Raw genomic sequence first — 57,671 nt, forward strand, 5'->3', positions numbered from 1 at the left:
GACGACGGACGACGTGCAGGCCGTCCCGCAGGGGTTGTGGGCCTGGAAAACCGTTCTCGACATCATGCGTCCATCGACGGAAGCGCTCTTCATTCCTGCCGACTGGTCGGTCAGGCTGGCGCTGGATCGGATGATTCAGGAGGGCTGGGATCGGCTGATCGTGACGGAGGACGGCAAGCCGGTTGGGCTGATTACCCGGTCGTCAGTCGCGCGGTTCCTTCAATTGCGAAAAGCGTGACGACAGTAGCGAGGATGGCCCTCGCCATCAGTCCGCTCGGGCGGCTGAAATGTTCTGCGCGATCGCGATGCGGATCAGGTGCACGACGAGGAGGAATCCGTAGACGACGCAGAAGAATTTGAACGTCACCCGGTAGAAATCCATGAGGAGGACCGGAAGACAGAGGGCAAAGATCAGGCTGGCGATCAACGTGGCGAACGTGAGCCGCCGGCAGAATTCATACGACGCTTCCTTGCCGATCGGTTTCAGGGCCTTGGCATAGCGCTCCGCGCGCTGCAGACGGGCGTCCTTCAACGCCGCGTTGCTCGGCCCCCAATACCGCAGCCGAAAATATCCACACGTGATGAGCACCCAGGGCATGGCCCACAACGGCCAGTAGACGGAACCCTGATAGAGTTCGCTGCTCAGCAGGGTGGCGAACGACGGCGCGTAGATGAGTCCCAGGATCAACGGCAGAATCCGCTCGTCCCTCGGACGTTCCCCGTCCGATCCGCCATGGATGAGTTCGCGTTCGAACAGCGGATAGCCGTACTTCAGGACGACCAAGGCGATGGCGGCGCTCATGGTCTTATCCGGCACGTAGCGAACCCAGTTCTGGAACCAATTGACGACCCACCAGCTGATGCTTTCCGCCCAGGTCAGACCAAAGAGCGATTCGATGTATTCGTGCGCCGTCTGCTCCCATAGCAGAACCCTCGCGCTGAGGGTCTCCGCGACCTCCGGATTGAGGGCAAACGCCGCATGTTCCTGCAGCGCCGCCTGGACGAACGTGCCGGGGAGACTCATCACGGCCGCACCGCCGACGCCGAAAATATAGAGGAACCAGGCGTGAGACAAGGCTGAGCTTTTCCCGGTTCTCAGGTATTTGCGAAAGCCCGCCCGCCTTGCCATCCAGCCCCAATAGAACGCGCCCGTCATGCTCACCAGCGACCAGGGGAAAATCACGACGTCCGCCCCGGCTTCCGGATAGAGCAGCCAGTTAACGATCGAATTCGACATGAGCGCCGCAATGGCGCCCCACCAGGGTCCGAGAAGAAACGCCACCAGCGCCGTCCCCGTCATGTCCAGGAAAAGGATACTCTCCAGATGCCGGCTCAAGGTGAGGCCGACGTAGTTCAGCAGAAGTCCCGCCGCCACGATGACGCCGGTCTCATACATCAACAGATAGGACGTGCCCCGGAGCGGCTTGGCCGAAAAAAAATCGATCGTCGGCGCCGCATCGGACCAGGATTTTCCCGCGGGCGGGGCAGCGCTCTTGGACTCTTTTCCGGTCTTCAGCCGGTTCTGGATGTCCAGAAGTTTTTCCATCAGGGTCAGCATTGCCACCACGAACCCCGCGATGGTGCCCCCCAGCATCATGAATTCTTTTCCGAAGTCCTCGGACATGCCGAATCCCCTCCGTCGTGTGGACCATTCTAGCCAGGAAGCCGACCCCTCGCCAGAAAAAGACCACAAGCCGACAGCGGCGGCGGCCCGCGGGACTCAGATTGTAGAGGACGATGGATTGGCCGCGGCGGGCCCGACCGTCTGAAGCCGCGGCTGCAGCGACCGCGCGACGACCGCTCCGAACAGGAAAAGGCTGGCCGAATAATACAGCCACAGCAACAGCAGGACGACTTCGAGGAGGGACCCGTACAGGTCTGTATAGACCGTGGCATAGTCCCGGTAGGTCACGAAGATCAGTTTGGCGGAAACCCAGAGCAGACTGAAGGTCAGCGCGCCGATCATGGCCTCGCGCCAGGCTGGGCGGCGGCGCGGGACGTACCGATAGACTACAGTCACCGTGAGAAAGGCGAGGGCGAACGGCAGCGTATAGGTCAGGAAAAAGTCGTGCGCCGCCAAGGCCAGGAAATCCAAACCCCAGAGGCGCGGCGCGTTGGCGACCAGGATGTTTACCGACTGGGTGGCCACGTAGGACACGATGAGCAACAGGCTGGCCGCTCCGAGCAAGGCCACCGAGATGACGATGGAAATGAGCGGGTGACGCTGTCTGGTGCTGTCGAAGACGACGTTGAGCGTGTAGTCGAGCTCATAGAACACCAGAGTGCCGAACCACGCAAAGGACAGGAAAACCAGCCAACGAACCGTTTCCATCTCGGCCACCCGCTGCAGCTCTTCAGCCAGCCGTGCGCCGAGAATGGGCAGGAAGCCCTTCAGAAAACTCAGGAGAACCTGGCCGCCGATCACATCGTGGCTCACGACGAAGCTGACGCCGTAAAGCAGCAGGAAGACGAGCGGAAACAGGGAGAGAAGCGAAAAAAATGCCAGGGACGCGGCAAGGCTACCGCATCCGTGCCGGAGAAACGACCGTATGAGACTGCCGATCAGAGGCAAGATGGTCATGGCGGACTCGCAACCGGAGGGATTGATTCACCCTAGCACGAGCGGGTGGTCCTTCGCACGAACGGAATCTTGCAGGTGCTTACTTGAGAGAGAGGACCGATTGCAGCGCCAGGCTCGCGAGTGTGCTGGGGAAGAGCCCGAAGATGATGACGCCCGCCACGGCAAAGGCCAGCACGACGGACAGGGCCGGGGAAGGAAGCAGGCGGGGCGGCTCGGCGGTGGTGGGTTCCGGCTCGCGCATGTACATGACCATCACCACCCGCATGTAATAGTAGGCGGACACGGCGGCAAAAATCACGGCCACCACGGCGAGCCACGTCAATCCCGCCTCCACGGCGGCCATGAAGACGTAGAACTTTCCGATGAATCCGGCCGTCGGCGGAATGCCGGCGAGAGAAACCATGAAGACGAGCATCAGGAATCCGGCCAGTGGCTGGCGTTTGGCCAGGCCGGCGAAGTCCTCGATGTTTTCGCTTTCGAGGCCTCCCCGACGGAACAGGCCGATCATCGCGAAGGCCCCGAGGGTCATGAAGGCATAGACGACGAGGTACAACATGACCGCGGCGAGCCCTGAGGCGCCGCCCGATTCGCCGGCTCCGCGCGCGGCGGCCACCACACCGATCAGCGCATAGCCGGCATGGGCGATGCTGGAGTAGGCCAGCATCCGCTTGATGTTGGTCTGGACGATGGCCACGACGTTGCCCAAGATGAGCGTAGCCAGACAGAGAATCACGAAGAGTCCTGACCAGTCGGCTTTCAACCCGCCGAGACCTTCCACGAAGACCCGGAGGAAGGCGGCGAAGCTCGCGGCTTTCGAGGCGACCGCCATGAAGGCGGTGACCGAGGTCGGAGCCCCCTGATAGACGTCCGGGGTCCACATGTGGAACGGCACCACGGCCAGTTTGAACCCGAAGCCGACGGTGAGCAGCACGGTCGCAATCATGAGCAACGGATCCTCGAACCCTCTGCTTCCGATCGCGCCGGCGATGGCCGCCAGTTTGGTGCCGCCGGTCGCTCCATACAGCAGGGAAATGCCGTATAGCAGCAGGCCGGAGGAGAACGCGCCCAGGACGAAATACTTGGCGGAAGCCTCCAGCGACCGGGGCGACGACCGTTTGAGCCCCGCCATCACATAGAGCGACAGCGACATCAACTCCGTTCCCAGATAGATGGTCAGCAGATCGGCACCCGACACCATGACCAGCATGCCGGACAGCGAAAGCAGCATGAAGCCGTAATACTCTCCGAGGTGGAGTCGCTCGACTTTCAGATAGGGCATCGACATCAAAATCGTCAGCCCCGTCACGACGTACAGGAGAAGTTTCCAGAAGCGGGCGTAGGCGTCCACGACGACCAGGTCGTTGAAGGCGAACACGCGCAGGTTCAGCGTGCCGATCTGTCCGCCCGTCAACCCGATGCAGAGGGCCAGCGCTCCCAGGCTGATCCAGGCGAGCCATTCTTTCTTCGACGCCTCGGTCAGCGGATCGAGCACCAGAATGAGACAGGCCGCCCCGATCACGATGAGTTCGGGAAGGATGACGAGCAGATCGGGACCAAACGACGTCATCGTAGAGGGGCCTCCTCGGTCCTCATCTTCACGGCGGTGACCGGGGCGGGCGCCGGTGCCGACGCGGAAGGATGGGTTGCCGGAGCGACCTTCGTCCGCGCCATCACGTCCAAGGTCTTTGTCACGCTCGCGTGCATGCGGCTGACGAGAGGATTCGGATATACGCCGATCCAGAAGACCAGCACGACCAGCGAGGCAAGGGTGGCAAACTCGCGACGATTCACGTCGATGAGCTTCGGCAGTTGCGCCGGCGACGGAACCCCGAATGCGACACGCTGCACCATCCAGAGCATATAGACGGCCGCGAGGATGATGCCGAGCGCGGCGAGGACGGTGGCCGCCTTGCTCCAGAGCACTGTCCCGACCAGCACGAGGAATTCGCCCACGAAGCTGTTGGTGCCCGGCAGGCCGAGCGAGGACAGCGAAAAGATCACGAGCAGAGTCGCGTATTGCGGCATCGGTTTCGCCAAACCGGCATTGTCGGCGATCAGCCGGCTGTGCGTCCGTTCGTAGATGATGCCGACGCAGAGGAACAGGCCGCCGGTGGTAATGCCGTGGTTGACCATTTGCAGAACGGCTCCCTCGATCCCCTGCTGATTCAGCACGAAGATGCCGAGCGTGACGAATCCCATGTGGCTGACGCTGGAATAGGCGATCAGTTTCTTGAGATCGGCCTGCGCCAGTGCCATGTAGGCGCCATAGATGATCGCGACGATCGACAGCAGCACCATCAACGGCGTGAAGTCGCGGGAGGCATCGGGCAGCATCGGCAGACTGAACCGGAGAAATCCGTACGTGCCCATCTTCAGGAGCACGCTGGCGAGGATGACGCTGCCTGCCGTCGGCGCCTCCACGTGGGCGTCCGGCAGCCACGTATGGAACGGGAACATCGGCACTTTCACCGCGAAGGCGGCGAAGAACGCAAGGAAGAGCCAGACCTGAAGCGAGGCCGGATAGGTCACCTGGCTGAGGGCAAGGATGTCGAACGTGCGCCCGCCGTAGAAATACAGGACGAGGATGGCGACGAGGAGCAGCAGGCTGCCCGCCAGTGTATAGAGGAAGAACTTGATGGCGGCATACAGGCGATTGGGCCCGCCCCACACGCCGATCAGCAGGTACATCGGGATCAACATGGCTTCCCAGAACACGTAGAACAGCACGAAGTCGAGCGCGGCGAAGACGCCGATCATCGCGGTTTCCATGATCAGCAGCATCGCCATGAAGCCGCGGATCCGCGTGGTGACGGACGCCCAGGATGCCAGGACGCAAAGCGGCATCAGCGCGGCGGTCATGAGCACCAGCGGAAGGCTGATGCCGTCGAGGCCGAGGCTGTAGTGGATCGGAGGAGTCGTAATCCAGGTCACGTGTTCGACGAATTGCATCTGGCTCGACTGCGCGTCGAAACGCCACCAGAGCGGCAGCGCCGCCGCGAAATTCGCCAGTGTGGTCCCCTGGGCGACCCATTTCACGCTCTCGTCCTTGACCAGGCAAAGCGCGGCCGCTCCGGCCAGTGGCAGGAATATCAGGAAGGTGAGCCAGGGAAAATCAGTCATCACAAATCATGCGCCGTCGAAGCCCGCTGCTCGGCGGCGGTCCTTCTACCACATCAGAAATACGGTCACCATCACGACGACGCCCAGCGCCATGCCCAGCGCATAGTGTTGGGTCTGTCCGCTCTGAATGAGCCGCAGCATCCACCCGCCCCAGGCGACGCCCCGGCCCATGCCGTTGACCGCGCCGTCGATGACATCGACGTCCACTCGTTTCCACAGTTCTCGCGCGGCGGTGAACGTCGGCCTGACGATCGCCCGGTCATAGACTTCGTCGACGTACCATTTATTGAGAGACAGCTGATAGAGGGATGCCCATTGCCTTGCCCATCGATCCGGAAGCGCCGGGTTGGCGACGTAGACGTAATAAGCCCCGGCGATGCCGACTATGCCGGTCAGGGTGGCGGTCAGCATGATGGCCAGCGCCGCGCCGCCGTGATGGTCCTCGGCCGCGCCTCCGGCGAACATCGGTTCAAGGAAGGCCGGAATGCCGAAATACCCGGCCGCGATGCTGCACACCGCCAGAATCACCAGCGGGATCGTCATGGTCGGCGACGGTTCGTGGACGTGCGATGCGTGATGGGGGTCGACGTGCGAAGGTCCCCAGAATGTCACGAAGACCAAACGAAAGCTGTAAAACGCCGTCAGCAGGGCCGTCAACAGTCCGAGGACCGTGAGCAGCTGTCCCAGCGGACCGGCGTTCCACGCGGATATCAGCAGCGCGTCTTTGCTGAAAAACCCGGCGGTGAGGGGAAATCCGGCCAAGGCCAGGGAGCCGATCAGGAACGTCCAGTAGGTGACGGGCAGTTTGTCTTTGAGGCCGCCCATATGCCGCATGTCCTGCTCGTGATGGAGTGCGATGATGACCGAGCCGCAGCCCAGGAAGAGCAGCGCCTTGAACGCACCGTGAGTGAGGAGATGGTACATGCCGGCCGCGTAGGCGCCCAGGCCGCAGGCCATCATCATGTACCCGAGTTGGCTCATCGTCGAATAGGCCACGACCCGCTTGATGTCGGTCTGGGTGAGAGCGATCGTCGCCCCCAACACCATCGTCATCCCCCCGACGATGGCTACGACGGTGCCGGCCATGGGAGCCAGGTCGTACAGCGGAGCCAGGCGCGCCACCATGAACACCCCCGCCGTCACCATCGTGGCTGCGTGGATCAGGGCGGAGATGGGCGTCGGTCCTTCCATCGCGTCCGGCAACCAGACGTGCAGGGGGACCTGCGCCGACTTGCCGACCGCGCCGACGAACAGCAGCAGGCAGATCACCGTCAACACCGGAACGTCCCACTGCCCGCCGAAAGGATGGAGCAGGTTCAGCGTGGCGCCGGACGAATCCTTGGCGCGGGCGAAGACCTCTGCATAGTCGAGCGAGCCGAACGTCAACCAGACCAGGAGCAACCCCAGGATGAATCCGAAATCTCCCACGCGGTTGACGATGAAGGCTTTGGTGGCGGCGGCGCAGGCGGACGCCCGTTCGTACCAGTGGCCGATCAGCAGATAAGAGCAGAGCCCGACCGCTTCCCAGAACACGAACAGCTGCAGGAAGTTGTCGGCCAGGACCAGCATCAACATGGAAAAGGTGAAAAGCGCGATGTAGCTGAAGAAACGGGCGTATCCCGGTTCGCCCGCCATGTAGCCGATCGTGTAGACGTGAACGAGCGTGCTGACGCCCGTCACGAGGATGAGCATGGCGGCGGTGAGCCGGTCGATCGTCAGGCCCAGATGCACGTCGAGCGTACCGGAGGTGAGCCAGGTATACAACGGGAGGGTCGTATGATGACCGCCGCCCACGTTGATCAAGGCGAACAGGGACAGCAGGAACGACACCGCGACCGCCGGCACGGCGACGAAATGCGCCTTCTCCTTGATCCAGTGGCCGCCGAGGCCGAGGAGCAGGAATGAGGCGAACGGCAGAAGTGGAATGAGTTCGTAGGTCATAAAATTGTTAAGAGCGTATAGCCGATAGCATATGGCATATGGTGAAACTTCCGATCCGAGCCCCTGCCATTCGCCATACGCTATTCGCCATCTGCTGAGTTCCTACCATTTCAGCAATTGGAATTCGTCCACGTTGATCGTGGACTTCGACCGGTGCAGCGCGATGATGATGGCCAGTCCCACCGCCACCTCCGCTGCCGCCACGGTCAGGGCGAAAAAGACGAAGACCTGCCCCGCGGCATGGTGAAAGTATTCCGAGAAGGCCACGAAGTTGATGTTCGTGGCGTTCAACATGAGCTCCACGGACAGGAGAATGATGATGATGTTCCGCCTGATCAACACACCGACCAGCCCGGTCAGGAACACCACGCCGCTGAGAATGAGATAGAACGACAGGGGCACGGTCATGATTCCGCCGACTCCGGAAGATCGCGCTTGGCGAGGATGATCGCGCCGATCATGGCGACGAGCAGGATCAGCGAGGCGACTTCGAAGGGGAACAGATACGACGTATAGAGGACGTCTCCGAGTGCTTCGGTATTTCCGAGCCCTTCCACCGCGGCTGTTTCCGCCGAACCGGCTCTGGGGCCGGCCTGTCCCTTCAGCAGGGCCAGGACCGTTCCCTCGATGACCAGGATGCCTCCGACCGCGGCGGCAATGGGCCATTGATGGTGGTACCGTTCGTCGTGCTTGAGGTTCAGGAGCATCACCACGAACAGGTAGAGCACCAGGATCGCTCCTGCGTAGACAATGATCTGCACGGCCGCCAGAAACTCCGCGTGCAACGTCACATAGAGCCCGGCCACGTGAAAAAACATGATCAGCAGGGACAGGGCGCTGTAGATAGGGTTGTGCAGCGCCACGACCAGAATCGAGGTCAGGGCAATGACCAGGGCGAAGTAAAAAAAGAACAAGGATTCCACGTTTACCGTTTCCGCGGCTGTGCCGGCGTCAGTTCGGCTTCTGCGGCACGTGACCGAACGACACGTTGAAAAAGGCCACGTTCGGATGCTGCAGTTCCAGACGCTTTTCCCGGACCGGAAAGGACCGGTCGCCGATCGCGAGCAGCTGCTGCTTGTTGAGATGCAGCTGGCGTTTGTCGTACACCGCCCATTCGAATTCCTGCGACATGCCGAGGGCGTCGACCGGACAGGCTTTCACGCACATGCCGCAGAACAGGCAGCGGGTCATGTCCATGTAATATTCTTTGGAATAGCGTTTGGTGGGCTCGCCCGGCACTTCGGCGCTGACGACCCGGATCACTCGCGACGGACAGGCCGCCTCGCACAGATCGCAGCCCACGCATTTTTCCGTCCCGTCGTCGTACCGGAGCAGCCCGAGCATCCCGCGATAGTTGTCGGGAAGCGCCCGCTTTTCATGCGGATATTGGACTGTGATCGGTTTGTAGTGAAGCAGGTGCGACATGGTGGCCTTCATCCCCACGAGGAGCTCGTAGAAGACGATGGTCTTGAGCCACTCGACGAACCGCGATGGGCGTTTGGAGCCGGTTTGAACCGGTGCGGTCGACATCGGTCCCTCGTCAGCCTCGGAAAAAGTACACGGCGATGGATGTCACGACGATGTTCGCGAGCGCGATCGGCAACATCACCTTCCATCCGAATTTCATTAATTGGTCGTAACGAAGCCGCGGCAGGGTGGCGCGCAGCCAGAAGAACAGAAACAGAAACGCATAGGCCTTGACGGTGAACCAGGCGATGTTCTCCGCCCAGGCGAACTGCGGCAGCCCGATCTGCTCAAGGATCGTCCCGGGATAGGGCGCGTTCCATCCGCCCAGAAACATGACGGCCGCGATGCAGGACACGAGCACCATGTTGGCGTATTCGGCGATGAAGAAGAACGCGAACCGCATGCCGCTGTACTCCGTGAAGAATCCCGCCACGAGCTCGCTTTCCGCCTCCGGCAGGTCGAATGGCACGCGGTTGGTCTCGGCCACCGCCGAGATCACATAGACGACGAACGCGAAAATCTGCGGCGCCGGGAACGCGAACACGTACCAATGCCAGAACCCCCCGCTCTGGGCTTCGGCGATCTTCACGAGGCTCAGCGAGCCCGCCAGGATCAGTACGCCCACGATCGCCAGCCCGACGTTGAGTTCGTAGCTGATGACCTGCGCGGCGGAGCGCAGGCCGCCCAGCAGGGAATACTTGCTGTTCGACGCCCACCCGCCCAGGATGATGCCGTATGCGCCGATGGAGGTGAACGCCAGGATGTACAAGATGCCGATATTGATGTCGCTGATGATGAAGGGCTTGACCGTAATTCCGAAGAACTCGAAGGTCTGGCTGGGACCAAACGGGATCACGGCGAAACCGATCAGCGCGGGGACCAGTGCGAGAATCGGTCCCAGAGTGAACATGAGCTTGTTGGCCCCGGCCGGCACGATGTCTTCCTTGAAGAAAAGCTTCAGCCCGTCGGCGATCGGCTGCAACACGCCGTAGGGACCGACTTCCATCGGACCCATGCGGTCCTGCATCCAGCCGAGCACCTTTCGTTCGGCCAACGTCAGGATCATCACCGTCAACAGGACGACGCCCATGACCACGGCGATTTGAGCAAGCGACACGGCGAGACGCACGCTGAGTTCGGTCACGACAACACTCCCTTCTCTTCCTCGACCTTGACGACCGATACGGAGGCCGCCCTGAACGACGGGACCTTCGTCTCCTGATCGATCGTGATTTCACACAATCGGGTGATGTCCTGGGCAAAATGATCGGGAAACCACGCGAATCCCTTCGGAACGCGGTCGAGCAGCTTCACGGTCGCCGTACAGGATCCCCGTTCATTGGACAGCGTGACGCGGTCTCCGGTGCTCACGGTCAACCGGGCCGCGTCGTCGGGATTGAGCCGCAACGTCCCGGTGGCTTCCACCTGGAGCAGGCCCTTCGCCCTGGTGGACAACTTGCCCGAATGGAACAGGCTCTGCACGAGTCCCAGCGTCAGCGCGGCAGCGGGCCGGTTCGCCGGAAGGGGCAGAGTATACCGGTCGGTCAGGTCCTGACGAAACCCCCCTGCGAGATAGCGGCCGAGCGCGTCCTGATTCACCTTGGCCGACACGGGCGTCGGTCCGAGCGGCCCGTATCCTGGAACGACGCCGCGGATTTCCTTCAATAGGTCCTTCGCATCCGCGTATTCCCAGGGAGTCCCGAGCAACAGCGCCAGGGCCGAGAACATTTCCCAATCCGGGCGGCTGTCGCCGACCGGCTCGATCGCGGGACGGACGGCTTGCGCGTGCCCTTCGGCGTTCGTAAAGGTGCCGGCTTTCTCGAGGGAGGAAGCGGCAGGCAGGACGACATGCGCCAACGACGCGGTTTCCGTGAGGAAGAGTTCCTGGCACACGAGGAAGTCCAGTTTCTTGAGCTTGTCCTTCACGCCGAGATGAGCCGGCAGGCTGGCCACCGGATTTTCTCCGGCGATCAGCATGGCCTTGATCCGGCCGGTCCCGGCCTGTTCGATCATGTCCATGAGCGTCGCGCCCGTCTGGTCGGGCGGCGTCCCTTTCCAAACCCGTGAAATCTGCTTTCGGGCCGCCTCGTCCGATACGTCGAGGGCGCCGGGCAGCCATTCCGCCACGGCTCCCATTTCAACGGCGCCCTGGTCGTTATTCTCCTCGGTCAGAGGCGCGAAGCCGCAGCCGGGAGCGGCGGCTTTGCCGAGCAGGAGCAGCAAATCGAGAAGATTCAGGCTCGCGTGGTATCCGCCCGGGCTCCGCAAGAGACCCTGGCCGGCGAGAATGACAACGCGCCGGCCCCGTGCGAGCGCCGCAACGATCTCGGAGAACTGCTGTTGGGAGGCTCCCGTTCCGTCCGCCACGTCCGTCCAGGCGAGCCGGTTGAGTTGCTGGGACAAGGCTGCGACGTAATCCGGCACCTGCGCGCGGAGGCTCGCGTCGACATGATCGCCCTCCAGCGCGGCCTTGAGAAGGCCAAGCACGGCGGCCGGGAATTGTTCCGGTCCCATGCAGAGATGGAGGCGCGACAAATTGGCGATGTTGCTGATCGTATCGATCGCCGGCTGCACCGATTCGATTGTCAGCAGGTCGGCATGGTGCTTCTTCACCGCTTCCTTCACCTTGAGGCCCGTGATCGGATTCGCCTCGGTCAGATTCGTGCCGATCAGAAGCAGGACGTCGGCATGCACGATGTCTTCAAACGCGACCGTCCAGCGGTGCGTGCCCTGGACCCGCTGCATGGCCCGGACGGCGTTGAGATGGCCGTAGCGCGCGCTGCTGTCCACGTTGTTCGTGCCGATGGCGAGGCGCAGGAGCTTCTGGAAGAGATACAGCTCCTCGTTGGTCAGCCGGCCGGAGATCAGTCCGCCCACCGCCTGGGGACCTGATTGGGCCTTGATCTCCATCAGGCGTTGAGCGGTCAGCTGCAGGGCCGCTTCCCACGTGGCTTCGACGAGAACCCCGTTCTGACGGATCAGCGGCTTGGCGAGCCGCTCCGGATTGGCCGCTGCATGGAACCCGAAAAATCCCCTGGCGCAGAGGTCCCCGTTGTTGCGGCCGGCACCCTGAGCCGAATTGACTTCGACGAGCAGATTGTCCTTGGTCTGCACGGTGATTTGGCAGCCGTCTCCGCAGTAGCCGCAGACCGTGTCGGCCCGCTTGAGCATCCAGGGCCGGTATTCGTACATCGACAGCCGGCTCGTGATCGCGCCGACCGGGCAGATCTGGACGCAGCCGCCGCAGAACTCGCAGTCGAGCGGATGCGCCGCGAAGGACTTGATCTCGGTCATGGTGCCGCGGCCCACGGGCGCCAGCGCCTTGACGTCCATCACTTCGTCGCAATAACGGACGCAGCGTAAGCATTGCACGCAGCGGTTCATCTGGGTCTCGATCAGCGGGCTGAAGTATTCCTTCTGGAAAATCCGCTTGGTCTCGGTGAATCGGCTGCCCGTCGCGGTGTATTCGTGGGAAAAGTCCTGGAGGTCGCACTTGCCGCCCTGGTCGCATACCGGACAGTCCAGGGGATGATTGGCAAGAATGAATTCGAGCACTGACTTGTGCGCGTCATGGACGACCGTGGTGGCCGTACGGACGGCCATGCCGTCGGTCGCCACGGTGCTGCACGACGTCTGCAGCTTCGGCATCTTCTCGACTTCCACAAGACACATGCGGCAATTGGCATCCGGCTTCAGCTTGGGGTGATAGCAGAAGTGGGGAATCATGACGCCGACCCGCCGCGCCGCCTCGATGACGAGCGTGCCCTTCGGGACCGTCACGGAGATGCCGTCGATGGTCAGGCGTACGGTGTCGGTGGTGTCAGGCATGGTGTTCGTCGCGCGTCGTTCGTGAAACGTGAAGCGCCCATCCGCTCGGACGGAAGCCGGCGGAACAGCGCCTGCCTTTTGCGAGATACGAGATACGCATCACAGGCGGCATCAGGCTCTCGTCCCCGTCGGGATGGAGCGGATCAGGTTGGCCGCGTCCGCCTCGTGGATCAGCGCCACGTATTCCTGGCGCCAATGCTTCAACGTGCTCATGATGGGCGCAACCTCGGCGTCGCCGAAGGCGCAGACCGTACGGCCCGCGATGTTCTTACACAGATCCGTCAACGTTTCAAGGTCCTGCGCTCTGCCCTGTTTGGCCACGATGCGGCGCATGGTCTGAACCAGCCAGGAACTGCCTTCGCGGCATGGACTGCACTTGCCGCAGGACTCGTGGTAGAAAAATTCCATGAGCCGGAGTGCGGCCCAGACCATGCTGGTTCCCTCTTCCATCACCGTGACGCCGCCCGACCCCAGCATCGAGCCGGCCGCCGCCACCGATTCGAAATCCAGCTTCACGTCGAGGTGGGCCGGTGTCAGAAACGGCGCCGACGCGCCGCCCGGTATGAAGGCTTTGATGGGTTTGTCTCCCCGCATCCCGCCGGCCTGTTCGTAGATGAGCTCGCGAAACGTTACGCCCATGGGCACTTCATAGTTGCCCGGCCGCTTCACGTGGCCGCTGACGCAGAAGATTCTCGTTCCCGTGCTTTTGGGCGGGGAGCCGATCGACGAGAACCATTCGGCGCCGCGGTTCAAGATGTGCGGAAGGTTTGCGAGAGTCTCCACGTTGTTCACGACGGTCGGCTTGTTATACAGCCCGTGCGTTGCCGGAAACGGAGGCTTGACGCGCGGCAGGCCCCGCTTGCCTTCCAAGGATTCGAGCAGCGCGGTCTCCTCGCCGCAAATGTAGGCTCCGGCCCCGCGATGCACCACGATGTCGACGTTGACGCCCGTGCCGAGGATATTCCTGCCGACGTAGCCGGCGGCTTTGGCCTCCTCGATCGCGCGTTCCAGGATTTTGGAGCCCAGCACCATCTCGCCGCGGATATAAATGTAGGTCGATTCGGCCCCGATGGCGTAGCCGGCCAGGACGATGCCTTCCAGGAGCTGGTGTGGATCCCGCTCCATGAGCTGCCGGTCTTTGAACGTACCCGGCTCGCTCTCATCGGCGTTGCAGCACAAATAACGGGGACCCCGGTGATCCTTGGGAAGAAAGCCCCATTTGACTCCTGTGGGGAACCCCGCGCCGCCGCGGCCGCGAAGGCCGGACTTCATCACGATCGCCGTGACGTCGGCCGGCGCGATCTTGCCGAGAGCCTTTCGGATCGCCTGATAGCCGCCCGCCCGCTCGTAGTCCGCGAGCGACCCCGAATATCCGGATTGGGACATATTCTTCAATAAGATCTGTTCGTGTTTCGGCATAAATCGTCGCTGCTGTCGCTGGTTCCCGGCGCGAAAATCTTATGACTAGGGTATGGTCTCAGTCGCCTCTGGCCACATGAAGGGCCCGCTCTTCAGCGGACTCGATCCGGTCGTGCGCAGATCGGCCAGGATCCGGTCCACCTTTTCTTCGGTCAGCCGTTCGTAATAGTCCTCGTTGATCTGCATCATCGGGCCTGTTCCGCAAGCCGCGAGACATTCCACCGCGGACAGAGTGAACATCCCGTCCGCCGTGGTTTCGCCGGGCACAATGCCCAGCTTCGCCTTGATCCAGCCGATCACGGTGTCGGAGCCGACGAGCGCGCACATCAGCGACTTGCAGACCTGGATGTGGTGCTTCCCGACCTTCTTGATATTCAGCATCGTGTAGAAGGTGGCCGTTTCGTAGACCTGCGGCGGCGTCAAGCGGAGGATGCCGGCGATTTCGGTCATTGCCGCTTCGGTCACGTACCCTGCCTCACGCTGCGCCAAATACAGCAACGGAATCAGCGCCGACCGCTTCACCGGATAGCGACTCAGGATTTGCTCAATCTCTTCTTTATACTTTTCGCGCAACATCTCTAACTCCGCCCGTCATGTTTAATGTTGAATGTGTGAGAGCGTCCAACTCAACATTGAACATTTATCTGTCGCATTCTCCCATCACGATGTCATAGGTGCCGAAAATCGTGATGATGTCGGAAATCAGATAGCCCCGGGCCATATGGTCGAAGGCGCCCATGTGTACGAACGACGGGGACCGGATCTTCAACCGGTAGGGCCGCGCAGAGCCGTCGCTGACGATGAAAAACCCCAGCTCGCCTTTCGGCGCCTCGGTTCCACAATAGGTCTCGGCCTTCGGAGGCTTCAACCCCTGTGTGAAGATGATGAAGTGGTGGATCAGGCTTTCCATGTCTCGCATGACGTGCGGCTTCGGCGGGGGAATATACTGCGGAGCGTCCGCCATGATCGCGCCGGGCGGCAGTTGATCGAGACATTGCTGAATGATCCTGGCGCTTTGGCGCATTTCTTCCATCCGGACCCAATACCGGTCGTACGTGTCGCCCTTCTTTCCGAGCGGTACTTCCCAGTCCACTTTGTCGTAAACGCCGTACGGTTCGGTCTTGCGGATGTCGTAGGCGACGCCCGAGCCGCGGAGCACCGGCCCGGTGCAGCCGAAATTGATGGCGTCTTCGGCCGAGATCACTGCGACGTCCTTGGTCCGGCCGAGCCAGATCCGGTTCGACGCGATCAGGGAGTCGTATTCCTTCACCTTGTCGGGGAACGTCACCAGGAAGGCCTTGAGCCGTTGGATCACCTCCGGCGTCAAATCGCTGTCCACGCCGCCGATCCGATAGTAGTTCAACGTCAGGCGCGCGCCGCAGAGTTTCTCGAACAGGTCGAGCAGCACTTCGCGCTCGCGGAACGTCCAGAAAAACACCGTCATGGCGCCGATGTCCAGCGCCTGCGTGCCGAGCCAGAACAAATGTCCGATGATCCGCTGCATCTCGGCCACGATCGTCCGGATGTATTCCCCCCGTTCGGGGATCGTAATGCCGAGCAGCTTCTCCACCGCCCGCACGTAGGCGTAGTTGTTGGCCATCGCGCACACGTAGTCGAGACGGTCGGTGTGAGGGATGATCTGCATATAGGCCAACCCTTCGGAGAGCTTTTCGACTCCCCGATGGAGATAGCCGAGATCGGGCGTGGCCTTGACGATCCGCTCGCCGTCCAGCTCGAGGACGACCCGCAGGACGCCGTGCGTGCTCGGATGCTGCGGCCCCATGTTGAGCAGCAGTTCCTCCCGTCGCAGGGACCCCGGCCGCTCCTGTTCGGCTCGAAAGGCCTGCTTCTCTCTCTCGGGGACTTCGTCGCCGTCCAAGGACTCGGAGGGCGGCTCGTCCAGCCGGGGAATGAAGTCGAATTGGCTGCGCCATCCGCGCCCTTCCGCGGGGAAATCCTTCCGTAAAGGAAAGCCCTCGTCATAGTCTTCCGGCATCAGGATGCGCCGGAGATCGGGGTGCCCCGCGAAGCGGATCCCCATCATGTCGTAGACTTCACGCTCGAGAAATTCCGCGCCTTTCCATATGGATGTGACGGAAGCGATCGTCGGATTGTCCTCCGACAGCCGTGCCTTCAGGCGGAGCCGGCGGTTTTTGGAGAGGGAGTGGAGATGGTACACGACTTCGAACCGTTGCTGGTCCTCCGGGTAGTCCACCGAACAGATATCGGTAAGATGGTTGAAGGACGCGTCCGGTTCGTCGTGGAGAAACCGGCTCAATTCAAGCACGTGCTCGGCCGCGACGTTGATCGACACCTCCGCGCGTTCGGTATCCGCCTGGACGGATAGGACCGCCTTGGGAAACCGCGTCATCAGTATTTCGATCAGTGATTGCATGGCTCCGAATAGCTCGTAGCGAATGGCTGATGGCGCACACTCCGAACAGCTTGGCACTCTGCCATCGGCCTCTATTTCACGAACACTTTTTCCCGCTGAATCTTCTCCTGCAGTTTCAGAAGCCCGTCCAGCAACGCCTCGGGACGGGGCGGGCAGCCCGGGACGTATACGTCGACCGGCACGATCTGATCGACGCCCTGAACGACGGCGTAGCTGTTGTAGTGATTGCCCGACGTGGCGCAGGATCCCATCGAAATCACGTACCGAGGCTCCGGCATCTGGTCGTAGATGCGACGGATGACCGGCGCCATTTTGCGCGTCACGGTACCGGCTACGATCATGAGATCGGACTGCCGGGGCGAGGCACGAAAGACGCCGGCTCCGAACCGGTCGATGTCGTAACGGGAAGAGACGCTGGCGATCATCTCGATGGCACAGCAGGCCAGGCCGAACGTCATCGGCCACAAGGCGGATTTTCTGGCCCAATTCACGACTGCGTCGAGATTCGTCGTAATGATGTTCGCTTCCAGCTGCCGTTCGAGAAAACTCATCGCGTTCGCTCCATTGCTGAGTGCGAAGTCCTGAGGACCTGTCTCAGTTTGTTCTTCCACTCCCTTCAAAGAATGGGATGAGCGGGTGACGGCGACCTGGGCGCGCAATTCTCACCCGCCCACCCTGTCCCGCGCCGCAGTCCTTACCCAGCGCCCGCAGCGAAAGGGCCCCACTGGGGGATGGGCGGAGCGAGGACGAACGGGAACTCCGGTCGGCGACAAGTCCCGCTCCTAATCCCATTCGAGCGCTCCCTTTTTCCATGCATACCAGAGTCCCACCAAGAGGATCCCGATGAACACCAGCATTTCCACCAGGCCCAGGAGCCCCAACGATTGAAACCGCACGGCCCAGGGCAGGATGAAGATGACCTCGATATCGAAAATCACGAACAGCATGGCGATGATGTAGTACCGCATCGGAAACTGAATGCGGGCATCGGAAAACAAGGGGCTGCCGCTTTCATAAGGGCTGAGCTTGGCGCGGTATGGCCGGCTCGGCCGGACGAGCCGGCCGGCGAGCAGCGACACGACGCCGAACGCCATCGCGATTCCGATGAACAAGAGGATCGGCAGATAATTTACGGGGACCGATTCGTTTCCCATAGGGCCTCGTTACCGCTCCTGTCTCATCGGCGCACCCCGACCGTTTCCGCGGAAGCTGCCTCATGGTGACCACGACTTGTGGCCGTCAGCGCCGAGCCGAAGAACGGCTTGAAGGTCAAGCCGTCGAGTTGCGGGTCCGTCATGGCCTTGTGCTGCACCAGAATCTTGAATGTGCGACCCATGCCGTGGGGTTGGAGCAGATGCAGCGCGGCAAAAAACTCGGGGCTTTCCGGTTCGAGCCGGCCGATCATCTCCTCGACGCCGAGGCCCATAAGAAAACTCATCTGGTTGGTAAATCCCGTCAGAGACAGTCCCGCTTCTTGACCCGCCAGCGCCAGACTGGTGAAGTCGACGTGAGTCGTCATATCTTGGAGTCCGACCATTGTATAGGGATCTTCCGACGTCAGTTGCGAGCGGTAGCAGAGCAACGTGCCTCTGGCGCGATCCGGTCCGTAAAGATCCTGGGCGGAGTGTCCGTAGTCGATGGTGAGGACTGCTCCGCGGGACAGGCTGCCGGCCACGCTGGCCATCCAGTCGCGCGCGCGCAGGTTGATTTCAGTGCGATAGCCATCGGGCAGGATCAGACCGAGACGCGTCAAATACTCGGCCAATGCCGGATTCGACAGGGGCAGGAGACATTCGACGAACCGGCCGTCCCGGTAGTCCACGAAGCATTCCTTGAGGACTCCTCCCGAGACTTCGACGCGATGAACGGGGAATGCGTCGATCAACTCGTTGCTGAACAGGAGACCTACCGTCCCGTCATGCGGAAGACTGTCGATGTCCTCGAGCCAGGAAACCAACCCATCCCGCTCCAACCAGGGTTGAAGATGCTGCTGTTGGATGGCGCGCATCGCGGGGCTTCGCTCGATCAGGACGTAGCGCAGCCGCCGTTGCAACGTACCGGAGCCTCTCGCGTGACAGGCTGACAGGAAATGCTTGGCCAAGAGCCCCTTGCCGGGTCCCATCTCCACGACGGTAAAGGGATCGGGATATCCGAGAAACGCGTCGATCTGTTCGGCTTGTTTGGCCAGCGCCTGCCCCAAAATGGGATGGACGTCCGAACTCGTATAGAAGTCGCCGGACCACCCGATACGCTCCGTTCCGGCTTCGGGCGGGCGCATGTAATACCCGTACTGCGGATGATAGAGGGCGAGGTCCATGAATCGGACGAAGGGCATCGGGCCTGCCGCCTCGATTTCCGAGACGATGGCGGCCGTGAGCTGTGGATGACCTGTGGTTGTCACAGGGGTAGATGCTCCTTTTCCAAAGAACTCCCGCGCCGGCGACGTTCTCGGCAGACACCAACACCTGACGGGTAGACCTCACCCGTCGCCAAGAGAAAAAGAGGGGGCTAGAGTAGCCGTTGGAACTACGCTAAGTCAAGGTGATTTCAGGAGGAAAGGCCTGTCTCGCCTCCGCGTATCTTGGTGAGCCCGTAGGTGGAGCATACCGATCTAACGAAGCCTCGTCCGGATCGGTGAAATGGTACGGATGTTTATAGAAAAGGCGCATATCGCCCTGCCTGTGACGGCTATTTCAGGCTGTCGTGCGTGGGGCAATCTTGCGTCGTTCCTGTGCGATAGGTACAGTCTGATGGGAGAGAAAGGAGACCGACACGATGAAAGGCTATATCGTACAGCTCGAAGACGCCACGCGAAAGAATGAGAACTACCGGCAGGTCCTCTTCACCGCCCGTCATAGCCAATTGGTGCTGATGAGTCTGAAACCCGGTGAGGAAATCGGAGAAGAGGTCCATGACCTGGACCAGTTCATCCGCTTCGAGGCCGGTGAAGGCACGGTCATACTGGATGGAGAATCCCATGCGGTGACCGATGGCCACGCCGTCGTGATTCCTGCGGGAACCAGGCACAACGTGGTCAATCGATCCAAGCAAGGCCTGCTCAAACTGTACAGCGTCTACAGTCCGCCGGAACATAAATCCGGCACGGTCCATCGGACCAAAAAGGAAGCGGACGCCGACGAGCACCATCACTTCGACGGCAAGACGTCAGTGGGCTGAGGGGGTTCTCTCAGAGGTATGAGTCCCGAACCTCTCCTATCTTTCTTTGGCCAGTGACGAAGGATGGAGCCGGCTTCGCTGGTATCGCCTCCTCGAATCACGGAGGCGAGGTCTGTCCCTTCTATTTCCCCCCTTGCTTGGTCGGACGGGAGTGGGCCGAAGGCGCTCGACATGGCGTCGGCTACGCTTCAACGGGTATGAAGGCCCACGCACGACGGCGTTGCGACGCTTCGGCGCAGCTTTATAGGAGTGCGTGGGAGGATGAACTATGGCCAGTAGGAGTGAAAGTTCGTCGCATCATGGCGAGGCAGAAGGACCACGACCGTCGTCGGCCAAGCAACTTCACGCCCCATGGCACTTCTTGTACTTCTTCCCGCTGCCGCAGGGACAAGGGTCGTTGCGGCCGACCTTGTCGTCGTTGCGCTGGACTGTCTGAGCCCCGACCGGTTCCTCGCCTCTGTTGAGCGTGAGTTGCGGTTGCGGGCGAGTCATGACGGGGGGCGGTGGAGGCGCCGTGTGCTCGGGATCGTTGCGGACCGCTTGGACGTGGAACAGTCGATCCAACGTGTCCGACTTGATCCGCTCCATCATCCCGGCGAACAGGTCGAAGCCCTCGCGTTTGTACTCGATGAGCGGATCCTTCTGGCCGTATCCCCGCAATCCGATCCCGTCCCGGAGGTGGTCCATGGCGAGCAGGTGATCCTTCCAATGGTGGTCGATCACCTGGAGCATGAAGGTCTTTTCCAGGAAGCGCAGCAACTCCGGCCCCAGTTCCTGGTCCTTCCCCTTGTAGGTCTCGCGTACCTGATCGCGAAGATCTTCCGACAATGCGTCCCGGCCCAGGTCACGCAACGCTTCGCCGCCGTCCTCCTTGCCGTGCGTGATGTCGACGCCGAACTGCCCCTGCATCATGTCGGTCAAGCCTTTGAGATCCCATTCTTCCGGGTACTGCTCGGGGGGGCAATAGACCGTGAGAGCGGATTCCACGACCCCGTCCATCATGTCGTGAATGTCTTCGGTGAGATGGCTGCCGGCGAGGACGGCGCGGCGGTGCTGGTAGATCACCTCGCGCTGCTTGTTCATGACGTCGTCGTATTCGAGAAGCTGTTTGCGGATCTCGAAATTGTGGGCCTCGACCTTCTTCTGGGCGTTGGCGATGGCGCGCGTGACCATCCCATGCTCGATCGGGATGCCTTCTTCCATGCCCAACTTGAGCATCAACTGCGAGACGCGTTCGGACGCGAAAATCCGCATCAAGTCGTCTTCGAGGGAGAGGTAGAAGCGGGAGGAGCCGGGATCGCCCTGTCGGCCGGCGCGGCCGCGCAGCTGATTGTCGATGCGGCGGCTTTCGTGCCGCTCCGTGCCGAGGATGTGGAGCCCGCCGAGGGTGACCACATCCTGCTTGTTCTTTTCGCAATCCGCCCGGATCTCTTCGAAGACGGCCAGCTTGCGCTCGTCCGGGAGGGCTTCTTCGCGATAGAGGACCTGCTTGAACATGAAATCGGCGTTGCCGCCGAGCAGGATGTCGGTGCCGCGGCCCGCCATGTTGGTGGCGATCGTGACGGCCCCTTTGCGCCCGGCCTGGGCGACGATTTCAGCCTCGCGCTCGTGCTGCTTCGCATTGAGCACGTTGTGCTTGACGCCGTTCCGGCTCAACATGCCCGCCAGCTTCTCTGATTTTTCGATCGAGATGGTGCCGACGAGCACCGGCTGGCCCCGCTCGTGGCATTCCTTGATTTCCTCCACGATGGCGGCGAACTTCTCCTTCTCGGTACGATAGACGACGTCGGCATAGTCCAGCCGGACCATCTTGCGGTTGGTCGGAACCACGTTGACGTCGAGATTGTAGATCTTCGCGAATTCCGCCGCCTCGGTATCGGCCGTGCCGGTCATGCCGCCGAGCTTCTTGTACATCCGGAAATAGTTCTGGAAAGTCACCGAAGCCAGGGTCTGGTTCTCGTTGGCGATCTTCACGCCCTCTTTGGCTTCGACCGCCTGGTGAAGCCCGTCGCTCCAGCGGCGGCCCGGCATCAGGCGTCCGGTGAATTCGTCGACGATGATCACCTCGCCGTCCTTGACCACGTAGTCGACGTCCCGCTTGTAGAGCGCATACGCCTGGAGCGCCTTGACCACGTGGTGCACCAGGTCCATGTGGGCGGGGTCGTAGAGATTGTCCACCCCGAGCAGGTGTTCGACCCGTACGTTGCCGTCCTCGGTGAGCGAGGCGGTCTTGGTTTTTTCCTCGATCGTATAATCCTGCTCGATCTTGAGTTGAGGGATGATCGCGTTGATACGGTAGTACAGGTCGGTGGTCTGATCGGTCGGACCGGAAATGATCAAGGGAGTCCGCGCCTCGTCGATCAGAATGCTGTCGACCTCGTCCACGATCGCGAAGTTCAACTCCCGCTGGACGCATTGGTTCAAATCGGTGACGACGAGATTGTCCCGCAGGTAGTCGAACCCGTACTCGTTGTTGGTCCCGTAAGTGATGTCCGCGCGATAGGCCTCGGGTCTGGTGCAGGGTCGCAAGTGCTGCAGTCGTTTATCGGAGGCCTCGTACGTCGGATCAAAGAGAAACGAGGCGTCGTGTTGAATGATGCCGGTCGAGAGGCCCAGGGCATGATAGAGCTGTCCCATCCATTGGGCGTCCCGTTTGGCCAGGTAATCGTTGACGGTGACCAGGTGAGCCCCCTTGCCTTCCAGCGCGTTCAAATAGATGGGCAGGGTGGCGACGAGGGTTTTGCCCTCTCCGGTTTTCATTTCCGCGATGCGTCCTCGGTGCAGGATCATGCCGCCGATCAACTGCACGTCGAAATGCCGCATGTTGAGCTTCCGCCGGGACATCTCACGGCATACGGCGAACGCTTCGGGAAGAATGTCCTCCAGGGACTCGCCCGCGGCGAGACGCTTCTTAAAGACCTCCGTCTTATCGGCCAGTGCCTGGTCGGACAGTGGAGTCAAGTCGCCCTCCAGGCCGTTGATCCGCTGGACGACCGGCAGCAACGCCTTGATTTCACGGTCGTTCTTGCTGCCGAAGACAAGATTCAGGATCTGTGTGAGCATGTTTGATTCCGGGCCCAGTCCGTGGGCGTGACGATTTGCGGTCGAAGGCCGTCACGCAGTATACAGTAAACATTTTCCGAATCCTATCGGGATTCGTGCCCGACCGCTCGCGTCGTCTTGACTCCTCCATGCCGGTCCCGTAACATTCGACCGGTCATTTCAGGATTGAACGGCAGATGACATTCCGGACTCCATCCAAAGTCTTCGGCAAGGCCTTGGCGCTATCGGTTGCGTGGCTCTTGGTCTTCTGCGTTCTTACTGTAGGCGCGCTTGCATCGGCCCAGTCGATTTCCCACGAGTCCCAGCACGCGCACCATCAGAAAGCGACTCACGCCACGGCACTCTGCTCCTGGATGTGCGCGGCCGGCCATGTGCTGGATGCGGCTGTAGCACCCCCATTGATCGAGCGGTCTCCGATCGCGCTCATTGACCAGCACGCTCAGGATCATCGTTCGTCCGTTCTTGCCTACGTCGTTCCTTCGCGCGGTCCCCCTCTGTAAACACCAGGATTCATCGTGTTTTAGCCGGCGCGGCTCAGCGCAACCGACTGTCGGTTGCGCCGGCGGATGATTCCATAGGCTGTTCGATTCCGTCTCATTTCGTTCAGCAACGTCACTTACTGAAGGTGGTTCGGCCATGACCTCCACACATGACAATCGTTTCCACATTTCAGGATGGGGCGCTTCGCTCGTGCTTCACGCGGTGGTGGTCGCGCTGACGCTGGTTTTTCTGGCGCGGATCGACCCGGTGTTGAAGAAGGAAACGTTCCGTTGGGAGGTGGCACTCGTCGAGGCCCCGGCGCCGACTCCCGTTCCGGCTACACCGCAATCCGTCGCCCCGCCGGTTCAGCCCAAGACCCGGCCGGCGCACGTTCAGCCTGCACCAGCTCCGACGCCGGAGACGCCGGTCCAACGCGTCGCGCCGCAGGAAAGCGTCCAGATGGTGCATCCGGTGGTCGAGACGCCCCGGCCGGTCGAACAGAAGATCGAGCCGCTGCCACAGCAGAAGCCGGAGCCGGTCGAGCGCCAGGTCGAGGCCGTACAACACAAAGCTGAGCCGGTCATCCAGAAGGTCGAAGAATCCCCAGCTGTGGAGCCGACGGTTCATGCCGTGGAAACGAAATCTGCGGAACCGGTGTATGCCGAAACGGTCGTGGCACAGCATCGCCCGGCCGTTCCGGTCGAGGCTCCCGCGCCGGCTCCGACTGTCCAGGAAGTTGCTGTTGCCTCGCCCTCGCCTGCGGCTGCCGCAGATAATCCGCCGACGTCCGCGGCCGAAGCCACGCAGCAGCCAAGCACACCGGCTGCTGCATCGGAGCAGGTGGATGTCGCTCCTGCGTCCGCCCCGGTCGAGACTCCGCGAGTCGTTGCGAAGGCCGCAACCGGAATGCCGGAGACCAAAGCAGACCATCGATGGCTTGCCGAATCGCTCTGGCGACGGGTGGCGGAATTGAAGCGCTATCCGCATTCCGCCCGTATGAACGGTTTGCAGGGTAAGGTCGTCTTGAAAGCAGTCATCCGGTCGGACGGGCATTTGGCCGAGGTGTCGGTGCAGAAGAGTTCGGGGCACAGTGTCCTCGACACCGCCGCCATGGAGGCGGTAAAGCTGGCCTGCCCCCTCCATATGAAGCATGAGTTGGGAAAGCCGCAGATCGTCGTGAGTCTGCCGATCGTCTATAGCTTGGCCAATTGATCACTCGAGATTCGCGATTCAGGATGGCTACCCCATGACATTTCGACACGGCGCACGGATGGGAGATTGCAAGATAGGCCGGATGTCAGGCCGGGCTTCACGACGGATTTCCGCATGGCTCATGGCGATCTCCCTGCTCGGTTCGATCGCATGGGCCGGCGAATCCGGCTCGCCGGCCGGCCTCGGCGCCAAACACGTGACGGTTCATCAGGTGAAGAACGTCGTCGGTCCGACCGTGCAGATCGACGAGTCCGGCATCGTCTCGGCCGCGTGGGTCGAGGAGGATAAAGAGGTCCGGACCATTTGGTTTGCGCGGTCCAAAGAGCCCGGGGGGCCGCTCGGCCCGCCGGTGCGGATCAACGACCCGTCAGAAAATCCGTACTACCGGCAGGAGTCGCCGGCATTGGTCGTTCGCGGGAACGACGTCTTCGTGACGTGGGCGCTGACCCATCCCAAGATGACCCCGGACAAGCCCTTCTCCAGCGAACTTCGATTGAGCCGTTCCACCGACGGGGGCCGGACGTTCGCTCCCTCGACGCTGGTCAACGACGACGGCCAGGTGATCAATCATACCTTCGACGCCATGCAGGTCGCGCCGGACGGCTCCGTGCATGTCGCATGGATCGACGGGCGTGAGGGAAAGAAGGAGCCGGGGACGTTCGTCGCCAAGTCGGGAGATCAGGGCCGTACCTTTGCCAAGAATCTGAAAGTGGATGAAAACACCTGTGTCTGCTGCAGGACCGCGTTGGCAACGTCCAACGACGGCGTCGTCTATCTCGCCTGGCGGAAGATCTTCGAAGGCAACGTCCGCGAGATCGTCGTGTCCCGATCCGTGGACGGAGGGACGGAATTTTCCGCTCCCGCCGTCGTCGGGCAGGACCGATGGGTCTATCCCGCCTGCCCGCATCGTCCTGCGTCGCTCGGCGTGGATCGGCGCGGACGCGTGTACGTGACGTGGTATACGGAAGGCGCCGACGAGACGCCGGCGATCTATTTGGCCTATTCCGACGATCAGGGGCGAACGTTTTCTTCCAAGAAACAGTTGAACAGATCCAAGGGAACGTTTCCGGACCATCCGCAGATGGCGGTGGATCCCGAAGGGCATGTGGTGGTGGCGTGGGAAGAGCAATCGCCGGTCCGCCGCGAGGTCGTCGTCAGCCGGTCCTTCGATCGCGGCGAATCGTTCAGCGCGCCGGTGAAGGTCAACGAGAAGAACGGCCAGACTCCGACGGTGGCGGTGAATGCACGGGGTACTGCCGTCATCGGGTGGAAAGAACATGCGATGCCCGCCCATCGGCTGGTCGTGCAAACCTTGCAGTTGGCTCCGGCGCAGACGACGGTCGGAAAGGCGGAGTCCGTTCATGTTCCATGACCGTATACTGTGGAACGGCCTGGCGCTGATCGCCGGTGCGCTCGTGCTGGCCGCCGCGGGTCTTTCAGGCCTGGCCGGGGCAGCGACCTCCGATCCGTTCGCGGCGCTCCGTGTCACCCCCTCGGCAGCCCGCGCGCCGGTCATGCCCTTCGATCTCACGACGCTGGACGGCCGGCCGGTTCGTTCACAGGACTTGGCGGGGAAAGTCGTGTTGCTCAATTTCTGGGCGACCTGGTGCGGTCCCTGTAAGGAAGAGATGCCGTCGTTGGCGCGGCTCCAGACCCGCTTCGATTCCGCCCAGGTCCAAATCCTGACGGTCACGGCAGATCGGCATCCGCAGGGTATTCGCCAGTTCTTCGATCAACTCGGTATCAGCCTGCCGGTGCTCTTCGATGAGGATCAGGAAGTCTCCCGGACTTTCATGGTGCGGGGACTCCCCACGACCGTGCTGATCGGCCCGGACGGTCGGGTCTCCGGACGCGCCGTCGGACCGAGAGCCTGGGACAGCGACGAATCGATCGCCCTCATGCGGCATCTCCTCGAAGAGCATTCATGACACGCCTGCTTGCGCCCTTCGCCGGCGCCATGACGGTTCTGTATCTGGCGTTGACCATCGGGACGGCGGCGTATCTGTCCGAACCGGCCGCCTTCTCCGCGACCGCGCACCATCATAGCCCCTCGCACGTGTCCCATTCCGCCCTGTGCGTCTGGGCCTGTCAGGCCAATCCCGCCGTTGCCGGCCTCTTCGTTGCGCCGGCAAAGGTCGTTTTTACGTTCCTCCTGTTACCGCCGCTGTTGAGTCTGACCGTCCATTCACGCATTTCTTCTCCCGGTTCCCCCTCTCGTGCCCCTCCCCGATAACCGTTTGTAAGCATCTTTATACGGGCAGGTATCGATGCCGCGGTGAGGCCTGACCGCGCGCGTCCTGCTTCTATCCGCATTTGTTGTAAGGAGTGTCCATTGATGTCCACACGAATTGGGGTTCTAGTGCGAGGACTTTCAGCAGCCGTAGTCGTGGCGATTACGGTCGGTGCCGTTTACGGGAACGGGGTATGGGCGCAGGATACGCCCGTTTCCGAGCCCTCGTCGCAGCGGGAGCAGGAATTGCGCGAGCAACTCAAGGGAATTCTCCAGGAGCTCGAAGACATCCAACACAAGAAGGAAAGCGCGACGCCAGAAGAAGAACGTCCGGCCATCGTAAAGGAAAAAGCTTCGATCGAAGAGGCGGAAGCCCCGCATGAGGCGATTCCCGAGTTCGAGCTGGCCGACATGAGCATCATCAGCAACCGGCTGCAGAAACGGCCGGAAGGCATATCCATATCCTCCACGGTGTCGGCGGAAACGGATTCTCAGCCGACCCGGACGATGCAAGAATCCATACAGTCGCTGCCCGGCATCATGTTGCGCCAGGCGAACGGACCGAGAGATTTCAGCATCACGATCCGCGGTATGGGAGCCAAGACCGCGTTTGCGATTCGGGATATCAAGGTATACGAGGACGGCATCAGCCAGACCCAGTCCGACGGTCTGTCACGGCTCGATATCCAGGATCCCTGGTTCATGCGATCGGTGGAAGTGACGCGCGGCGCCTCCTCTTCGCTGTACGACAACTACGCGCTCGGCGGCATGGTGCAGTTCCGGACCAGGCGCGGCAGCGATATCAATGGGGTCGAGGCTTTCGTCTCCGGCGGTTCGTTCGGCTACTTCAAACAGGCGCTCGCCGTCGGCCAACATACGGACCGCCTCGATCTTGCGATGTTCGCCAGCAACGCGGCCGAGGACGGGTTTATCCAGCACAGCAACTACAACACGCAAACGCTCAACTTCAATTTCCGTTTCAACGTCGATGACCGGCAGAGTTTCTATTTCAAGGCCATCACGAATTGGCTCGACACCAGGGTGCCGACCAGGCTCACCCAGGCCCAGTTTAATCAGGACGATCGCCAGGCCGGAGGTTCGCAGACGCCCTGCGCCTCGGGCACGTACAATCCAGCCTGCGCCAATGCCATCGCGCTCAATCAAGGGCGGGTCGATCGGCGGACGATCATTGGAGGCCTATACGAACGACAGCTGAACGCCAGCACGGTCCTGACGATCGAAGCGGACTACGACCTGAAGGATATCAACCAGTATTTCACGCAGATCACGGACAACGTGAATCCGAACTACAAGACCTATGCGGATCTACGGCACGACGGGAACCTTGGGCAGATGCCGCTCAAGAGCTACCTCGGATTCTTCTTGAACAACATGGAGCAGGAGGGGAACACGTTCCAAAATCTTGCGACCGGCTCCGGAACGAGAGGGGCGCTGCTTCAGAACAACCGGGGCCGCATCAACAACGTCGGCGGCCGCGTTCGGGAAGAGTTGGAATTCGTGCCCAAGTGGACGCTGGCCATGGGGCTCGGCTTCGAACAGTCGCTGGTCAGTATCGACACGATCAATTACAACAACGGCGCCGTCGCAAACCGGCCGAGCGCCACCAGGAATTTCACCAATTGGGCGCCGGAGGCATCCGTGAGCTGGAGACCGTCGGAAAACTACCGCCACTGGGTCCGGAGTTCCACCGGCTACGGGATCCCGCAATTCGCTCAACTCACCAGAGACCCGATCACCGGGCTGCCGGGATCCAACTTCGATCTCAAGCCGCAGAAGAATTGGAACAATGAAATCGGCACCGAGTCGAGGATTGCGAAGGACTTGGTCGTCCAGCTGGTCGGATTCTGGACGTTCTTCAAGGACGAGATCATCACGCAGACGATCACGGGCGGCAACACGGCATCCGTGAATGCCGATGCCTCGCAATATCGCGGCATCGAAGCGTCGTACGACTGGCGGCCGTTGACGGGGTTGCGCTTGTCCGGCGCCTATACCCATATCAACGCCAGCTACACCAACTTTACCGATCGGACCGCCGCCGGATTCCTGAGCCGGGACGGCAAGAAGGTCCCCAACGTGCCGACGGATATCTTGAATCTCAAGATGGAGTACGACCATCACCCGAGCGGGTGGGGAGGGTGGCTCGAAGGCAACTATGCCAACAGTTACTTTCTCAACAACAATAACACCGTCGGGATTCCGTCTTATTTCATCGGGACGGCGAACATTCACAAGAACATCGACGTGCAGAGCTCATGGTTCCGCTTCGCCAAGTTGTATGTCCAAGTGGACAACATCGCCGACATGAAATATGCGGCATCCGGCCAGGTCGTCACGGGTGAGACCGCGGCGCAGGCGGCTGCGCAACAGCTGTTCTTCGCCGGGTACGGGCGGGCGATTTACGGCGGCGTCACACTGGGCTTGTTCTGAATGGATCTCGAGCGGGATGCCACAGTCGGCATTCCGCTCGGAATATCATGAAAGGTCTGTATGGAAAAGACACTTTTCCGTGTTGGAGAAGCCGCGGACTTTCTCTCCGTCAGTCGCTGGACCATTTATCGCTGGTTGGAACAGGGAAAGTTGAGGGGAACCAAGATCGGCAAAGGGAGTATCAGAGTGTTTCGCGATTCCCTCGATGGTCTGATTCAGCAGAATCGGACGGATGATTGGACACGGAGTTCCGTTCCTGCAGCGAAGTGGCCTTCCACCGTGGCGGCGACAGCGATGCATCCGCTTGGTGATACTGACCGCAGCTAACACATCCTCTCTCAACCCATCTCACGAACCGAGAATTTTTACCTAGGCAGGTATGATCGTACCTACTCCCGCTGGTGGAGTAGGGATCTGCCTTGTGATACGTCGACGATCAGCGTGCAGGCTGGAAAAGTGTAGCAATGATAGGCATCTATAAGTAGACGCCCACTAGATTGCCCCATTACGCTTATGCCCGCCCGGTACATGCCGAGACGCTTTCTTCGCTGAAGACATTGCGGAAACCCTGATGGGCAGACGACTGCATTCTGTGATCAAGCTTGGAACAGCCTTTGGGCTGATTGTTTTAGCGACGGTTCTTGAATTGCCTGGTGCCTGGTCAATGGGGTCGAGGGCGCCATTCGCAGGATCTCTCGCCGAAGATTTTCATCTCCCAGACCTGCATGGCGACGTGCACAGTTTGAATCAATACAGAGGCAGAGTGGTTCTGGTGAATTTTTGGGCCACTTGGTGCAAGCCATGCACGACGGAAATGCCGGCCATGCAGAATTGCTACGACAGACTTCGTGACAAGGGATTCGTCGTTCTTGCGATCAATGAACTTGAAGACGATCAGAAAGTTCGTGAACACGTGAAGCAGTACGGCCACACCTTTCCGATCCTGATGGATCGCGACAATAAGGTCGCAAATCAGTTTGGCGTGTATGGTTTACCGGTCAGTGTCTTCGTTGATGAGATGGGAGTCGTCCAGGAGTATATCAAAGGAGGCCTACTGACCGAGCAAAAGATCTATGACATCGTCGCCCGCATTCAAAGCCAGGAGCCTGGGAGATCCCCGGGTTCTCATTAGTGATGATGGGAATCCTTTCAAAGCGATCGTGGCTAGTGTGGTCCCTGCTGGTGTGGCTCATCCTCACGAGCGGGATCATGGGCGCTTCCAGCGTCGTCCACCTTCATCATCACGGCAATAATCATTCTGGAACGCATGCGACGGGTCCATGCACTTGGCTCTGCGCCGCTGGACAGGCGGTCGAATCCGGCCTCGTCCATTTGAGCTTTCAGAGTCGATCGACCGTCCCAGTCGATTGGCTGATTCACGATGCACTCACGACCCCTCCTTCCCTGCAGGTCTGGTTCCGGGGTCCTCCTCACGTTTTCGCCTAGAAGAAACCATCGGCACTACATAACGCGCGTCTGCCTGCATCAGCCGGAGTACGCGCGATTGCCCCGCTTCTTTACGAAAGATTCGTGAATCATGACGCGTCTTTTCAGCAGTCGTCTGCTCTCAACCCTTGTAGTCACAATGCTTGCAATGACGCTTGTTTCGCCGGGCTCGGCCCAGTCGTCCTGCGGATCCGTCAGCTGTTTTGTTGTGATCGGCTCACAGCAACAGGTGTCGCCGGCGGGCGTACTGACGGTGAACCTTACGTACAACTATACCCCGAACGGTCTGCCTCCGGATGGAGCCAATACAATTCCCTATGCGAATCAGCAGACCAAACAGTTGATCCTGGGGAACACTCCTGTCAGCAATCTTGAAACATTGGTTCAGACGGCGGCGCTGGATCTCAACTATGGTCTGACAGAGCGGTTCGGTCTTCAGGTCATGCTGCCGTATAAGTCTGTGCAGTCAGTTGGCCAGTTCGGCCCAGGGACCGTATCCAGCTTCAATGATCAAGGGCTGGGAGATATTCTCGGCAAGGTCAAATACAACCTGCTCCCGACGTTGAGGAGCATGTTGGTCCTGGAAATGGGGGTCTACTTTCCGACTGGGACCTATCAACAAGCAGGTCCGAACGGTCAATATGCGGAATCCACTTTGCAGCTTGGCCGGGGAGCGTTCGGCTTTCAACCGAGCTTCTATCAAACCTACGAGATTCTTCCTCACCGACTAAACCAATTTCTGCAGGGCAGCTGGCGTTACACGCTCAGAAATCCAGACGGTTATCAGTTTGGCCAGGAGTATGCCCTCAATTTGGGCTTCAACATCGTGACCGTGCCCTGGTTGACCCTTACGGAACAGATCAACTTCCGCTACAAGACGAAGGATAACATCGAGGCGGCGCTGTACCAACTCGTCGGGCCTCCGGTCAATCGAGCGGTATTGATCGACGGGACGATCACCGGTCGTCCTGTGCCGACCACCAACTTTACCTACGCAGCATTTTCAACAGGCATCTTGGTCAATCTCTGGGATTTCGCGCAGGGCTATTTCATGGCCCAGATTCCTTTCTACCGAGATTTCAACGGAAACCTGCAATTGGACATCAGCTACATCGGAGGACTGACGAAATACTTCGCCACTCCTCCTTTGTTTTCCGGAGGAGCGTGACAACGAACTCGCAAAATAGGGTGGTCCTAGTAACGTCGAAGACACGAACACCCTCACGTATCCACTTGATCCCACATGACAAAGGAAGCGGGTTGTTGATCGTAACTTGGGTACTTGTAAGCCTGTGGGCGTTGTGGTGGGTCTCCGGACCATTGCCGGCAGTCTATGCGGGGCTGATGAATCAAGGAAAGAAGTTTCCTTGTCATCAGACACAAACGCATTCACAAAGCGAGCCTACATCGTGCTCCTGGCATTGTCACGCGATTGACCCGCCGGGGATCGACGTGCGGAGCTGTTTTTCGGTGGCAGCCGCTGAAGGGAGGAGATCAAAAGCTGTTCAGGCTCTTCTGATAGTCGGTCGTCTCTCTCACGGACTTGTTTCCAGGGGGCCGCCGCTTGTCGATCAATGACCGCGCGATCTTGTGATCAAACATATCCTCGTATTGGGTCAGCGAAGACAACGGACTAGAAAGGATTCAACGATGAAACCGATGAGAAGACAACGACAGCTGAAAGCCGCGGCCTACGCAGCACTATTGGCGGTCATGGTCATCAGCTTGGCCAACTGCAGTTCGAGCGATTCCAGCACTCCAGCGGCTTCGACGTCCAGTGGGAGCGCCGCGCTTCAGGGGCCGCTGGTTTTTGTGAACAATACCGGAGATAAGACACTGACCAGCGTCTCGCTGAAGGGAGACGCTGGCAATGCGGTCGCCGGCACGATCGATGCTGCAAAGTTCGGCAACGTGGCCTTAGGCGACATGCAGTTCTCAGAAGGGGAATGGCTATTTGTGAATCTTGGAGCCGGTAATGCCGTGGCCCTGGTCGATCCATTGACCGGTGCGACTCCGATCCATGAAACGAATCTCACCACAGGGACTCGTCCCGTGCACATCTACCGTGATCCGAACGATGGCGAAGTGATCTGGTCGATGAACGATGGGGATAATGCAGGAGGCACCGCGACGCCGGGTGACGATCTCATCAATTGTGCGGCGCAGAGTGGTGGATCAGTTACGGTCATCCATAATTCACATCTTGGCCCTGGTGCCAATATCCCGCACATCCTGGGAACGATCTGTCTGTTGGCCGACGGCCACAAAGTCACGGCGTTTTCCTCAGGGGCGGGAATCCCAAGACGTGCCTTTGTTTCGAGTGAAGTGGGTGGTGAAGTCGCAGTTATTGATAACGATGAGACCTCAGCAAACTATCTGAAGGTGACTGCACGCATTGATTTGTGCAATTCCACCAAGGAAGCCGTGCCTTGCAACGATGAATCTGCGACACCGTTGACGACGGCATTCACGCCCAACAATTCGCATCCCCATGGGATCCGCTGGTCTCAATTGACCAAGAAGGTGTACAGTATTCAGGAGGGTTACGACCAGATTGCGGAAATCGATCCCACGACTCTTGCCATTACCAATACGTTCGATCTGACTGGCACCCCGTACACAGGGTACGGCATCTCTGCTGATGGACGGTTTCTCCTGTTGCGCGGTGATACAACTCCCGCAACGGGAACCAAACTCGGCATCCTCGATCTCAGTGTGACGCCGGCGGTGCGCACGGACTTCACGATTCCCGAATTGGACGGGACGGCTCCGGGGTCCTTCAAGTTTTCTCCGGACGGCAAGCGTTTCTACATCCTGGCCGGGAATACGGCTACGGCGACCAAAAAGGATCGCCTGTTTGCGTTCGATTCCTCGACGCTGACGGCGACGCCGCCAGCGCTGACTCTCTTGAAAGAAATCCCGCTCGTAGCAACCGGCGGGCACAGCCTGGATCTTCTCATCCAAGGCGCCGGCGCCGCGACCTATGTGGTGGTGTCGAATAGCACGGACAATTCCGTTTCGGTCATCAACGCCACTGACAATACGATCAAGCAGACTGTTCAAGTGGGGCCGACGCCAGGCGCTGTGATGGTCTATTACCCCGGGGCAGCGGCAGCCGGAAACCAAGCAACCGCGTCCGTGGTTTCGGGCGTGCAGGCGGCGCCGATGCTGTTGCCTGAGCGGCTGGATGATTACGGAATGAGGTGAGGAGGAATTCGGCCGTCGAAACGGACCTATCCGACCGAGAGGGGGGCGGGCATTCCGCCCCCTCATTTCACGGGCATTGTGCCATGGAGGACACCATGGGAAAGACGCTATTGCGCGTAGGAGAGGCGGCGGAGTTCTTATCGGTCAGCCGGTGGACGATCTATCGCTGGGTAGAGCAGGGCAGGCTCGAAGGCACCAGGATCGGAAAGGGCAGTGTGCGGGTGTTTCAATCGTCGTTAGATCGACTGATCCAGCAGAACAAGACAGGAGAGATAGGGCCGAGTGGCATGGCATCTGCCGCCGCTTATTGCCAGCCACGGACCCTGTAGCCACGATCGGTCAGGCAATGCTCGATTGCTTGCCGATAGTCCTCATGGGAAAGCCAGACGGCATGGGGGGTATCGGCGGTTCCCAGCACCACGCCGTTCGCCGATGTGCCGAGAGGGGGAAGCCATCGAGGCTGCATGCTCACGGGCGCAGCCTGGTGTACTTCGGTGCGGCAGGTTTGAAGGTCTTGGGAGACGATAGCACTCTCAATCGGGACCGACCCGTCCCCGAGATCGACAATAGGCTGTGGAACGTGGCGGGTGGAGGAGCAGGCCAGCGACAGGCAAATCCATGTCATACCGATGAGATAGACAATCAAGTGGCTCATGGTGCTTCTTACGGAAGATACTCAAGAGAATTGTATGCTTTCGAACGTCAGGCAGGCAACACCGAGCGACAGGGTGAAGCGCCCTCGGTGTAAAGCCGAGGTGGGCTTTAGGCCAGATGCAGTATGAATGTGTTGCAATCGTCGGCAGTTGTCGGTAGACAAGCCGTGATGAAGGCCGTATAGGTGAGACAAAGTATCTTATGATGATCCCGCGTAGAAGGCACTTCGTCATACTGGTCGCAGGCGTCACAGCTCTGATGTACGTGGCCCTGGCGGGCCTGTCGGCTGGCTGCTTGTTCATGCATGCGGGTTCGAGCATCGGACATGATCATCATGAGCCAGGCTCCTCCCATTCACCCCTTTGCGCCTGGTCCTGCCAAACCACGTCGCACGCGTCGCTCATCTCCCCGCCACCGTCAGAGACTGTCCGGACTCCCGGTGCTCAGGTCCCGGCAACGGCGGCGCTTCCCCTTTCAGCCCATCGCGACGAACGACTTCATCCTCGCGCGCCACCTCTTCATCTCTTCTCGTAGCCGGCTCTTCTAGTCGAACAATTTATCCGGAACGTCCTGCCATGGCGATACGTCGTCGTGGGGGAGGTATGGCTGTGCTCGTGATGGCCTCGAAGTCTCGATGAGATGCGAGGAGACAGGGAGAAACGATGCAAACATATCCATGGGTGGGCATTTTCTTGTTCGCGTTGAGCGTCTCGACGCCGGTCATGGCCGCTGATGACGCGCAGCCGTCGAATCATCCTGAACCAGCGGCGGAAGGATTGACCCAAACGATCGTTCAAATCGGCGGACGGTTCTGCGAATACCACCGAAAGGATGTCGAACAGGCACTACGCGGACACGAAGCGGTCCAGAGCATCGAGTTTCTCAACGATCACGGCACGGTGTTGATTCGCTATGAGGCCGACGGAGTTCCGTCCGATCGGTTGGCCGAAACGGCTGCACAGGCGGCTTTCGGCACGGGTTGCAGAGCTTGGGTGGATCAGGGTGGTCCGGCCATGCCGCGCTCATGACGATGAGGCAAGGAACTCGACGCGACGAATCCTTCGGCAAACGGGCGATGCGATAACGAACGGATCTCACAATGGACGCCCCTCTCCTGCGAGTTCACGAGGCAGCCGCATTGCTGAAAGTCAGTAAGTGGACCGTCTATCGATGGATCGAAGAGGGGCGTCTCCGAGCCACGAAGATCGGTCGCGGCAGTCTGCGGGTGTTTCGCGTTTCGCTGACCGCCCTGATCGACGAGAACAGAACCGATTCATTGAGTGTTCCGGCCAAGCATCGAGGGAATGTCGTCAAGTTGAGGGCTGTGGCGGCCAAAAGAAAGAAGTGAAGAAACCTAGTCAGTACCAGATCCGGGAGTTGCGCACTCTTCTTTCGGATCTGTCCGGGGTGCCGGGGGTGGCCTCCCCCCGGGCCCCCGGCCCTTCGGGGCTACGGCAAGGCATGACGATGAGAGAACCAACGGAACATGTCGTGGGCGGGACTCCAACGAGTGAGCTGCGCTGACCACGCAGTGGAGTTCCGGACGGAGGGAAGCGCATGCCCTTGCGCTTCCCTCTCCCCCTTCTTCAGCATCTTCGGCACGGGAGGCTTCTGCCAACTGCTGTCTCGTCACATGTGCATAGTGTGCGGTCACTGCCGATGCATTGACGTATGCTCCAACCCCGACAACGAGTTGACCTGGTTTTGGTGGTCGGGCTGGTTCCATACGATAGCTATCGGCTGTTGCGCGGGTCGGCACATATTGGCGCACGTCTGTAGACAGTCATCGAAGTGACGCCTATAACGGGTTCGCAAAAGGATGGTTCCGGATGCAGATACTCGTCGTCTTCTGGCTGGTTGCGGGCTTGCTATTGACCAGGACGACGGTCTTGGCTCAGGACGCGACGATCGAGCGTGTTCTGAGGACGCAAGTGTTCAACAAGACCTTTGAAGGGTTTGAATATTACCATGTCACCATCGAAGAGGATCAGCCGCAGGCAGACGGCTCGCGCGAAGTGATCGCCGTCGCGAGTGGAAAGTTTCTGAACAATACCGTGCGGCTCAAGGCGCTTTTCCTGATCGTCGATGAACAAGTGATTGGCGGGCAAATCCTCGACAATACCGGGTTGCCCCCTTGTCTTGCTCCGGGAGAAAGTCGGTCGTCGTTATAACCAGAAGGGGAGGTTTTATCATGGTGAGGAGAGTGATCATCGGCTTTATGGGATTGTTGTCGATCGCATTCACAGGATCCGCCTGGGCGCTGCATGCCGGCGGCGTGGAAGTGGGCGATCTGGAGACTGGGTCGGTCGTGGGGCAACCGTTCAAGGAATTGGATATCGACGCCGAATTGTTCGCAATTGACATCGGGAATCTGAAGACCTGGTATCCTCCTGTCACGGTGATCGATTTCAAGGTCCGGCCGGGACGCCCGGTGCTCTTGCGGGTCACGAATTCGTCGTCCGCGCAGCGTGGGTTTCAGATGACCGACGCTGTCAGCGCCGCGACGCCGACGGTGCTGAAGGCCGAAGTAGTGTTGAAGCCGGGCGAGACGCGATACATCGGCATTCCGACCAGCGACCTGTTCTACGCGACACAAGGCAACACTCTGACGTACCGCGACCATCTCAATCCGAAGGATCCAGGCGGCAAGCTCGTGATGATCAAATAATTCTTGCCGAGTCGCTTGCGACCTGTTCCTGACCGCCTTGGCCGCTTCCGCAAGCGGCAAGGCGGCGCTCTTTCCCCATCCTTGGCGTGTTGATTTCAAGCCGGCCTCACCGTATAGTCGAATCTGTCGGTTTGCAGGCGCCAGTCCGGCATTTTGAGATTAGCGCATTATGGTCGCACTCCTATTCGAGTTACTTCTGGCCTCCTTCCTCCTCCTCTCATTCCCGAGTATCGACCTGGCCGCACCCACTGATTCAGGCAAGCGCGCACTCGAGCGAGCGGCCGGTCTCCTGAAGGCCGGCGATGCCGACGGCGCGCTGGCGGCGGTGAACAAGACGCTCGAAGCCAACCAGTCCGCCGAAGCCTATTATCTGCTCGGCCAGATCTATTTCAAAGGCAAGAAGAAGCCGGCGGAGGCGGTCGAAGCCTTGACGCATGCCATCAAGCTCAAGCCGGCCTATCCTGAAGCGCTCAACGATCTGGCGGAAGTCTATCTGGCTCAGGGAAAGAGTACGGAAGCGGAACAGACGTTGAAACGGGCGATCGAGATCGATCCCAAACACGAAGATTCATATCTCGACCTCGCCAGGCTCTATGAAGGACGCCGGGACATTCCGGCCGCGATGGCCGCCTACAAGCAACTGCTCGCGGTCGACCCCACACAGCCCGACAGCTTGTTCGGGCTGGCGATGCTCTACGAGCGACAGGGGGAAAACAAGGCCGCCCGCGACACGCTCGCTCGTCTGACGAAGGCCCATCCGAAGCATGCGGACGCATGGTACCAGGCGGGCCGGCTAGCCGAGCGAAGCAACGACCTGTTGGAGGCGGCCTACGCGTACCGGCAGGCCATCGCCGCCAAGCCTGACCTGGTCGATGCCCACTACAATTTGGGATTTATTTTTCGGAGCCAGGGCAAACCCGCGGAAGCGGAGCGGGAGTTCCTCGAAGTCATCCGATACCGTCCGGAGTATGCCGAGGCCCACATGAATCTGGGGGTCATCTATACGAGCATGAACCGGTTGGAAGAAGCGGAACAAGAATACCAACGGGCGGTGGAACTGAAACCGGAGTATACGGAGGCTCATTACAACCTCGGTGTGTTCTATGAGCTTCATCGCAAGGACCTTCCCAAGGCGCTGGCCCAGTACCATAAGTATCGAAATCTCGGTGGACGAGACGATCGCGTCGAACGTATTGTCGGCATGAGCGGGCGGTAGCGCGGAGGACGTGCAGGCCGACTCGAAGGTATCAAGCCGTCACCGGTAGCTCAGGGAACTCGGCGATGCTGGCCGTTGCGTAGTCCCGCCCGAGACGAGACGGACTCCCTCTGTTTCGGCCCGATGCCGAGCCAGGGTCATCCGCCGACTCCTCCACACGGTTCGGCCATTCGAAACATGGTGTTGTCCGCCAGAGGGACAGACAGTCAAGTCTGTAAAGTGAAAGTTCCATTCGTCTACCTGAAGGAAAGGAGCGGATCGATATGGTCACGAGGTTTCGAAGAAGTTGGGGGATCGCACTGTCGGTGTGTGTGGTGGCGGCCGGTCTTGCCTGGGGCACCGTCACGACGGCAGCGGCGCCCGAACAAAAGGGCAAGTTCGAACTCTTAAGCGGCGAGGCCTCCACCCACAAGCCGGGGAAGGTCAAGCTCATCGAATTCGCCGATTTTTACTGCCCCCATTGTCATCACTTCGATGAAGCCGGTCTTCCGATCCTTCAAAAGGAATTCGGGAATAAGCTCGAAGCGACCATGGTCGGTTTCCCGGTGTTCCGCAATAAGCTGCCGACTCCGTTCGACATGTACGAACAAGCGAAGATCATGGGCAAGGGCGACGAGATGAAACGGGTGTTGTTTCGCACCATCCATACGGACAAGATCACGGGCGTCTTGGATCGAAGTCTGCGGGAGGGGTTGATCAAAGAGGTCGGGCTCGATCCCAAGGCGTTCGAAGAGGGATTGGCGAGCGGCAAGCCGGCGAAAGCCTTCGAGGACGGGAAGCAGTGGGGTGAGCGCATCAAGGTCCAGTCCACGCCCACGTTGCTGCTCGACGGGAATATCAAAATCGAAGGCGACAACCTGAAAACGGACAACATCATTGCCGTCATTCGCGGCATCCTGGATGCGGACGCCAAGAAGTGAGGAGTGACGGAGGCGACTGGGCGGTCAGAGGTGACAGGCGATGGACAGCAAGGCGAGAAGCCACAGCGTCATGGAGCGGCTCATTGAACATGAGCCGGCGTTCCGGGCGTTCTTGCGTCGCCGGGTCGGCAACGAAGCGGTTGCGGACGATATCCTCCAGCAAAGCTTGACGCGAGCCGTGGAACGCCATCACGCCGTACGCAAGGAGGAGAGCGTGGTCGCCTGGTTCTACCGCATCCTCCGCCATGCGCTCATCGATTACTATCGATCCCGGAAGGCCGAAGCCCGTCGCAATGGCGCGTTTCTCCGGGAACTGATCGCCTCGGGTGACGAACAGGAACCGCCGCTCGATGAGGTGGAGGCCGCCGTCTGCGCGTGTCTTCATCGACTCCTTCCGGATCTTCGTGAGCAGTATGCAGAGGTGGTCAGACGCATCGATCTCGAAGGCGAGTCGCCGGCGCACCTTGCGAAAGAGTTGAAGATATCCCGGAATAACCTGACCGTTCGTTTGCATCGAGCCCGTCAAGCCTTACGCGCGTCCCTCGAAGAGTCGTGCGGCCTCTGCAGCAAGCATGGATGCCTGAACTGCGTCTGCGGCTAGCCCGGTCGCTGCCTCCGTCGCCGTCGTGACAGTCCGGACGTTTCACGAGCGTTCTCTCCGTAGTCGGCTCCTTCTGTAATATCCGATCCCCTCATCCGTCTACCGGGTGAACGGGGACATGAACGACCAAACCGGATATGATGAAAGGAGTCGGACTATGATCACAGAAACGGCCTGTGGCTGTTGCGGGCATCGGCATGTACGGAGTAACCATATGGACGAGAAGATTCCGGAGCCTCACGTGCCTGCACACGCCGGGTCGGTCATCGATCCTATTTGCGGCATGACCGTCGACCCCGCGACCGCCGCGGGCCGGTATGACCACAAGGGCGTGACCTACTATTTTTGCGCGACTTCCTGCCTCGAGAAGTTCAAGGCCGATCCGGAAGGCGCCTTGCGGCCGCCGCCGGCCGCCGGTCTGATCTCGCTGGGCAAGAAGAAACCCTTGCCGATGATGATGCCGAGTCACGCCGACGGGGAAGGCGCCGAAATCGATCCGGTCTGCGGGATGAAGGTACAGCCCGCGACCGCGGCCGGATCGCACGTTCACGAAGGAAAGAGATATTTCTTCTGCTCAGTGGGATGCCTGGCCAAGTTCCAAGCCGATCCGGCTTCCTATCTCGTGCCTCCGTCCCAGCGCAAGGCTCACACGGTCACGGTGCCGGCCGGCGCGAGGATCGAATACATCTGTCCCATGGATCCGGAGGTGCTGGCGTACCAGCCGGGGGCTTGTCCTATCTGCGGCATGGCACTGGAGCCGAAAGTCGTCTCGCTCCACGAAGGACCGAATCCTGAACTTCAGGACATGACACGACGTCTCTGGATCAGTCTGGGCCCGGCGGTACTCGTGATGGTTCTCGCCATGGCGCATATGATTCCGGGAGATCCCTTCGGAGCGCTCGGACGCGGTCATGCGTTGAATTGGGCTCAATGGGCGCTGGCGACGCCGGTCGTCTTATGGGGCGGCTGGCCGTTTTTTGAGCGCGGGTGGGCCTCGGTCGTCAACCGGGCACCCAACATGTTCACGCTGATCGCACTCGGCACCGGGGCGGCCTATGCGTACAGCACGGTCGCGACGATGGCTCCGGGACTCCTGCCGCCGTCCTTCCACCTGCACGACGGCTCGGTCGCGGTCTATTTCGAGGCCGCGGCCATGATTACGGTGCTGGTCCTGCTCGGCCAGGTTCTCGAACTGCGCGCACGAAGCCAGACGACCTCGGCGATGAAAGCGCTGCTCGGATTGGCTCCCAAGACGGCCAGGCTGGTCGGCATGGACGGAAGCGAAAAGGATGTTCCGCTCGAGGCGGTCCAGGTGGGAGACCGGCTGCGGGTGAGACCGGGAGAGAGGGTTCCGGTTGATGGACTCGTTCTGGAGGGAGCGACCTCCGTGGATGAGTCCATGATTACCGGTGAACCGATGCCGGTGGAGAAGCTGGCGGGTAAAGGGGTGACGGGCGGGACGATCAACGGCACGGGCAGCATGCTCATGGAAGCCCGACGCGTCGGCCGGGACACCCTGTTGGCGCGCATCGTTCAGATGGTGGGCGAGGCGCAGCGGACGAGGGCGCCGATTCAGCGGGTGGCGGACGTCGCCGCGTCGTATTTCGTTCCCCTGGTCGTGGCGATCGCCGCGCTCACCGCAGTGGCATGGGCCATCTGGGGGCCGGAACCGAGGCTGGCCCACGCGTTGGTGAACGCCGTGGCGGTGCTGATCATCGCCTGCCCTTGTGCGTTGGGATTGGCGACGCCCATGTCGATCATGGTCGGGACCGGCCGCGGCGCGACGGCGGGGGTCTTGATCAAGAAGGCGGAGGCTCTGGAAATTCTGGGCCGCGTGGATACGCTGGTGGTTGACAAGACCGGCACGCTGACCGAGGGAAAACCGAAGCTGGTCGCCGTGCGGTTTACTCCTCCCTGGACCGACGACGAGTTGTTGAAGTTGGCGGCGAGTCTCGAACGAAGCAGCGAGCATCCTCTGGCGTCCGCGGTGGTAGCCGGCGCGGAACGACGCGGGATCGCCCTGGCGGCTGTCGAACAGTTCCGGTCGGTGACCGGAAAGGGCGTGATCGGACTCGTGTCGCGCCGACGGGTCGCCGTCGGCACGTCGACCTTTCTGCAGGAGGAGGCGGGGGTATCTGCTGACGATCTGCGCACATCGAGCGAGGAAGCCGCTTCGTTGCGGCATGAAGGCCAAACGGTGTTGTTCGTCGCAGTGGACGGCCGGGTCGGAGGGTTGCTCGGCGTCTCCGATCCGATCAAGTCCACGACGGCGGAAGCCGTGCAGGCCCTGACGGACGAAGGGGTCAAACTGGTCATGGTGACGGGTGACCATCGTTCCACGGCGAATCGGGTGGCTGAGCAATTGGGGATCGAGTCGGTGCATGCGGGGGTGCTGCCGGATCAAAAGGGGCACCTCATCGCCGAACTGCGGTCGAAGGGCCGGGTGGTCGCCATGGCGGGGGACGGCGTCAACGACGCACCGGCCCTCGCGCTGGCCGACGTGGGTATTGCCATGGGAAACGGAACGGACATCGCCATGGAAAGCGCCGGTGTGACGCTGGTTAAAGGCGATCTCCGGGGATTGGTCCGGGCCAGACGCTTGAGTCAGGCGACGATGCGCAATATCCGCCAGAACCTGTTCTTCGCGTTCGCCTACAACCTGATCGGGGTGCCGATCGCCGCCGGTCTTCTCTACCCGCACTGGGGGCTGCTGCTCAGTCCGACGATCGCCAGCGCGGCCATGACGTTCAGTTCGGTCTCCGTCATTTCCAACGCGCTCCGATTGCGTAATGTGGAACTATAAGGGCGGACCTTCAAGTCGCCGGCTCGATGATTATGGTGCCGCATGTCCGTCCGTGGTATGCTGAGCAACGAGTTTGACGGGGGATCGCTCGAGTGTTCACAAGGCTAAAGAAAGTGCTGCTGCTCGGACTCATTGTCATGCTCGGAGTCCAATTGACCGGGTTCACCTGTCTTGACGAATGGGAAATTGGATCGACTCCCGACCTTGTCCGGATTGCAGATCTGTCGCCTTCTCCGGACGAATCCTTTTCGGATGACGGATGTCCATGTCATATCGTGTTCCAGTCTGCGTCTCTTTCCACACCTGAAATCATGGCTCCATTGGCGGATGACGTCATTGTGAGCGCCACGTTGTACGTGCCGACATTCATCGTCGTGCTCTTCCATCCCCCGCTCAGCGTCTGACCGTCCGCCGACAGCCGTTTCTGACCATACAACAGCAGGTGAAGCATTGCCCCGTTTGCGGGGCGATGGGAGGGTGTCCATGCCATACAGTGCGGTATGTCTCATTGCCATTGTCTCGTTCCTGGAAATCATGTGGTCGGCATTGCCGGCGGTCGCCGACAGCGATGTCGTGCAATTCAAGTTGGAGGAAGTGATCGAGATGGCGTTGAATCGAAGCCCGGCCATGAGCGCTGCGAAGGGAGGAGTCCGTCAGATCGAAGGGGAACGGATGGCGGCCGGCGCCTATCCCAATCCCTCGTTCTCCGCCGTGTTCGGGCCGGGAAAAACCCGCGAGTCTCTTGGAGACATCAGTTTCTTTGAACGCACGCTCACCTTATCTCAACCCATCGAAACACCCGGCATACGTCAAGCCCGCCAACGCGGGGCCGAAGCGGCGCTCGCCGGGTCCCAGGCCGCGGTCGGCGAAGCACGATTGAGTGTCTTGTCGGATGTGAAAGTGGCGTTTTATCAACTTCTGCTCGCGCAACGCGACGTGGAGCTCACCATGCAAGCCCGAATTCTCGTGCAAGACCTCTTCCGGGGCATCAAGGCGCGCGTGGACGCCGGCCAGGCCAGGCCGTTCGAAGCGATCAAGGCCAATGTGGAGCTGCAGACGGTGAGCAACGAGTTGAGCCGCGCACAAAATAGCCTCGTCGCCGTGCGGGCCAGGCTGGACGCGCTGACCGCCGGAGGGCTGGGATCGGAATTCTCCGTTCAAGGGGACTTCCAGGCTCCTCGAAATACATTCAACCGGCACGAAATGATCAGTTCTGCGCTGGAACACCATCCGACCGTGCAGCGCCTGGATAAGATGATCGAAAAGGCCGAGCAGCAGGCAGTGCAGGAACGAAAATCGGTCGTTCCGCTAGTAACGGTCTCGGGCACCTACAAACAGGAAGCAGCCGAGAGCGCCTATCTGGCGCAATTAAGCATTCCGATCCCCCTCTGGTACCGCCGGCAAGGAGAAATCGCGGCGGCGCTCGGCGCAAAGGAACGGACAGAAGCCGAACGGGTGCGAGCCCAAAACGAGATCGCGACGTCGATCACTGAGCAGGTGCAGGAGGCGCGCACAGCGGTTCAGCAGATCGATGTATTTGAAAAGGGTTTACTGAAACAGGCTGAGGAAGCCGTATGGATCGCTCGAATCAGCTATCAGCAGGGAGCCACAGGGCTACTTGACCTCATCGATGCGCAGCGCGTCCACCGGCAAACGCTCTTCCAGTACACGCAAGCGCGTGCCGCGTTCTCTGTCGCATTGGCCCGGCTGGAACGCTGGACGGGAGCACTGCAATGAGGAGCCCCAAAGAAGGCCTTTCAATCCCGGGCGAGAGGAAGATTCCGCTTCAGGTGAAAGCACCCATCACTCACAGATGTATTGTGATAGGACTCGTCCTGTCGGCGGTCTTATCATACGGCTGCAAAGAGCGTTCTGCCGATCGCGAAGCCGGGGCTCCAGGGAAGAAATCGGCTCAGGCCGCCACCCAGACTGATGAGCCGGAATCGACCGGTTCACGAGTGGAAGATGGTGAGCCGATGCACCAACTCACGATCCCACCTCAAGCCCTTTCGGGTCAAGCATTCCAGACGGCGGTCGTGGAGCGACGGGTCTTCCAGGACGATATCCAAGCTACCGCGAACATCAAGCCGAATGAATACCGCCTCACCCATGTGAGCCCACGAGTGGAAGGGCGCGTCATGGAAGTTCTGGTGCAACTGGGTGATCAGGTCAAGGTCGGACAGCCCTTGGCATTGTTCGACAGTATCGAGCTGGGGCAGAAAAAGTCGACGTTTCTTCAAGCCAAAACCGATAGGGACGTAGACGAACGAAACTATGTCCGAGTCCAAGGGCTGTACGAACAGCGGATCTCATCCGAGAAGGAATATCTGGAGGCCAAGGGGCAGCATGAAAAAAGTCTCGCGGCCTATCAGGCCGCCTATGAAGCACTTCGTCTGATCGGCTTATCTGAAGAAGAAATTAAGCGGATCACCTGGAGCGAGAAGGGGAAGCAGCTGTCCCGTTTTGCCCTCCTGGCTCCCCAAGCCGGCACCGTGATTGAGCGCCCCATTACCCGAGGCGAACTGGTCGCGCCGAAAGACAACGCGTTTACGGTGGCGGATCTATCCACCGTCTGGTTCCTCGTCGATATTTATGAGCGGCACGTGGCCGCGGTCAAGGTGGGCAGCGAGGTGAAGATTGCCGTGGACGCGTACCCGGACGAATTCTTTCGCGGCAAGATCGTGTACGTGGGGTATGTCCTGAACTCCGACACGCGGACCGTCGATGGCCGCGTCGAGATTGCCAATCCGGATCGCCGTCTCCGGCCCGGTATGTTCGCGCGGGCCGCACTCACAATTCCCGCCGGCAAAGACGGGCAGGCGGTGGTGCTCGTACCGCAGGATGCTATTCAGCGAATCGACGAAAATTCCATGGCCTTCATCGAAGAGCGTCCAGGAAGCTATCTCGCCCAACCAGTCATAATCGGGAGACAATCCGGCCATGACGTGGAGATACGATCTGGCTTGACCGAAGGACAGAAGGTCGTCACACAGGGATCCTTCTATCTCAAATCGATTCTCCTGAAAGAACGGATTGCCGGAGGCTAGGCTCCCGCGACTCAAAAAAGGTGCTCATGTTGAACGCATTGTTTGAATTTTCGCTGAGAAATCGATTCCTCATCTTTACGTTTGTGCTGTTGGTGGTTTTCGCAGGCGTGTACTCCATGCGGCAACTACCGATCGACGCCGTGCCGGACGTGACACCGAACCAGGTCCAGATTCTCACCAACTCACCGGGATTGGGTCCTGTCGAGGTGGAGACTTTCATCACCTTTCCCGTCGAAACGGCCTTGTCGGGATTGCCCGGTATCACCGTGATCCGTTCCGTGTCTCGCTTCGGCCTGTCCGCCGTGACGGTCTATTTCGAGGAAGGGATGGACATCTACTTCTGTCGGCGACTGGTGATGGAACGGCTGCCGAGAGCGCAACAGGCGATCCCGCCGGGGTTCGGCAATCCGGAGATGGGACCTATTTCAACCGGTTTGGGTGAGATCTTTCAATTCGAAGTCAAGGGGCAAGGCTTCTCGCTGATGCAACTGCGCACGATTCTCGACTGGGACATCGCCTTGAAGTTGCGATCCGTCCCCGGTGTCGTCGAAGTCAATAGTTACGGAGGCGAACTGCAGACCTACGAGGTCGTGCTTGATGCCGCCAAGTTGGTGGCCTACAACATTCCGATCGGCCGGGTCTTCGAGGCCATCGAACGAAATAACGCCAACGCGGGCGGCGGGTACATCGTGCATGCCCAAGAGCAGTATCTGATCCGCGGTGAGGGGTTGGTCCAGAATCTGGAGGACCTCAACAACATCGTGGTCGCCACGAGACATGACGGCACCCCGATTTATATACGCCACATTGCCCAGACGCGCTTTGAGCCGATGGTGCGCCAAGGGGCGGTCACGCGTGATGAGCGCGGGGAAATCGTGACCGGCGTGGTCTTGATGCTCATCGGGGAGAACTCACGGGTCGTCGTCGACCGGATCAAGGCAAAACTGGACGACATCAAGAAATCTCTGCCTCCGGGAGTGACGATTGATCCGTACTACGACCGCACGGACCTCGTTCGAAGCACGATCCGAACCGTGACGACAAATTTGACGGAGGGCGCGGTACTCGTGATCGCTGTGCTGTTTCTCCTGCTCGGGAACCTCCGGGCAGGCCTCATCGTCGCCACGATGATCCCGCTGTCCATGCTGGTCGCAATGACCGGCATGCTGGCCACCGGCATTTCGGGAAATCTCATGAGTCTGGGAGCGATCGATTTCGGCCTGATCGTCGATGGAGCGGTCGTCATGGTCGAGAACATCATGCGTCATCTGGCTGATCGACAAAAGGCGTTGCAGAGCCGTCTGGACCCGGATCAGATCCGTCAGTTGATTCTACAGTCAGGCCATGAGGTACTCCGCCCGATTTTCTTTGCCGTGGGCATTATCATCATCGTCTATCTGCCGATTCTGACCCTCCAAGGCGTCGAAGGAAAGATGTTCCGGCCGATGGCGGTCACCGTCATCTTCGCGCTGGTGGCGGCATTAGTCCTTGCGTTCACGGTTACGCCGGTGCTTGCGAGCATATTCCTGCGTCGAGACGTTAGTGAAGAGGACACCTCCGTAGTCCGCTGGGCTCAATGTGTCTACCGGCCCTTGTTGCTTCGTACGATGCGCCATCCCCTTCTCACCGGTTCCGCGGCCGCCCTTGTCTTTGCCGGCAGTATTGCCGTGGCGTCATTTCTGGGTGCCGAGTTTATTCCAAAATTGGATGAAGGGGCGATCGCCTTACAAGCCTGGCGCTTTCCGAGCGTGGCGTTGGAGGAGTCTGTCCGGAGTACCTCACGGATTGGAGAGGTGCTGCGGAAGTTTCCGGAGGTCGCCACCATCGTGCCGCGAACCGGCCGCCCTGAGATTGCGACGGATCCGATGGGCGTGGAGGTGAGCGATGTGTACATTATCTTGAAGCCGCGGTCGGAATGGAAAACGGGGGCGACAAAGGATGCGTTGATCGAAGCATTCGACAGTGCATTAAAGGCGGCGGTGCCCGGTACCATATTCAGCTATTCTCAGCCGATCGAACTGCGGGTGCAGGAACTGATTGCCGGGGTCCGCTCGGACATTGCGATCACGATATTTGGGGAAGACATGAATACCCTGAAACGCCTGGGCGACCAGGTTGTCCAAGTCGTCTCCCGCGTACCAGGCGCCGCAGATACCAAGGCTGAACAAGTCGCGGGCATGCCCTACCTGCGGGTCATCATCAATCGGGAGGCGATTGCACGCTATGGCATCAATGCGTCGGAAATTCTCGAGACGGTTGAAGCGTTCGGCGGTCGCGTGGCAGGGCAAGTCATCAAAGGCAATCAACGCTTCTTTATTCAGGTCCGCTTCAGGCCCGAAGACCGCGCCAACATCGACCGGATCAAGGACATTCGGGTGGCCGATCCGGCGGGTCGCCAGATTCCCCTCAGCCAACTGGCGGATATTCGAACGGAGACCGGCTTGGCCCAAATCAGCAGGGAAAATATCCATCGCCGTCTCGCCGTCGAGACAAACGTCCGTGGCCGCGATCTGGCCCGATTCGTTGCCGACGCGCAACGGGACGTCGAGGCTCAGCTTCCACTGCCGAAAGGCTATTGGATTGAATGGGGCGGCCAATTCGAGCAGCTGCAGGAGGCCTCGACCAGGCTGGCCTTCGTCGTGCCCGCCGCGTCGTTCTTGATCTTTGTGCTGTTGTATTCGACCTTCAACGCGGTTCGCCCGGCAGCCCTGATCTTTCTAAATATCCCGTTGGCTGCCACGGGAGGCATTTTCGCGCTGGCCCTTCGTGGCATGCCCTTTTCCATTTCGGCCGGGATCGGCTTTGTCGCCCTGTTCGGCGTCGCAGTCCTCAACGGGGTCGTGCTGATGTCATACATCCTCGATTTGCAGGCCAAGGGATTATCCCGTGTGGAGGCGGCCATCCAGGGAGCCATGATCCGGCTCCGTCCCGTGCTCATGACGGCGCTCGTTGCGAGTCTGGGTTTTGTGCCCATGGCGCTTTCGACGTCGGCCGGTGCGGAGGTGCAGCAACCGCTCGCGACCGTCGTGATCGGTGGTCTGGTGACGTCCACCGCGCTGACACTGCTGGTGCTTCCGACCCTGTATGTCTGGGAGGAGCGTCTTCAAGAGGCCTGGGGACGGCGGAGGAACAAACCAGAGCAAATCCCGGAAGGTTCTACTCAGCAGGTATAGGTCCTCTCTGAAAGAAGATTGTGAGTCGCTTCAGTAGATGGTCTGCTTGCCTCATGTGGAATATGAGTGCGTCATTCCGCAACGCATGCTAGGCTACAGGCGCTTCTCGATCCCCAAAACCAGACGGAACGGCTCAGGAGATGCGTGTGGTCCAATCGGCTATCGGATGGTTCTGTGCGGCGGTCTGTGTTCTCATGCCGGCACTGTCGATGAACGAAGCGAGAGCCGGTAGTCGCCTGGTTGCGGTCAGCGGCGCGTCCGACCTTCAACAGCAAATCAAGGACACGGCGGCGAAAGTGATCCCCGCCGTCGTCAGCATCGCCTCCACCGTCATGGTGAAGGATCAAGCGTTCACGGATGAAACCCTGCCGTTCGGCCTGTTCAAAGACCCCCCGGCGCGTCGGCAATACGGACAAGGCTCCGGGGTCATCGTTTCCCCGGACGGGTACATCGTGACGAATCACCACGTCGTGGCCGATGCCGTGGACGTGGAGGTGGTGCTGGCCGACCGCCGCCAGTACAAGGGCAAAGTCGTCGCCACGGATCCGAGGACCGATGTGGCGGTGGTGAAGATTCAGGCGACGAATCTTCCGACGGTTCCCTGGGGCGATTCGGGTCGTCTGGCGGTCGGAGATTTTGTCTTGGCCATCGGCAACCCTCTTGGGTTGAGCCGCACGGCGACCTTCGGCATCGTCAGCGCGGTGGGACGGGCCGATGTGGGCGTGGCCGATTTCGAGGATTTCATCCAAACGGATGCGCCGATCAATCCGGGAAACTCCGGCGGCGCGCTGGTGAACATCCGTGGAGAATTGATCGGCATCAACACGGCCATCGCCAGTCCCACCGGGGGCAGCGTGGGAGTGGGATTTGCCATACCCAGCAACATGGCCAGGGCGGCGATGCAGAGCCTGATCAAGACCGGGCGTGTCGTCCGAGGATTTCTCGGCGCGTCGACCCAGGACGTTTCGCCGACTTTGGGGAAGATTTTCCACTTGCCTGACGTGAAGGGCGCCATCGTCACGGACCTGCAGCCGAAGGGATCGGCGGAGAAAGCCGGCTTGAAGCGCGGGGACGTGATCGAGCGGTTCGACGGACACGACGTGATGGACAGTGGCCATCTGCGCAATCTTGTGGCCGCCGTCCCCATCGGCAGCAAACATCGGCTCGACGTGATTCGCGACGGTAAGGCGGTACAGATGGAGTTGGTCGTCCAGGAGGCGCCGAAGGACCGCCCGAAGCGGAGTCAGTCCGCCGTGGCCGAGGCGGCCGTTTCGCAACATCCCCTGTCAGGCGTGGTCTTCGACGACGTGACGCCCCCGCTTGCCCGGCAGATGGATTTGCCCGTCAACAGCGGAGTGGTCGTCACCGACATGGAAGAAGGCAGTCTGGCAGAGTCTTCCGGCCTGCAGCCCGGTGACGTGATCCTTGAACTCAACCGGCAGCCGATTCCCAACTTCGCCACGTTCCAGCGATTGGCGGATCCCATGAAGCCCACCGACCTGGCCCTGCTGCTGGTCAACCGGCAGGGGACGGTGCTCTACATTCCCGTGCGTAGCGAATAGCAACGCATTTCCAGCACGTCAGCCTTCCATGCCCGGAGGGTTTTTACCACCTCGATCCAGGGTTTGCACGGCTGTGTTCGCAGGACCGTTTCGGGCACTTTTTATCAAGCATGGCCATTGCCACCACAACGAGCGTGCCAGCGATCGGTTGCTCCGATCTGTGATCTCCGATGCGACGATTCAAGTTCATCTTAAAATGGATCTTCGGTGTGTTGTTCGTGCTGGCCGGGTTGAACCATTTTCGTGTGACGGACTTTTACCTGCGCATGATGCCGCCGTATCTTCCCTGGCACCTTGCGTCGGTGTACGTCAGTGGCATTGCCGAAATCGCCCTGGGAGCATTGCTCCTCGTTCCCCGGCTGCAGCGGCTGGCCGCATGGGGGTTGATCGCATTGCTCGTTGCCGTGTTTCCCGCCAACGTTCACATGGCGGTGCATCCTGAGCTGTTTCCTGAATTCGACGCAGCGTTGTTATGGTGGCGGCTTCCTGTGCAAGCCCTGCTTATCGGCTGGGCCTGTTGGTATACCGGCGGCTCCGTGAAACACGGTAATATTACCGCTCAGACGCCGGTGTTAAAGCCAATCCCTCGACGACAAAATTGAGAATGTCGCGCCTGATGTCTTTGCGGTTCATCAGGTCAATGTGCGTCGCTTCATAAGTACGCCCATTGAGGGCCAGTCGTTTGGCATAGGCATCCGGCGGGACGCTCGCCCGGCGTGTAACCGTTCCATCTCCGTCTTCGAAGACGCTATTCTCCTGGACGCCGGCCTGCCGTGAACTCACCCCATCATCGAAACGAACGGAGGAGCGTCCCGTGGCGTGATCGTTCAGTCGTCCTTTCGCCAACGTTGACGTGCCAATACCGACGATCGACATCAGAGAGCAGCCGGCGGCACGATCGTGAGTCGACGGACGATTCACGAGATCGTGGAAGCGACCGGCGATCTCCAACCACCTGACGGTATACGCAAGCCGCTTGTTGCCGACGTCTGGCGCGAGACCGTCTTTGTCACGGAGGAGCCCCCACTGATAGCGGGCCCAGTTCGAGGCATCGCCGATCAGGCCCTGCCGTTCGGTCCCGTTTGGCGTGAGCAAACGGTCCGAATCCGCCCGGGGCAACACGTAATAGCTGGCGGGGAACGAAGAGACGGCTTCAAAGTTGAGCAGAGTATCGTTCAATCCGATCGGCCGGCCGTAAATCATATTTCGGAACGTTGCCATCGAGCCGTCGAATGGAACCCCGGCCAAGACCACTGTCCGCACCTCGTTCGCTCCCTTCCAAGTCTCAGTCGCGGTCTGGATCTCCTGTGCACCATATCGGAGATAATACGAGGCGATAAGCCCTCCCATGCTGTGGGCAACGAGGGCAATCCGATCAATCCCGCGACGCTTGAGATTGACGACGGTTTCATCAAGATGCCGGACCGCCCGCATCAGGTCGTCCCGCCAGTCATAATCCATCGAGACGACGGTCAATCCTGCCTCCTGGAACGTCTTCAGCAGTGCCCCATAACCGTCAATGTGATAGAGCCAGGGTACTATGGGAATCTCACGCAGGATTTCGTCGGGTCGAACGAGGGGCCCGTCCAGCCCAAGATCGTCGAGCGGAAGGGTCAGCGGCACCCCGTTGCCCAATGCTTGACCCACGGAAAGCCACATGAGCTTCCCATCGGTCGTTCGAGAGAGTTTCGTCCCATAGTAACCAGGTATGAGGATGACGGCGGACCGGGGTGACGCGGTCGCAGAACTTTCAGGGGTGTGGTTCGCGCAACCATCGTGCGCAAGGAGGCTGATGAGAAGACACCCAGCCACAAAGAAGCGATGGACGGGACCAATCTTTAACATTCCATCGAAGACAATGATGAATCCTGGAGTGAATATGCCGGGAGCTGGTCTCTCCGGAGCCGCGCGGCATTTCTGACGGGTTTCCCCATATTATGTGATTCAACGCTGTTCCCACCACTGGAGAACACCCGAACTGCCGCCGAGCGGGTCAGACCTCGCCAGCGGCCCATCCCGACATCAGAAAAGTTCGTCCGGCATGCAGATGCCGGTTTGGAGCGCGTGCCCCGCCCATTGACGGGCACGGCGCCACGGTGCTATGAATTTCCCATTCGTGCTACGAATTGAGGACCGGACGATGAAAAAATTGGTGCGTTTCGGCGTGTCCCTCGATCATCACCTCTTGGACGGCTTCGATCGTCATATCGAACGGCGTAAATATACGAACCGATCGGAAGCCCTACGAGATCTGATCCGCGATCAACTCGTCAGCCAGGAATGGACAGGCGAAGCGGACAAGGAATCGGTAGCGACCATCACGTTCGTGTACGACCATCACGTCCGCGATCTCAGTGGAAAGCTCACGCACATTCAGCATGATTTTCAGGGCCACATCCTGGCGGGCATGCACGTGCACCTGGACCATAACCACTGTCTGGAGGTGCTGGTGGTCAAGGGAAAAGGCTCGCAGATCCGAGCGGTTGCCGATGCCTTGGTGAGCGTGAAGGGCGTGAAGCACGGCAAGTTGACCATGACGACAACCGGGAAGGGCTTGGCGTGACTGATGCGCGTCTGCGTAATCGACGGTCATGGGGGCGGATTGGGGAGTCGTCTGGTACGGGAACTCCGTGCCGATCTGAGTCCCGGCCACGAATTGATCGGTTTGGGCATGACCCAAGCCGCGGCGGCGGCGATGGGGGAAGCCGGTGCCGCCCGCATCTGCATAGGTCCCGAGGCCATTACCGAAACGGTTCGAACCGCCGATGTGATTCTCGCTCCGCTCAATGTGTTGTTTCCGGATCGAGATCAACGGGAAGTCACCGCGACCATGGTGCAGACGATCCTCGAGGCCCGGTGCAGGAAGATCCTGCTGCCTCTCAATCGGTTTCGCGTCGAAGTGGCCGGAACGGAATCGCACAAGCTTGAGCACTTGATTACCACCTCGCTCTCGCGTGTGCGTACATTGTTGAGCGCCGTTCCCGAGTCCTGATTATTGTTCCTCCCGTATTCCGTCCCGTTCATTCTCAGGCCACGAAGGTCTGATCCTGTTCTTTTGACCTTCGTGGGCTGCCGTTGGCCCACGTGATCGATGGAGACGTGGCCCAATGTCGGCAAGGCTGCTGCCAATCCGTTCCACCGTTGCCGCGGTTCTGGTCTCGCTCTGCCTGCAGCCCCTCACAGTCCTTGCGCATGATCCCGACGCCGAGGTGCTGGAGGTTCCGGAGGTGGACGTCGTCACCGATCGCCCGGTCGCCGCGTCGTCCCAGCAGTTTATCCCGGATAAGGAATATCTCCTTCAGCCCCAGGGTCGGCCGGCTCAGGTCCTCCGGCTCATTCCGGGCTTCATCGCGGTGGAACATTCGGGCGGTGCGGGCAAGGCCGATCAATATTTCGTGCGCGGATTCGACGCCGATCACGGCACCGACGTGGCGTTTTTTACCGACGGGATGCCCATCAATTTTCGCTCCCACGCCCACGGCCAGGGATATGCCGATCTGAACTTCATCATTCCGGAGACGATCGAGGGCGTGGATGCCGCCAAGGGCGCGTACCTTCCGGAGGTCGGAGACTTCAATACGGCAGCCGCGGTCAACTTTCGAACGCGCGAGGTCGTCAAAGAAGGCATTGTCCAAGCCGCAGGCGGACAATTTGATACGCAACGATATGTCCTGATGTTCTCTCCGACAAAGGACAAGGTCCGTACCCTCCTGGCAGGAGAGGCCTATTACACGAACGGGCCGTTTCTCAACGACAATAGATACTTTCGGGCCAATGTGCTTGGGAAACTGACAACGAATTTTTCCAGCCGTGACGAATTTTCACTGACCGGCAGCTATCAACACGCGAAATGGAATGCCTCCGGGGAAATACCCCAGAGAGCCGTCGACGACGGAACACTCGACCGCTTTGGTGCCATCGATCCTTCCGAAGGGGGGAATACCACGAGGGCCACCGTCCGCATGAATTATCACTATGACACGGTGTCCGACGGGCAATTTTTCGCCAATGCCTATGGTCAATACTACAAGTTCGATCTCTATACAAACTTCACCTTTTTTTTGAATGACCCGGTCAACGGCGACGGCATTCAGCAATCGGACCGACGAGGCATTTACGGAGGCGACATCGGATACAAGCAACGGGCCGAACCGTTCGGGATGCCCGCTATCGGGATGATCGGATTGCAGGTCCGAGTCGACGATATCCACGCGCGGCTCGGAACCCAAACGACGCGTGTACCAACGGGGGTGACGACCGATAGCAACATTCTTGAGGCCTCCTATGAGCCGTATGTCAAAGCCGAGCTACAACCGGCTTCCTGGATGAGATTGTCGGGCGGGCTTCGTGCGCCCCTCTTTACGTTTGATGTGAATAATCAATGCAGTACGTGTGTGGAGCAGCCTGCCGGACGGAAGACCTCCAGCATGGTTCTGCCGAAGGCCAATCTTGTCTTGGGGCCCTGGTTCAAAACGGAGTTCTTTGCGAACTATGGCCAAGGCTACCACAGCAACGACGCGAGGTCGGCCGTGGCGATCGATTCGGTTCCATTGGCTCGCGCGCAGACGTACGAGGTCGGTCTGCGCGCCCAACCGTGGGGACCGGATGGCGTGATGCTCACCGCTTCCCTCTGGGCGATCGATCTTCAATCGGAATTGGTATTCGTCGGTGACGAAGGCACGACGGAAAACAGAGGTCCCACGCGCCGCCGAGGCGTTGAAGTGGCCGCGCGGGGGCAGATTTGGGGACCGCTCTATTTCAACGGCCATCTCGCCTACACGAAGTCGGAATTTACGAATGGTGATGCCATTCCGCTGGCGCCCGAACTCACCGCCTACGGAGCCTTGCTGCTACAGTGGCCGGAAGGTTTGCGATCGCAGTTGCAGGCGACGTACATGGGCGTTCGGCCGTTGATTGAAGACCGGAGCGTCAAGGCACCCTCCTGGGTCGACTTCGATCTCTCCGAACGATATCTCTTGCCGGTCAAACTGCCCCACGGAAGGCTCGAGGCCTTTCTGTTCATCCAAAACTTGCTCGATACGAAATGGGAGCAGGCCACGTTCTACTTTGAGTCGCGGTTGCGTAACGAAGCAGCCGGAGTCAACGACATCCATTTCGTTCCGGGTAATCCGCGGTTCTTCATGGGCGGTCTGGCCTGGTATTTCTAGCCGTTTTCTGGCTGATGGATCATTCGAGGAGGAACACATGAAAGCAACGTCCGTCTCACAATTCATTCATGTTCATTACCGGCATTTCAACGCCGCGTCCTTGAGGGATGCGTCAAAAGGATATATGTCGCATCTGGACCGAGGTGGACAAATGCTGGTGACCCTCGCCGGTGCGATGAGTACGGCTGAACTGGGATTGTCCCTTTCAGAAATGATTCGCAGAGACAAGGTTCATGCCATCTGTTGCACCGGAGCCAATCTTGAGGAGGATGTGTTCAATCTCGTGGCCCACAATCACTATGAACGTATCCCTCATTATCGGGAATTGAGTGCGCACGATGAGCAATCCTTGCTGAAGCGACACTTGAACCGGGTGACAGACACGTGCATACCGGAAGAGGAGGCGATGCGCCGCGTCGAACGCGCGGTGTTCGAAGAATGGGCATTGGCCGAACGAAGAGGCGAGCGGCGGTTCCCTCACGAGTTTCTGTACCGGCTGTTGCGGCAGGAGACATTGAAGGCACACTATCAAATCGATCCTCAAGACAGTTGGCTCTATGCGGCGGCCGAAAAGGACCTTCCGATGTTTGTGCCCGGCTGGGAAGACTCGACGCTGGGGAATATTTACGCGGCCCATTGCATGACGAAAAAACTCCGCAATGTGCACACGGTACGAACGGGTGTCGAATACATGATGGAATTGGCGGAATGGTACGGGCGCGTCACGGCGACTCAATCCATAGGATTCTTCCAGGTCGGTGGCGGGATTGCCGGTGACTTTCCGATTTGTGTCGTCCCTATGTTGAGCCAGGACTTACGAAAGGAGAACGTCGCGCTCTGGGGGTACTTCTGTCAGATCAGCGATTCGACCACCAGTTACGGATCATATTCTGGAGCCGTCCCCAACGAAAAAATCACGTGGGGGAAATTAGGCGCTGAAACCCCGAAATTCATCATCGAGTCGGACGCGACCATTGTCGCTCCGTTGATGTTTGCCTATGTCCTCGAATGGTAAGACCGATTTGTGCTTGGACGGCAGCCGAGTGCTCGTGACCGGCTGGGCAGGCTTCATCGGAAGCGCGCTAATCTGGGGATTGAATCTGCGGGGCTGCGACGACATCGTCGTCGTCGATCGTCTCCGTCGGAGCGACAAGTGGCGCCACCTGGCTCCGTTGCGATTTCGCGACTATCTGGAGGCCGACGAGCTATTGCCCAGGCTGCAAGCCGGCACACTGGGACAATTCGACCTTGTCGTGCACCTCGGTGCCTGTTCGTCGACCAGTGAGAGTGATGTGGCCTATCTCATCCACAACAATTTTGAGTTCACCAAAACGCTGTGCCATTGGACGTTGAACGCCAAGGGAAGATTTGTCTATGCGTCTTCCGCCGCTACATATGGCGACGGACAACAGGGAATGAGCGATATGGATCGTGACCTCGACAAACTTCGCCCGCTGAATGCCTATGGCTTCTCCAAACAGCTGTTCGATCGATACGCCTGGAGAAACGGGCTTCTTGATCGAATAGTGGGACTCAAATACTTCAACGTCTTCGGCCCCAACGAGGACCATAAGGGAGATATGCGCAGCGTTGTCAATAAGGCCACGCAGCAAGCGCAGGCGACGGGTCGAGTTGAATTATTCAAGAGTTATCGCCCGGAATATCGCGACGGTCAGCAAAAGCGAGACTTTTTATATGTGAAGGATGCAGTGGATATGACGTTGCACCTTGCCGAAAAATCCCAAACGGCCGGCCTGTTTAATATCGGTTCGGGAGTCGCCCATTCGTGGCTCGAATTGACCGCAGCCGTCTTTAAGGCATTGGAGAGGAAGCCTGCCATCG

At 59.9% G+C, this 57,671-nt stretch carries 51 protein-coding genes (2 of these 51 only partly in view); 32 read left to right on the forward strand and 19 right to left on the reverse strand.

Going from position 1 to position 57,671, the window contains the following annotated elements; all coding sequences use genetic code 11:
- A protein-coding gene (locus NSJP_RS07370) for a site-2 protease family protein (protein WP_172834223.1) crosses the window boundary here: on the forward strand, positions 1-238 show its 3' portion. The gene continues 908 nt to the left of window position 1, outside the view; the window shows 238 of its 1,146 coding nt (coding positions 909-1,146); its start codon lies off the left edge, out of view; it ends in the stop codon at positions 236-238.
- Between the two features lie 27 nt (positions 239-265).
- On the opposite strand, the gene NSJP_RS07375 is transcribed toward NSJP_RS07370, so the two are convergent.
- The 16 genes from NSJP_RS07375 to NSJP_RS07450 all read right to left on the reverse strand — a co-directional run bounded on the left by NSJP_RS07375 (position 266) and on the right by NSJP_RS07450 (position 19,152).
- Positions 266-1,624 carry a hypothetical protein gene (locus NSJP_RS07375; RefSeq protein ID WP_080886269.1) on the reverse strand — a complete coding sequence of 453 codons (1,359 nt, stop codon included), beginning with the start codon at positions 1,622-1,624 and terminating at the stop codon, positions 266-268.
- Positions 1,625-1,720: 96 nt separating this feature from the next.
- Positions 1,721-2,581 (reverse strand): YihY/virulence factor BrkB family protein, encoded by an 861-nt coding sequence (locus tag NSJP_RS07380; protein WP_080886270.1) that lies wholly within the window; start codon positions 2,579-2,581, stop codon positions 1,721-1,723.
- Positions 2,582-2,660: 79 nt separating this feature from the next.
- Positions 2,661-4,148 carry an NADH-quinone oxidoreductase subunit N gene (locus NSJP_RS07385; protein ID WP_080886271.1) on the reverse strand — a complete coding sequence of 496 codons (1,488 nt, stop codon included), beginning with the start codon at positions 4,146-4,148 and terminating at the stop codon, positions 2,661-2,663.
- Entirely contained in the window at positions 4,145-5,701 is a 1,557-nt protein-coding gene (locus NSJP_RS07390; protein WP_080886272.1) for an NADH-quinone oxidoreductase subunit M, read from the reverse strand. Before NSJP_RS07390 ends, NSJP_RS07385 begins: the two co-directional genes overlap by 4 nt.
- 45 nt (positions 5,702-5,746) lie before the next feature.
- Positions 5,747-7,642 carry an NADH-quinone oxidoreductase subunit L gene (gene nuoL, locus NSJP_RS07395; protein ID WP_080886273.1) on the reverse strand — a complete coding sequence of 632 codons (1,896 nt, stop codon included), beginning with the start codon at positions 7,640-7,642 and terminating at the stop codon, positions 5,747-5,749.
- 102 nt (positions 7,643-7,744) lie between these two features.
- Complete coding sequence (gene nuoK / locus NSJP_RS07400) at positions 7,745-8,050, reverse strand: NADH-quinone oxidoreductase subunit NuoK (RefSeq protein ID WP_080886274.1); 306 nt, start codon at positions 8,048-8,050, stop codon at positions 7,745-7,747.
- Complete coding sequence (locus NSJP_RS07405) at positions 8,047-8,565, reverse strand: NADH-quinone oxidoreductase subunit J family protein (RefSeq protein WP_080886275.1); 519 nt, start codon at positions 8,563-8,565, stop codon at positions 8,047-8,049. Before NSJP_RS07405 ends, nuoK begins: the two co-directional genes overlap by 4 nt.
- 28 nt (positions 8,566-8,593) lie before the next feature.
- Positions 8,594-9,172 carry an NADH-quinone oxidoreductase subunit NuoI gene (gene nuoI, locus NSJP_RS07410; protein ID WP_080886276.1) on the reverse strand — a complete coding sequence of 193 codons (579 nt, stop codon included), beginning with the start codon at positions 9,170-9,172 and terminating at the stop codon, positions 8,594-8,596.
- Between the two features lie 10 nt (positions 9,173-9,182).
- Positions 9,183-10,253: an NADH-quinone oxidoreductase subunit NuoH gene (gene nuoH / locus NSJP_RS07415; protein WP_080886277.1), complete on the reverse strand. Its 1,071-nt coding sequence runs from the start codon at positions 10,251-10,253 to the stop codon at positions 9,183-9,185.
- A complete protein-coding gene (gene nuoG / locus NSJP_RS07420) occupies positions 10,250-12,937 on the reverse strand; it encodes an NADH-quinone oxidoreductase subunit NuoG (protein WP_080886278.1) in 2,688 nt (895 codons plus the stop codon). The genes nuoH and nuoG overlap by 4 nt, the downstream gene beginning before the upstream one ends.
- A gap of 111 nt (positions 12,938-13,048) precedes the next feature.
- On the reverse strand, positions 13,049-14,356 hold the full coding sequence (gene nuoF / locus NSJP_RS07425) for an NADH-quinone oxidoreductase subunit NuoF (RefSeq protein WP_080886279.1): 1,308 nt from the start codon (positions 14,354-14,356) through the stop codon (positions 13,049-13,051).
- 45 nt (positions 14,357-14,401) lie between these two features.
- A complete protein-coding gene (gene nuoE / locus NSJP_RS07430) occupies positions 14,402-14,932 on the reverse strand; it encodes an NADH-quinone oxidoreductase subunit NuoE (protein ID WP_080886280.1) in 531 nt (176 codons plus the stop codon).
- Between the two features lie 64 nt (positions 14,933-14,996).
- Positions 14,997-16,751 carry an NADH dehydrogenase (quinone) subunit D gene (gene nuoD / locus NSJP_RS07435; RefSeq protein WP_080886281.1) on the reverse strand — a complete coding sequence of 585 codons (1,755 nt, stop codon included), beginning with the start codon at positions 16,749-16,751 and terminating at the stop codon, positions 14,997-14,999.
- A gap of 71 nt (positions 16,752-16,822) precedes the next feature.
- Entirely contained in the window at positions 16,823-17,302 is a 480-nt protein-coding gene (locus tag NSJP_RS07440) for an NADH-quinone oxidoreductase subunit B (RefSeq protein ID WP_080888534.1), read from the reverse strand.
- Between the two features lie 231 nt (positions 17,303-17,533).
- On the reverse strand, positions 17,534-17,905 hold the full coding sequence (locus tag NSJP_RS07445; RefSeq protein ID WP_080886282.1) for an NADH-quinone oxidoreductase subunit A: 372 nt from the start codon (positions 17,903-17,905) through the stop codon (positions 17,534-17,536).
- Positions 17,906-17,928: 23 nt separating this feature from the next.
- Complete coding sequence (locus NSJP_RS07450; protein WP_080886283.1) at positions 17,929-19,152, reverse strand: class I SAM-dependent methyltransferase; 1,224 nt, start codon at positions 19,150-19,152, stop codon at positions 17,929-17,931.
- 374 nt (positions 19,153-19,526) lie between these two features.
- Between NSJP_RS07450 and NSJP_RS07455 the strand changes: the two genes are divergently transcribed.
- Complete coding sequence (locus NSJP_RS07455; RefSeq protein ID WP_080886284.1) at positions 19,527-19,928, forward strand: cupin domain-containing protein; 402 nt, start codon at positions 19,527-19,529, stop codon at positions 19,926-19,928.
- 342 nt (positions 19,929-20,270) lie between these two features.
- Here the strand turns inward: NSJP_RS07455 and secA are convergent, their stop codons facing one another.
- Positions 20,271-22,991 carry a preprotein translocase subunit SecA gene (gene secA / locus NSJP_RS07460; protein WP_080886285.1) on the reverse strand — a complete coding sequence of 907 codons (2,721 nt, stop codon included), beginning with the start codon at positions 22,989-22,991 and terminating at the stop codon, positions 20,271-20,273.
- Positions 22,992-23,167: 176 nt separating this feature from the next.
- Between secA and NSJP_RS19210 the strand changes: the two genes are divergently transcribed.
- The 11 genes from NSJP_RS19210 (at position 23,168) to NSJP_RS07515 (ending at position 34,346) form a co-directional block, all read left to right on the forward strand.
- Positions 23,168-23,491 carry a hypothetical protein gene (locus tag NSJP_RS19210; RefSeq protein WP_155969973.1) on the forward strand — a complete coding sequence of 108 codons (324 nt, stop codon included), beginning with the start codon at positions 23,168-23,170 and terminating at the stop codon, positions 23,489-23,491.
- A 136-nt stretch (positions 23,492-23,627) separates the two neighbouring features.
- Positions 23,628-24,683, forward strand: a complete 1,056-nt coding sequence (locus NSJP_RS07470) for an energy transducer TonB (protein WP_080886287.1) — start codon at positions 23,628-23,630, stop codon at positions 24,681-24,683.
- 34 nt (positions 24,684-24,717) lie between these two features.
- Positions 24,718-26,055 carry a sialidase family protein gene (locus NSJP_RS19215; RefSeq protein WP_155969974.1) on the forward strand — a complete coding sequence of 446 codons (1,338 nt, stop codon included), beginning with the start codon at positions 24,718-24,720 and terminating at the stop codon, positions 26,053-26,055.
- Entirely contained in the window at positions 26,045-26,611 is a 567-nt protein-coding gene (locus NSJP_RS07475) for a TlpA family protein disulfide reductase (RefSeq protein WP_172834224.1), read from the forward strand. The genes NSJP_RS19215 and NSJP_RS07475 overlap by 11 nt, the downstream gene beginning before the upstream one ends.
- Positions 26,608-26,916: a hypothetical protein gene (locus tag NSJP_RS07480; protein WP_080886289.1), complete on the forward strand. Its 309-nt coding sequence runs from the start codon at positions 26,608-26,610 to the stop codon at positions 26,914-26,916. The genes NSJP_RS07475 and NSJP_RS07480 overlap by 4 nt, the downstream gene beginning before the upstream one ends.
- 102 nt (positions 26,917-27,018) lie before the next feature.
- Entirely contained in the window at positions 27,019-29,364 is a 2,346-nt protein-coding gene (locus tag NSJP_RS07485) for a TonB-dependent receptor family protein (protein WP_080886290.1), read from the forward strand.
- Between the two features lie 60 nt (positions 29,365-29,424).
- Complete coding sequence (locus NSJP_RS07490) at positions 29,425-29,691, forward strand: helix-turn-helix domain-containing protein (RefSeq protein WP_080886291.1); 267 nt, start codon at positions 29,425-29,427, stop codon at positions 29,689-29,691.
- A gap of 244 nt (positions 29,692-29,935) precedes the next feature.
- Positions 29,936-30,496 (forward strand): peroxiredoxin family protein, encoded by a 561-nt coding sequence (locus NSJP_RS07495; RefSeq protein ID WP_080886292.1) that lies wholly within the window; start codon positions 29,936-29,938, stop codon positions 30,494-30,496.
- Between the two features lie 462 nt (positions 30,497-30,958).
- Positions 30,959-31,978, forward strand: coding sequence for a transporter family protein (locus NSJP_RS07505; protein ID WP_172834225.1), 1,020 nt, complete (start codon positions 30,959-30,961; stop codon positions 31,976-31,978).
- A 482-nt stretch (positions 31,979-32,460) separates the two neighbouring features.
- Complete coding sequence (locus NSJP_RS07510; RefSeq protein ID WP_080886295.1) at positions 32,461-34,017, forward strand: YncE family protein; 1,557 nt, start codon at positions 32,461-32,463, stop codon at positions 34,015-34,017.
- 95 nt (positions 34,018-34,112) lie between these two features.
- Positions 34,113-34,346: a helix-turn-helix domain-containing protein gene (locus tag NSJP_RS07515; RefSeq protein WP_080888535.1), complete on the forward strand. Its 234-nt coding sequence runs from the start codon at positions 34,113-34,115 to the stop codon at positions 34,344-34,346.
- Here the strand turns inward: NSJP_RS07515 and NSJP_RS19220 are convergent.
- Positions 34,322-34,672 (reverse strand): hypothetical protein, encoded by a 351-nt coding sequence (locus tag NSJP_RS19220; protein WP_155969975.1) that lies wholly within the window; start codon positions 34,670-34,672, stop codon positions 34,322-34,324. The two genes, NSJP_RS07515 and NSJP_RS19220, sit on opposite strands and share 25 nt — an antisense overlap.
- 661 nt (positions 34,673-35,333) lie before the next feature.
- On the opposite strand from NSJP_RS19220, the gene NSJP_RS07530 reads away from it, so the two are divergent.
- From NSJP_RS07530 to NSJP_RS07595, 14 genes are all read left to right on the forward strand, one after another.
- Positions 35,334-35,699 carry a heavy-metal-associated domain-containing protein gene (locus tag NSJP_RS07530; RefSeq protein WP_080886298.1) on the forward strand — a complete coding sequence of 122 codons (366 nt, stop codon included), beginning with the start codon at positions 35,334-35,336 and terminating at the stop codon, positions 35,697-35,699.
- A gap of 71 nt (positions 35,700-35,770) precedes the next feature.
- Complete coding sequence (locus NSJP_RS07535; RefSeq protein ID WP_080886299.1) at positions 35,771-36,019, forward strand: helix-turn-helix transcriptional regulator; 249 nt, start codon at positions 35,771-35,773, stop codon at positions 36,017-36,019.
- Positions 36,020-36,500: 481 nt separating this feature from the next.
- Positions 36,501-36,842, forward strand: a complete 342-nt coding sequence (locus tag NSJP_RS07540) for a hypothetical protein (protein WP_080886300.1) — start codon at positions 36,501-36,503, stop codon at positions 36,840-36,842.
- 20 nt (positions 36,843-36,862) lie between these two features.
- Positions 36,863-37,339: a hypothetical protein gene (locus NSJP_RS07545; RefSeq protein ID WP_080886301.1), complete on the forward strand. Its 477-nt coding sequence runs from the start codon at positions 36,863-36,865 to the stop codon at positions 37,337-37,339.
- Between the two features lie 169 nt (positions 37,340-37,508).
- The gene (locus tag NSJP_RS07550) at positions 37,509-38,555 is read left to right on the forward strand and encodes a tetratricopeptide repeat protein (protein WP_080886302.1); all 1,047 of its coding nucleotides are present in this window, start codon (positions 37,509-37,511) and stop codon (positions 38,553-38,555) included.
- A gap of 263 nt (positions 38,556-38,818) precedes the next feature.
- Positions 38,819-39,475, forward strand: a complete 657-nt coding sequence (locus tag NSJP_RS07555) for a DsbA family protein (RefSeq protein WP_080886303.1) — start codon at positions 38,819-38,821, stop codon at positions 39,473-39,475.
- Positions 39,476-39,515: 40 nt separating this feature from the next.
- On the forward strand, positions 39,516-40,076 hold the full coding sequence (locus tag NSJP_RS07560; protein WP_080886304.1) for a sigma-70 family RNA polymerase sigma factor: 561 nt from the start codon (positions 39,516-39,518) through the stop codon (positions 40,074-40,076).
- Positions 40,077-40,290: 214 nt separating this feature from the next.
- Positions 40,291-42,879, forward strand: a complete 2,589-nt coding sequence (locus NSJP_RS07565) for a heavy metal translocating P-type ATPase (RefSeq protein WP_080886305.1) — start codon at positions 40,291-40,293, stop codon at positions 42,877-42,879.
- Positions 42,880-42,971: 92 nt separating this feature from the next.
- Positions 42,972-43,283: a hypothetical protein gene (locus NSJP_RS07570; RefSeq protein ID WP_155969977.1), complete on the forward strand. Its 312-nt coding sequence runs from the start codon at positions 42,972-42,974 to the stop codon at positions 43,281-43,283.
- Positions 43,284-43,362: 79 nt separating this feature from the next.
- Positions 43,363-44,616, forward strand: a complete 1,254-nt coding sequence (locus NSJP_RS07575) for a TolC family protein (RefSeq protein WP_080886307.1) — start codon at positions 43,363-43,365, stop codon at positions 44,614-44,616.
- A gap of 239 nt (positions 44,617-44,855) precedes the next feature.
- Positions 44,856-45,926 carry an efflux RND transporter periplasmic adaptor subunit gene (locus tag NSJP_RS07580; protein ID WP_172834226.1) on the forward strand — a complete coding sequence of 357 codons (1,071 nt, stop codon included), beginning with the start codon at positions 44,856-44,858 and terminating at the stop codon, positions 45,924-45,926.
- A gap of 26 nt (positions 45,927-45,952) precedes the next feature.
- Complete coding sequence (locus NSJP_RS07585) at positions 45,953-49,099, forward strand: efflux RND transporter permease subunit (RefSeq protein WP_080886309.1); 3,147 nt, start codon at positions 45,953-45,955, stop codon at positions 49,097-49,099.
- Between the two features lie 146 nt (positions 49,100-49,245).
- Entirely contained in the window at positions 49,246-50,661 is a 1,416-nt protein-coding gene (locus tag NSJP_RS07590) for a Do family serine endopeptidase (RefSeq protein WP_172834227.1), read from the forward strand.
- 170 nt (positions 50,662-50,831) lie between these two features.
- Entirely contained in the window at positions 50,832-51,263 is a 432-nt protein-coding gene (locus tag NSJP_RS07595; RefSeq protein ID WP_080886311.1) for a DoxX family protein, read from the forward strand.
- On the opposite strand, the gene NSJP_RS07600 is transcribed toward NSJP_RS07595, so the two are convergent.
- Positions 51,214-52,506 carry an alpha/beta fold hydrolase gene (locus NSJP_RS07600; RefSeq protein ID WP_080886312.1) on the reverse strand — a complete coding sequence of 431 codons (1,293 nt, stop codon included), beginning with the start codon at positions 52,504-52,506 and terminating at the stop codon, positions 51,214-51,216. The two genes, NSJP_RS07595 and NSJP_RS07600, sit on opposite strands and share 50 nt — an antisense overlap.
- A gap of 295 nt (positions 52,507-52,801) precedes the next feature.
- On the opposite strand from NSJP_RS07600, the gene nikR reads away from it, so the two are divergent.
- The 5 genes from nikR to rfaD all read left to right on the forward strand — a co-directional run.
- The gene (gene nikR, locus NSJP_RS07605; RefSeq protein WP_080886313.1) at positions 52,802-53,224 is read left to right on the forward strand and encodes a nickel-responsive transcriptional regulator NikR; all 423 of its coding nucleotides are present in this window, start codon (positions 52,802-52,804) and stop codon (positions 53,222-53,224) included.
- 3 nt (positions 53,225-53,227) lie between these two features.
- A complete protein-coding gene (locus tag NSJP_RS07610; RefSeq protein WP_080886314.1) occupies positions 53,228-53,653 on the forward strand; it encodes a DUF3842 family protein in 426 nt (141 codons plus the stop codon).
- A 115-nt stretch (positions 53,654-53,768) separates the two neighbouring features.
- Entirely contained in the window at positions 53,769-55,829 is a 2,061-nt protein-coding gene (locus tag NSJP_RS07615) for a TonB-dependent receptor (RefSeq protein WP_080886315.1), read from the forward strand.
- 37 nt (positions 55,830-55,866) lie between these two features.
- Positions 55,867-56,844 (forward strand): deoxyhypusine synthase family protein, encoded by a 978-nt coding sequence (locus tag NSJP_RS07620; RefSeq protein ID WP_080886316.1) that lies wholly within the window; start codon positions 55,867-55,869, stop codon positions 56,842-56,844.
- Positions 56,828-57,671, forward strand: partial view of an ADP-glyceromanno-heptose 6-epimerase gene (gene rfaD, locus NSJP_RS07625; RefSeq protein WP_080886317.1) — the 5' portion only. Its footprint extends 236 nt past the window's final position; only the first 844 of its 1,080 coding nucleotides appear in the window; the start codon lies at positions 56,828-56,830; its stop codon lies beyond the right edge, outside the window. The genes NSJP_RS07620 and rfaD overlap by 17 nt, the downstream gene beginning before the upstream one ends.

The organism is Nitrospira japonica, from assembly GCF_900169565.1.
GTDB lineage: Bacteria > Nitrospirota > Nitrospiria > Nitrospirales > Nitrospiraceae > Nitrospira_C > Nitrospira_C japonica_A.

What these genes read in the sequence shown, in the direction of transcription:
- NSJP_RS07620 (WP_080886316.1), top strand. Translation starts at nt 55,867, where the DNA reads ATGAAAGCAACGTCCGTCTCACAATTCATTCATGTTCATTACCGGCAT.
- NSJP_RS19215 (WP_155969974.1), top strand. Translation starts at nt 24,718, where the DNA reads ATGACATTTCGACACGGCGCACGGATGGGAGATTGCAAGATAGGCCGG.
- NSJP_RS07560 (WP_080886304.1), top strand. Translation starts at nt 39,516, where the DNA reads ATGGACAGCAAGGCGAGAAGCCACAGCGTCATGGAGCGGCTCATTGAA.
- NSJP_RS07535 (WP_080886299.1), top strand. Translation starts at nt 35,771, where the DNA reads ATGGACGCCCCTCTCCTGCGAGTTCACGAGGCAGCCGCATTGCTGAAA.
- nuoE (WP_080886280.1), bottom strand. Translation starts at nt 14,932, where the DNA reads ATGTTGCGCGAAAAGTATAAAGAAGAGATTGAGCAAATCCTGAGTCGC.
- NSJP_RS07550 (WP_080886302.1), top strand. Translation starts at nt 37,509, where the DNA reads ATGGTCGCACTCCTATTCGAGTTACTTCTGGCCTCCTTCCTCCTCCTC.
- NSJP_RS07380 (WP_080886270.1), bottom strand. Translation starts at nt 2,581, where the DNA reads ATGACCATCTTGCCTCTGATCGGCAGTCTCATACGGTCGTTTCTCCGG.
- NSJP_RS07375 (WP_080886269.1), bottom strand. Translation starts at nt 1,624, where the DNA reads ATGTCCGAGGACTTCGGAAAAGAATTCATGATGCTGGGGGGCACCATC.
- NSJP_RS07610 (WP_080886314.1), top strand. Translation starts at nt 53,228, where the DNA reads ATGCGCGTCTGCGTAATCGACGGTCATGGGGGCGGATTGGGGAGTCGT.
- NSJP_RS07475 (WP_172834224.1), top strand. Translation starts at nt 26,045, where the DNA reads ATGTTCCATGACCGTATACTGTGGAACGGCCTGGCGCTGATCGCCGGT.
- nuoF (WP_080886279.1), bottom strand. Translation starts at nt 14,356, where the DNA reads ATGCCGAAACACGAACAGATCTTATTGAAGAATATGTCCCAATCCGGA.
- secA (WP_080886285.1), bottom strand. Translation starts at nt 22,991, where the DNA reads ATGCTCACACAGATCCTGAATCTTGTCTTCGGCAGCAAGAACGACCGT.
- NSJP_RS07495 (WP_080886292.1), top strand. Translation starts at nt 29,936, where the DNA reads ATGGGCAGACGACTGCATTCTGTGATCAAGCTTGGAACAGCCTTTGGG.
- NSJP_RS07385 (WP_080886271.1), bottom strand. Translation starts at nt 4,148, where the DNA reads ATGACGTCGTTTGGTCCCGATCTGCTCGTCATCCTTCCCGAACTCATC.
- NSJP_RS19210 (WP_155969973.1), top strand. Translation starts at nt 23,168, where the DNA reads ATGACATTCCGGACTCCATCCAAAGTCTTCGGCAAGGCCTTGGCGCTA.
- NSJP_RS07510 (WP_080886295.1), top strand. Translation starts at nt 32,461, where the DNA reads ATGAAACCGATGAGAAGACAACGACAGCTGAAAGCCGCGGCCTACGCA.
- NSJP_RS07485 (WP_080886290.1), top strand. Translation starts at nt 27,019, where the DNA reads ATGTCCACACGAATTGGGGTTCTAGTGCGAGGACTTTCAGCAGCCGTA.
- NSJP_RS07565 (WP_080886305.1), top strand. Translation starts at nt 40,291, where the DNA reads ATGGACGAGAAGATTCCGGAGCCTCACGTGCCTGCACACGCCGGGTCG.
- NSJP_RS07575 (WP_080886307.1), top strand. Translation starts at nt 43,363, where the DNA reads ATGCCATACAGTGCGGTATGTCTCATTGCCATTGTCTCGTTCCTGGAA.
- nuoD (WP_080886281.1), bottom strand. Translation starts at nt 16,751, where the DNA reads ATGCAATCACTGATCGAAATACTGATGACGCGGTTTCCCAAGGCGGTC.
- NSJP_RS19220 (WP_155969975.1), bottom strand. Translation starts at nt 34,672, where the DNA reads ATGAGCCACTTGATTGTCTATCTCATCGGTATGACATGGATTTGCCTG.
- NSJP_RS07540 (WP_080886300.1), top strand. Translation starts at nt 36,501, where the DNA reads ATGCAGATACTCGTCGTCTTCTGGCTGGTTGCGGGCTTGCTATTGACC.
- NSJP_RS07580 (WP_172834226.1), top strand. Translation starts at nt 44,856, where the DNA reads ATGCACCAACTCACGATCCCACCTCAAGCCCTTTCGGGTCAAGCATTC.
- NSJP_RS07390 (WP_080886272.1), bottom strand. Translation starts at nt 5,701, where the DNA reads ATGACTGATTTTCCCTGGCTCACCTTCCTGATATTCCTGCCACTGGCC.
- NSJP_RS07480 (WP_080886289.1), top strand. Translation starts at nt 26,608, where the DNA reads ATGACACGCCTGCTTGCGCCCTTCGCCGGCGCCATGACGGTTCTGTAT.
- NSJP_RS07595 (WP_080886311.1), top strand. Translation starts at nt 50,832, where the DNA reads ATGCGACGATTCAAGTTCATCTTAAAATGGATCTTCGGTGTGTTGTTC.
- NSJP_RS07615 (WP_080886315.1), top strand. Translation starts at nt 53,769, where the DNA reads ATGTCGGCAAGGCTGCTGCCAATCCGTTCCACCGTTGCCGCGGTTCTG.
- NSJP_RS07470 (WP_080886287.1), top strand. Translation starts at nt 23,628, where the DNA reads ATGACCTCCACACATGACAATCGTTTCCACATTTCAGGATGGGGCGCT.
- NSJP_RS07600 (WP_080886312.1), bottom strand. Translation starts at nt 52,506, where the DNA reads ATGTTAAAGATTGGTCCCGTCCATCGCTTCTTTGTGGCTGGGTGTCTT.
- nikR (WP_080886313.1), top strand. Translation starts at nt 52,802, where the DNA reads ATGAAAAAATTGGTGCGTTTCGGCGTGTCCCTCGATCATCACCTCTTG.
- NSJP_RS07515 (WP_080888535.1), top strand. Translation starts at nt 34,113, where the DNA reads ATGGGAAAGACGCTATTGCGCGTAGGAGAGGCGGCGGAGTTCTTATCG.
- NSJP_RS07505 (WP_172834225.1), top strand. Translation starts at nt 30,959, where the DNA reads ATGACGCTTGTTTCGCCGGGCTCGGCCCAGTCGTCCTGCGGATCCGTC.
- NSJP_RS07445 (WP_080886282.1), bottom strand. Translation starts at nt 17,905, where the DNA reads ATGGGAAACGAATCGGTCCCCGTAAATTATCTGCCGATCCTCTTGTTC.
- NSJP_RS07545 (WP_080886301.1), top strand. Translation starts at nt 36,863, where the DNA reads ATGGTGAGGAGAGTGATCATCGGCTTTATGGGATTGTTGTCGATCGCA.
- nuoG (WP_080886278.1), bottom strand. Translation starts at nt 12,937, where the DNA reads ATGCCTGACACCACCGACACCGTACGCCTGACCATCGACGGCATCTCC.
- nuoL (WP_080886273.1), bottom strand. Translation starts at nt 7,642, where the DNA reads ATGACCTACGAACTCATTCCACTTCTGCCGTTCGCCTCATTCCTGCTC.
- nuoI (WP_080886276.1), bottom strand. Translation starts at nt 9,172, where the DNA reads ATGTCGACCGCACCGGTTCAAACCGGCTCCAAACGCCCATCGCGGTTC.
- NSJP_RS07585 (WP_080886309.1), top strand. Translation starts at nt 45,953, where the DNA reads ATGTTGAACGCATTGTTTGAATTTTCGCTGAGAAATCGATTCCTCATC.
- NSJP_RS07530 (WP_080886298.1), top strand. Translation starts at nt 35,334, where the DNA reads ATGCAAACATATCCATGGGTGGGCATTTTCTTGTTCGCGTTGAGCGTC.
- NSJP_RS07440 (WP_080888534.1), bottom strand. Translation starts at nt 17,302, where the DNA reads ATGAGTTTTCTCGAACGGCAGCTGGAAGCGAACATCATTACGACGAAT.
- NSJP_RS07455 (WP_080886284.1), top strand. Translation starts at nt 19,527, where the DNA reads ATGAAAGGCTATATCGTACAGCTCGAAGACGCCACGCGAAAGAATGAG.
- NSJP_RS07490 (WP_080886291.1), top strand. Translation starts at nt 29,425, where the DNA reads ATGGAAAAGACACTTTTCCGTGTTGGAGAAGCCGCGGACTTTCTCTCC.
- nuoK (WP_080886274.1), bottom strand. Translation starts at nt 8,050, where the DNA reads ATGACCGTGCCCCTGTCGTTCTATCTCATTCTCAGCGGCGTGGTGTTC.
- NSJP_RS07555 (WP_080886303.1), top strand. Translation starts at nt 38,819, where the DNA reads ATGGTCACGAGGTTTCGAAGAAGTTGGGGGATCGCACTGTCGGTGTGT.